Raw genomic sequence first — 40,572 nt, 5'->3', positions numbered from 1 at the left:
CGCGCCGGCCCCTGCGCCGCGACCCGCGCCGCCGATCCGGCCGGCTGACGCGTGCGGCGCCGCCGAGGCGCAGACCTATGTGGGACGCCTGCGCACAGAAATCCCGGTGCCGGTTCTGCCGGCCCTGCAGCGCGTGGCCTGCACGACCTGTCCGGTGACGCTGGACTTCAATCCGCGCCGCCTGAACTTCTTCTACGACGCCGAGACCGGGATCATCAAAGAGGTGCGCTGCGGCTGAGGCCCTAGTTGGCCTTGATCGCCGTGATCACCGGCGGCTCGCCTGCCTCGACGGTGAAGGTGACCGACTGGCCGACCTTCAGCCCCGCCAGCAGTTCCGGCTTGGCCTGGAACGGCATGGTCATGGCCGGCCAGCCCAGGGCCGCGATCGGTCCGTGCTGCAGGGTCAGAGCGCCGGTCTTGGCGTCCAGCTTGCGGATCACCCCGGTTCCTTGTGCAGACGCCGGCGCGTCTTCAGCGGCCATGTGATGGCCTGCATGCCCGTCCATCCCCTGAGCCAGGGCGGGGGCGGCGGCGAGGGCGGCGACGACGGCGAGGATCGGAAGTTTCACGGCGACAACTCTTGAGGCGAACCAGGTGCGGCATATCTAGGCTCTGGATCGCAGGATGAAACCCTTTGCGGTCTGCGACCGAATAAGCGCAGACGATCCCCTGGACAGGCCATGACGATCTCCAACCCACATCGGCGTCACCTCCTCGCCGGCGGGGTCGCCCTGGGCCTTGCGCCGGGCTGGGCCCAGGCGGCGACCGCGGGTCCGGGGCGTGAGCTGTCGGGCGCCGACCTCAAGCTTGTGATCGACCACGGCATGCTGCGGGTGGGCGGCCGGGACGGCCACGCCGTCACGATCAACGGAACCGTTCCCGGACCGCTGCTGCGCCTGAAGGAGGGCCAGAAGGTCCGCCTGGCAGTGGAGAACCGCCTGGCTGAGGACACCTCGATCCACTGGCACGGCCTGCTGGTCCCCTCCAAGTACGACGGGGTTCCGGGCCTCAGCTTTCCGGGGATCCGACCGGGCGAGACCTTTGTCTACGAGTTCCCGCTGATCCAGTCCGGCACCTACTGGTATCACAGCCACTCCGGCCTGCAGGAGCCGATGGGCCACTATGCGCCGTTGATCATCGATCCGGCTGGCCCCGATCCCATCGTCAGCGACCGTGAGCATGTGATCATGCTCTCGGATTTCAGCTTCACCCACCCGCACGTCCTGATGACGCGCCTGAAGCAGCAGCCGGGCTACTTCAATTTTCAGAAGCAGACCCTGGCCGGCCTGCTCAGGGGCCGTGACCAGACCCTGGCGGAGCGCCGGGAGTGGGCCAAGATGCTCATGGATCCCACGGATATTTCAGACATTACGGGATCCGCCTTCACCTATCTTCTGAATGGCCGCGCGCCGGGTGAACCCTGGTCCGGCCTTGCGCGGACAGGCGAGCGGGTCCGCCTGCGGATCATCAACGCCGCCGCCCAGACCATCTTCAACCTGCGCATTCCGGGCCTGAAGCTGACGGTCGTCGCCGCCGACGGCCAGGCGGTGCGGCCCATCGAGGTCGACGAGCTGCAGATCGCCAACGCTGAGACCTATGACCTGATCGTCCAGCCCACCGAGGATCGCGCCTACGCCGTGGTCGCGGAAGCCGTGGACCGGTCGGGCATGGCGCGGGCGATCCTGGCGCCGCGGCCCGGCATGGCGGCAGAGTTTCCGCCCCTGCGCGAGCGCCCCCTGGGAACCATGCGCGACATGGGCATGGACATGAGCGCCATGACCATGGGCGGACCGCGCAAGGCCGCGCCGCCTCCGCCTCCGCCCGGCATGGCGCCGGTCAAGCCGCGCGGCTCAGACGTGATGGGCGACATGGGCGGCATGGAGATGTCCATGCGCGATCCGCTCAATGCGCCCAGCGTCAAGCTGACCCCTGGTGTTCAGAGCATCACCCCTATCGTCACCGACCGCACCGGCGAGCCGGGCCAGGGGCTGGAGAGCGTCGGCCACCGGGTGCTGACCTATCGCGACCTGGTCGCGCTGGCCCCCAATCCCGACACCCGGGCCCCAACCCGCACCCTCGAGATCCACCTTACCGGCAACATGGAGCGGTTCATGTGGGGCTTCGATGGCCTGTCCTATGCCGAGGATCCGCCGCCCTATCCGTTCCGCGAGGGCGAGCGCGTGCGGGTGACCCTGGTCAACGACACCATGATGGCCCATCCCATCCACCTGCACGGCCACTTCTTCGAGCTGGTTCATGGCCCGGACGGCCACAAGCCGCGCAAGCACACTGTGACGGTCCAGCCGGGCGGCAAGGTGGTCTTCGATCTCACCGCCGAGGCGGTCGGGGATTGGGCCATGCACTGCCACATGCTCTACCACATGCACGCCGGCATGTTCCGGGTGGTCACCGTGCGGCCGGAGGCCAAGGCATGAAGGCCCTGGTCCTCGCCGCCGCCCTGGTCGCCAGTCCCGCGCTCGCCCAGACCAATGCGCCCCCGCCGGTCCCGAGCGACCACACCGCCGACCGCGACTTTGATCCCGCCGCCATGGCCCGCGCCCGCGCGGTCCTGCGCCAGGAGCACGGCGGGATGCGCTATTCGCAGGTCATGGCCGACAGCCTCGAGGTCGGCGACGGCGCCTATGCCTGGGAGGGGCGAGCCTGGGTCGGCGGCGACCTGACCCGCGCCGTTTTCAAGACCCGTGGCGAAGGCGCCGAGGGCGAGCGCCCGGACACCGCCGAGGTCCAGGCCCTGTGGTCGCGGGCCATCGGACCCTATTTCGATGTCCAGGCCGGCCTGCGCCAGGATCTGGGTTCAGGCCCGCACCGCACCTGGGCCCTTCTGGGGACCGAAGGGCTCGCGCCCTACTGGTTCGACGTCCAGGGCGCGGTCTTCGTCTCCGACCGGAGCGAGGTGCTGGCGCGCGGGGAGGGCAGCTTCGATCTGCGCATCACCCAGCGCCTGATCCTGCAGCCCCGCGCCGAGCTGGAGGCGGCGGCCCGCGATTCGGACGCCCTCGGTCTCGGCGCCGGCCTGACCCGGGCCGAGGCGGGCCTGCGCCTGCGCTATGAGGTCAGCCGCCGGTTCGCGCCCTATGTGGGCCTGGCCTGGGAGCGCAAGCTGGGCGAGACGGCCTCCATCGCCCGCGCGGCGGGGGAAGATGTCGGCGGCAGCCGGATCGTGGTCGGGATAAGAGCCTGGAACTAGTCCAGTTTGATCGGCTCGACGCCCAGCTGGGCGAGCTCCTGTTCCAGAACCACCGGTTCAAGCGGCGCTGGATTGACCTGGGCGGCGGCGAGGCCAGACATGCCGGCGACGATCACCATGGCCAGGGCCAGGGCCCGCTGGGTCTTGGACAGCTTCATCGCGGGCCCTCGCTCACCGTGACGGTTTCATGAAGGATAGCGCCTGAGCCTGCGAAGGGAAGCGTTCCCGCCGCAGCCTCGCCCCAAAACAGGTATCGGCGCCTACTTGGCCGGCGGCGGGGTGACGAAATCGCCGGCCGGGCCGGGGAACACCACCGGGCTCTCATCCCCGGTCGGGGCGACAGCCGAGACGCCGAAGAACCAGTCGTCGATCACCACGCCCTTCAGCACCTCGCCCGAGGCCGCCACGTCCTTCGAATGCTCCCACTGCGGCGCTGTCGTCGAGCGCCAGTGGATGCGATAGCCGCTGGCCCCGGCCACGGGCTCCCAGCTGACCTTGGTGTCCGGCGAGACCTGGCCCTCGATCTTCACGCCGCGCGGCGGGGCCGGGGCCCGCGCCAGGGCCGCCATGGCCGCGACGTTCATCTTGGTCACCTTGGCGAGATAGGGGAAGTCGACGCCCTCGAGCACATCGCCGTAGGCGCGGCCGTTCTCGGTGCGAAGGTCCTGGTGCTGGCGGTCATAGTTCTCGGCGGCCTCGGTCACCCGCACCGCCGGGAAGCCGGCGTTGAGCATCTCGGTCTGGTCGCCGCCCCGGCCGAACCGGTCGGTGCGATAGACCATCACCACGTCCAGGTCCTTCACATAGGCGTCGGCGATCCCGTCCAGGAACCGCGCCACATTGCGTGAGGGGCTGTCGACCTCGCCGCCATTATAGCGCCGCTGGCTGGCCTGTTCCGGCGTCTCCAGGGTCTTGGTGCCTTCAGAGAACACCCGGACATGCTTGTCGTCGTGTGCGCCGGACGAGCCGTGGGTATTGCCGACGATGTCGTTGTTCAGGTTGGCCTCGACCACCCAGCCGCGCTCGCGGGCGAAAGCCGCCAGCACCCTGCCGCCATAGAGCCCCTGTTCCTCGCCCTCCAGCACCGCAAACACCAGGGTGGCGGGGAACTTGTACTTGGACAGCACCCGCGCGGCCTCGATCACCGCGGCGGTGCCAGAGCCGTCGTCATTGGTGCCGGGCGCGTCGGCCGTGGCGTTCATCGGATCGCTCACCCGGCTGTCGATGTGGCCGGAGATCACGATCACCCGGTTCGGATCGCTGGTCCCCTTCTGGATCGCCAGGATCGCGCCGATGGCCGTCGGGCCGGGCAGACGGCGGCCCTCAAACACCGTCTTGGGAACCTGAACCTCCAGGCAGCCGCCACAGGCCTTGGACATCGCCTCGAACTCTGACGCCGTCCAGCGCTCAGCCGCGCCGATGCCACGGGTTTCGGAGGTCCGGTCCGACAGGGTGTGCCGGGTGCCGAAACCGACCAGCTTGGTGATCGTCGCCTTCAACCGGTCGGCGCTGACCTCACTGACCGCCTTGGCGATCTCAGGCTTGGGCGCGGGCGCCGCCGCCATCAGGACCGGCGCGGCGAGCAGGGGCAGGAAACGACGCATGGGAGACTCCGAAAGGACTGCGGAGGGACCTTAGCCCGTCCGCCCCGCGCGTCACCCCTCCTTCAACGCCTCATACGCTTCGACCGCCTCCAGCCATTCGTGCTCGGCGGCCTCCAGCTTGGCCTGGGCCTCTTCGCGCTGGCGCCCCAGGGCCGCGGCCTTCTGCGGGTCCTTGGCGAAGATCTGTGGGTCGGTCAGGGCCTGGTCGAGCTTGGCCACAGCCTCGCTGGCCCGGTGCATGGCGGCTTCGGCCTGTTCGGCCCGGCGACGCGCGGGCCCGGTGGGGACCTTGGCGCGGGCGGGTGCGGGCTTGGGCGGCGGGGGCGGGGCTTCTTCGCGCACCTGGGTCGGGGCGCGGGCCTGGGCCTTGGCGCGCTCGACCACCATGCGGGCATAGTCTTCCATGTCGCCGTCGAAGGGCGCGATAGTCCCGTCGGCGGCCAGCCACAGCCGGTCGGCCACCATCTCCATCAGCGACCGGTCGTGGGCGATCAGCAGCACCGCGCCCTCATAGTCGTTCAGCGCATCCAGCAGGGCCCGGCGCGAGTCGATGTCCAAGTGGTTGGTGGGCTCGTCGAGGATCAGCAGGTGCGGGGCCTCCATGGCCACCAGGTTCAGCAGCAGCCGCGCCCGCTCGCCCCCCGACAGGTCCGCAACCTGAGTCTCGACCTTCTGAACGCCCAGACCGAACTGGGCCAGGCGCGAGCGCCGCGCGGCCTCGGTCGCCTCCGGCATGGCGCGCCGGATGATGTCCAGCGGCGTGTCCGCCGGGTCCATCGCCTCGATCTGGTGCTGGTGGAACCAGCCGACCTTCATCCGCCGGTCGCGCCGGAACTCCCCCGCCGTCGCCTCCAGGGCGCCCGCCACCAGCTTGGCGAAGGTCGACTTGCCGGCCCCGTTCACCCCCAGCAGGCCGATGCGGTCGTCCAGGTCCAGCCGCAGGTTCATGTTCCGCAGGATCGGCTTGCCGTCGCCATAGCCCGTCGAGACGCCTTCCAGCCGCAACAGGGGCGGGGCCACCGGCTTTTCCGGCGAGGGCAGGACGAAGGGGGCGGTGTGCTCGGCCACCACCGCCGAGACCGGCGGCAGGCGCGACAGCATCTTCAGGCGCGACTGGGCCTGGGTCGCCTTGGACGCCTTGGCCCGGAACCTGTCGACAAAGGACTGCAGGTGCGCCCGCTGGGCCTCGACCTTGGCGCGGGTGGATTCCTGCAGCCGGTCGCGCTCGGCCCGCTGCTGCTCGAAGTCGTCATAGCCGCCCGGATAGAGCTCCAGCTTGCCGCTCGCCAGGTGCAGGATGTGGTCGACCGAGTTGTTCAGGATGTCCCGGTCGTGGCTGATGATCAGGGCCGTGTGCGGGTACTTCTTCAGCCGCGCCTCGAGCCACAGGGCGCCTTCCAGATCGAGATAGTTGGTCGGCTCGTCGAGCAGCAGCAGGTCGGGCTCGGCGAACAGGGCCGCGGCCAGGGCCACCCGCATCCGCCAGCCGCCAGAGAACTCGGCCATCGGCCGACTGAGATCGGCGTGGGAAAAGCCCAGGCCCGCCAGGATTTCCGCCGCCCGGCTGGGCGCCCGGTCGGCGCCGATCTCCGACAGCCGGCCATAGATGTCGCCCATCCGCTCCGGCGCCGCGGTCTCCAGCTCTGCCAAGAGGCTCGCCCGCTCCTCGTCGGCCTCCAGCACCGTGTCCAGCAGCGACACCGGCGTCGCCGGATGCTCCTGGTCGACGGAGGCGATCCGCGCGGTCTTGGGATAGCTGATCTCGCCATCGCCCGCGCCCAGCTGGCCCAGGATCAGCTTGAACAGGGTCGACTTCCCAACCCCATTACGCCCCACCAGCCCCACCTTGGCGCCCACAGGCAGGCTCACGGTCGCATGGTCAAAGAACCGGCGGCCCCAGGAATCGAAGGTCAGATCGCGTATCAGCAACATGGCGGCCGCGCCTTTAGCAGACGCGGCTTGCGGCGTCGCGCCGCCAAGTTGTCCACGAACCACACGAACCACACGAACCTAGGGAACCGGTCGGGCTGGGTGCGCGCGTTCATCCTCCGCTCGCCCCGGCGAACGCCGGGGCCCAGATTCTGGAGTTCTGCGTTTCAAGGATCGGATCGCTCCCTGGCCTTCACAAATGCCCCGGCACAAGGCCCTCGGCGTTCGCCGGGGTGAGCTGACTGGGTTCGTGTGGTTCGTGTGGTTCGTGGATCGAAAAATCAGCCCACACCGCCCCATGCTTGGCGTTGTCACACGGGGCTGCTATGAGCCCGCACCCTTTGGGCGGGACCGCCCGCGCAAACCTCCACAAGAAAAGCTCGCAAGATCATGACTCAACGCACCTTCTCGATCATCAAGCCGGACGCCACCAAGCGCAACATCACCGGCAAGATCAACGCCGTCATCGAAGGCGCCGGCCTGCGCATCGTCGCTCAGCGCCGCATCCAGATGACCGAGGCCCAGGCCAAGAAGTTCTACGAGGTCCACAAGGAGCGCCCGTTCTACGGCGAACTGGTCGAGACCATGACCTCGGCCCCGGTCGTCGTTCAGGTGTTGGAAGGCGAAAACGCCGTCGCCAAGTACCGTGAAGTCATGGGTGCCACGAACCCGGAACAAGCCGCCGAAGGCACCATCCGCAAGCTGTTCGCCCTGAACGTCGGCGAGAACTCGGTCCACGGCTCCGACAGCCTGGAGAACGCCGCGATCGAAATCGCCCAGTTCTTCACCGACGCCGACATCGCCGGCTAATCCCGCCCGCCCCTCGGGGCGGAAAGGACCGCGAGATCAGACCCCTCCTGGCGCGAGCTGGGAGGGGTTTTTCGTGTGTTTGTAGGTCTCGGCCTTTACGTGCGCTGGACCAGACTCCGCGAGAACTGAAGCGCAGTGTTAGCGACGTTAAATCTGTTCAAATCTGCTGAAAGACTCGAGTCATTGAGGTGCTGAGAGATCGTTTCTTTAATGGCTTCAAATGGTACCACGATGGCGATTCCGGCGTTCACGCTATCCTTGATCGCATCTTCTGTGATTTGATCGCTGCTGATATCATTTTTTTTTACGTCAAAATGCCCATGTATTAGCCCCAGTAAGACGTGTTGAGGGCCGGGTGCTCCGAGGAGAGTTGAATTTCCTACTTGGCGCATTGCGCCGAAATTTATGAATACCGGTGAGCCGCTTAGGCCACCTATAGATCGCGCCTCTATCAGAAAGGCATCCATGTCGCCTTTCCTAGTTTTTATTCGTTCTTCATTCATTGCCGCAATGTTGCCCACCCGCACGATTGGGATATTTTTCTCATTTCCGAAATGATGGGCGAATAGTCCACTTACGAATACATCTTCTCCAATGTCAACGCCATACTCAGAAAGTATCGCGTCAGACGCGCCTAACGTCATTGGCAGAACTAGATGATCGGCGTCGGCCGGGAGTCCATGCTCACATATTGCGACATCAATACTGTCGTCAGTCTTGTTGAATTTCCATTCAGAGATGGGAATTTCAATTTCTACGAAAGTCTGATTTGGGGATTTCGCGTTCATTCGGATGACGCACGACTCACATCCCTGCGCAGCAAGGCCGTCAATCACGTGGCGAGCTGTAGTGATGAATACGTTCGACGCCCATGGAACGTTGGCATCCGGTTGAATGCCCAAAAAGAAAGAAGAGCCAACAGGCACCAGGCTCCCCGAGATTTTGTTGCGGAAGCAAACAAAAGCAACGGTCTTTAGGATTTCGCGTGGAATGTGCATGGCTCGGTTAACCTGCTTTAGATTGTGAGGCGGTTGCCTTGCGACGCCTAGCCACGAACGTGGTGCCAGCGAGGGGCACGCATCGAGCTACATCTATTCCTGCGTGTGGCGCTACCCTACCAACCCCACCTCCCGCATCAGGTCCTCCGTCGCCCGCCAGGCCCGCGCATCGCTGTCGGAGCTGTAGGCGAAGCCGGGCATGCCCCAGCTGTCGGCCTCGGGGTTGGTGAAGCTGTGGACCGTGCGGCCATAGACCAGCAGCCGCCAGTCGACACCGGCGGCCTCCATGTCCGCCTCGAACGCGGTCCGTTGCTCGGCCGGGACCGTGGGGTCCTGGGCGCCGATGTGCATCAGCACCTTGCCGGTGATCTTGGCGCTGTCCTGCGGCCGGACGGTCGAGAGCCCGCAGTGAAAGCCGACCACGGCCTTGAGGTCGGCGCCCGTGCGCGCCAGCTCCGTCACCGCCGTGCCGCCATAGCAGAAGCCTACCGCCGCCAGCCTTGAGGCGTCGGTGCGCGGATGGGCCTTCACCGCCTCCAGCGCCGCGCCCAACCGGGCCTGGATGTGCGCCGGGTCGGCCATGAACATCGCATAGCGCCGCCCCATCTCGGCCCGGTCGGTCACCACCTCGCCGCCGCCCTGATAGTCGGTGGCCAGGGCCACGAACCCCAACCCCGCCAGCCGGCGCGCCGCCGCCAGGGTGTGCTCGGTCACGCCGGGTGATTCATGGGCCACGATCACCCCAGGCGCGGGGCCGGACCCCGCCGGCTCGAACAGCCGCCCCACGAACTCGATGCCCTCAGCGGTGTAGGTGACGCGTGCGCCGTCCATGTCGTGTCTCTCCCTGTTGCGGCGGAGCTTAGGGGAGGGCGCCGCGAGAGGAACCACGAAAAACACGAAAAACACGAACAGGCCGAGCCGGCCCTCCCACCCGCTCATCCCGGCGAAGGCGGGGATCCAGGTGAAGTCCGCGGCGCCCAATCGTCCTCGCCACGGGCCCTATGATCTGGGCCCCGGCCTTCGCCGGGGTGAGCGGAGGCGTGGGCGGGATCTCGTTCGTGTTTTTCGTGTGGTTGGTGGTCAAAACCTCTTTCGAGCATGCCCCAGGCGAGGGCGCTTCAGGGCTGAGACGCCGCCGCGCGACCCTTGGGCTGGGGCGCGTCCACGCAGTTCTCGTCGCCCGCCAGCTTGCCCATGCAGGCAAAGGCCTCTGGGTCCTTCAGCCAGCCGGTCAGGCCGTGGCTGGTGCGGACTTTGACCCACCAGATGTCATCCGGCCGGGGAGCCTCGTTCCACTGGACCACCTGACGACCCTGGGAATCGAGTTCGTCGTCCGGCGGCAGGGTGAGTTGTTCGCCGCGGCGCCACACCGTCGTATAACCCTCGCCCTCCGGGATCAGCGCATAGATGACATCGCCTTGCTTGAAGGGCGGGGCGTCGATCAGCACGACCCCGCGCTGCGGGTGGCTCCAATAGAGGGTCTCGCGGACCGCCGCGCGATCCCCGGGCTTGGCGTAGCCGATGATCCGGGGCGAACCCGGCGCCTTGTAGAGCGGGACACTGGCCTTGGCGCGCCACCACATCGTGGTGTCGCACCCTTCGCCGGGGCAGACGTCGGGCTGCGCAAAGACGCCGTTCACGGTCGGAGGCCCGACGTCGGGTGTGGCGGCGGCCAGAACCAGCGCGGCGAAGAGGAACAGCATGGGCGTCTCCAGGAGCTCGGCGAAGACCTCCCATGCGCCTGCGCACGGCGCCAAGCTTCGGGGCGCCCAGACAGGGTGGGGCCGCCCCGAAGTCGCGAACAGAGGGGGCTCGAAACGATTGAATAATAAAGGATAATGGTAGTTCCGCAGGGTTGGTCGTCCACGCCGGAAACCCGTTCGTCCATGTTGACGTCAAACCGCTTGCCGTAACGGCCATCCTTCCCGGCTCGGCCCCTCTGAGATAGCCAGGGCGCCGGAACAGACACGTCAGGAGCCCCGCCCATGTACGACCTTCTGAAAGGCCTTCGCGTCGTTGAAGGCGCGGCCTTCGTCGCCGGGCCGACCTGCGGGCTCTACCTGGCCCAGATGGGCGCCGAGGTGATCCGCTTCGACAACATTGGCGGCGGGCCGGACTTCAACCGCTGGCCCCTGAGCCACGAGGGCAAGAGCCTCTATTGGGAAGGGCTGAACAAGTCCAAGAAGTCGGTGGCCATCGACCTGACCAGTCCGGCGGGCCGCGAACTGGCCCAGCGCCTGGCGGCCTCGCCCGGCGAGGACGGCGGCCTGTTTGTCACCAACTTCCCGGTCGACGGCTTCCTGTCCTACGACAAGCTCTCGGCCCTGCGGTCCGACCTGATCTGCGTTCGCGTCATGGGCTGGGCCGACGGCTCACAGGGCATGGACTACACGATCAACTCGGCTATCGGTCTGCCGCTGATGACCGGGCCTGTGGGCGACGAGCGGCCGGTGAACCATGTGCTCGCGGCCTGGGACCTGCTGACCGGCGCCTACTGCTCCTTCGCCCTGGTCTCGGCCCTGCTGGCGCGTCTGCGCGGCCGGGGCGGACGCGAGATCCGCGCGCCCCTGTCGGACATCGGGGCTGCGACCATGGCCAATCTCGGCTTCGTGGCCGAGACCCTGCAGACCGGCCATCAGCGGCCGCGCATGGGCAACGACATCTTCGGCGCCTTCGGCCGCGACTTCACCACCAAGGACGGGGTGAAGCTGATGCTGCTGGCCATCACGCCCAAGCAGTGGAGCAAGGCGCTGGAGGCCCTGTCTATCGCGCCTGCGGTCGCCGCCCTGGAGGCCGAACTCGGCGTCTCCTTCGCCACCGACGAGGGGCTGCGCTTCACCCACCGCGCCCGGCTCTATCCGCTGTTCGAGCAGGCCTTCGCGGCCCGTACGGCGGCCGAACTGACGCCGGCCTTCGACGCCGGCGGCGTGACCTGGGGCGCCTACCAGACCCTGGAGGCCGCGCTGCAGGACACCCGCCTGTTCAAGGACAACCCGTTGTTCGAGGACATCCGGCACCCGAGCGGCCTGACCTATCCGGCGCCTGGCGCCATGGGCACGATCCCGCAGGACCAGCGCCTGTCCGTTCAACCCGCGCCCAAGCTCGGCCAACATACCGACGAGGTGCTGGCCGAGGTGCTCGGCATGAGCTCCGGCGAGATCGGTAAGCTGCACGACGCCGGCGTGGTGGCCGGCCCCAAGGCCTGAGCCTTAGCTCGCTTTCAGCTGGCCGCAGACAAAGGCGTCCTCGCCGGCGGCCAGCAGGCCTTCCAGCACGTCCGGCGCGTCTTCCGGGGCGACGATCAGGATCAGGCCGACCCCGCAGTTGAAGGTGCGGCGCAGCTCGTGGTCGGCCACGCCGCCTTGCTCCTGCAGCCAGGCGAAGACCGGGGGCAGGGGCCAGGCGTTCCAGTCGAACTCGGCTTCCAGGCCGTCGGCGATGGCGCGCGGCGGGTTCTCGATCAGGCCGCCGCCGGTGATGTGGGCGCAGCCCTTGATCCGGCCGGCCTTGATCTGCGGCAGGACCGACTTGATGTAGATCCGTGTCGGGGCCATCAGCGCCTGGGCCAGGGTCTTGCCTTGCGCGAACGGCGCCGGGGCGTCCCAGCCAAGGCCCGAGCGCTCGACAATGCGGCGGACGAGCGAATAGCCGTTGGAGTGCGGACCGGACGACCCCAGGCCGATGATCAGGTCGCCCTCAGCCTGGTCGCCCAGGCGGGGCAGGACCGCGCCGCGCTCGACCGCGCCCACCGAAAAGCCGGCCAGGTCGTAGTCGCCTTCCTTGTACATGCCCGGCATCTCAGCCGTCTCACCGCCGACCAGGGCGCATCCGGCCAGAGAACAGCCCTCGGCGATCCCGGCCACGACCCGGGCGGCCTCGTCGACATTCAGCTTGCCGGTGGCGAAGTAGTCGAGGAACAGCAGAGGCTCGGCGCCCTGGGCCAACAGGTCGTTGACGCACATGCCGACCAGGTCGATCCCCACGGTGTCATGCAGGCCGGTGTCGATGGCGACCTTCAGCTTGGTCCCGACCCCATCGGTAGTGGACACGAGCAAGGGATCGGCGTAGCCCGCCGCCTTGAGGTCGAACAGCGCGCCGAAGCCGCCCAGAGCTGCATCGGCGCCGGGACGGCGGGTGGCCTTGGCGTACGGCTTGATCTTCTCGATGAGGGCGTTGCCGGCGTCGATATCCACGCCGGCCTGGGCGTAGGTGAGACCGTTCGGACGATCGCTCATGGGACGTAAAACCTCAAGAAAATCGCCGCCGGGGTTGCAGACTCGGGTGTGCGCGGGGCTATAGCTAATTGATGACGCCGATTACAACCACCGCCGAACTCGCGGCGTTCTGTGACAAGCTGAAAGGCCAGCCTTTCGTCGCCGTGGACACCGAGTTCATGCGCGAGACGACCTACTGGCCGAAGCTGTGCCTGATCCAGGCCGCCGCGCCCAATGCCGAGGCGGTGATCGACCCGCTCGCCGAAGGCATGGACCTCGAGCCGTTCCTGGAAATCCTGCGTGACGAGTCCATCGACAAGGTCTTCCACGCCGCCCGCCAGGACGTCGAAATCTTCAATAATCTGAAGGCGATGCCCAAGCCTCTGTTCGACACCCAGGTCGCCGGCATGGCGGCGGGCTATGGCGAGCAGATCGCCTATGACGCCCTGGTGCGGCAGATGCTGAAGATCGAACTCGACAAGTCGAGCCGCTTCACCGACTGGGCCCGACGGCCCCTGACCGAGGCCCAGCTGACCTACGCCCTGGCCGATGTGACCCACCTGGCCAAGCTCTATCCGATGCTGAAGGCGCGGCTGGAAAAAGAAGGCCGGCTCGCCTGGGTCATGGACGAGATGGGTAATCTCTGCGACCCGGCGAACTACGACGTCGATCCGGAGAACGCCTGGCGCCGGCTCAAGCCGCGTAAGCACACGGCCAAGTACTTGGCGGTCTATCGCGCCGTCGCCGCCTGGCGCGAGCGCACCGCCCAGATGCGCGACCAGCCGCGCGGCCGCATCCTGAAGGACGAGGCGATCGACGAACTGGCCACCCAGGCCCCGACCGACGCGGCGGCGCTGGATCGCCTGCGCTCGGTGCCCAAGGGCTTCTCGGGCTCGCGCTTTGGCCCCGACCTGCTGGCCGCCGTGCGCGAGGCCCTGAAGGACCCGGAAGCCTACGCTCCGGTCATCGAGCGCAACCGCCTGGCCCCGTCGCCGGCGGCGGGCGCCGTGGTCGAGCTGCTGAAGGTGCTGTTGAAGGCGCGGGCCGAGGATGCGGGTGTGGCCTCCAAGCTGATCGCCACGGTCTCCGACCTCGAACAGATCGCCAATGACGATGAGGCCAAGACCCCGGCCCTGACCGGCTGGCGCCGCGAGGCCTTTGGTGAGGACGCCCTGAAGCTCAAGCGCGGCGAACTGGCCCTGGTGCTCGACGGCACGCGCGTACGGGTGGTCGAAGTGCGCCGGGCGCCCAAGGCCGCGGAATAGACGTGCGCCTGCTCCTGAACCTTCTGTGGTTCGTGCTTGGGGGCTGGGTGTCCCTGCTGCTGTGGCTGCTGTCCGGCGTTCTGCTGGCCATCACGGTCGTGGGCCTGCCCTGGTCCATGGCGGCGTTCCGGATCGCGAGCTTCAGCGCCTGGCCCTTCGGACGCCAGGTGGTCTCAAAGCCCGATGGCGAGCTCGGCACCGGGCCCTTCGGGTTCCTGCTGAACGTGATCTGGTTCCTGCTGGGCGGCTGGTACCTGGCGGCCAGTCATCTGGTCATGGGCGTGGGCCTGATGCTGACCATCATCGGCATCCCATTCGGCCTGCAGCACATCAAGCTGGCGGTGATCTCCCTGGCGCCGGTCGGCAAGCAGGTTGTGGATATCTAGGCGAGATCCACCGGGTGTCCCGGCTCGATCCCCCGCTTATCCACAGGATGTCTACAGGCCCACCTCGCTGGGGTGGGCCTCATTCAGCAGCGGCTCGCCCTTCAGGAAGCGCTCAAGGTTGGCGACGAACAGGTCGTCGCCCCGGCCCACCGTGCCCTGGCCAGAGTTGGAGGTGTGGGCGCTGACCCGGACCTTGGGATGCTCCCAGATCCAGCTGTCCTGCGGCAGCGGCTCGACAGCAAAGACGTCCAGCACGGCGCGACCCGGCTGGTCCGTATCGAGCCCAACCCGCAGGGCGTCCTCGTCCACCAGCCCGCCGCGGCCGATATTGATCAGGATCGCGCCAGGCTTCAGGGCGCTGAAGAAGGCCGCGTCGGCCATGCCGCGGGTCTCGTCGGTCAAGGCGCAGGCCAGCACCACGACATCGGCCTTGGGCAAGAGGGTGGGCAAGGCGTCCATGGTCGAGACGCTGTCGGCGTACTCGTCCGCCCCCGCGGCGCGCCGGACCACATCAAGGGGCGCGCCGAAGGCCTTGGCCCGCTTGGCGATTTCGCGACCGATTGAGCCATAGCCGATCAGGCACCAGCGGGTCTGGCTGACCTCTCGATAGGGCGTCATCTTCCAGGTCTTCTGGGCTTGGGCCTGTCGCTGTTCGTCGATGGGCAGGATCAGGCTGACCGCATGACCGACCACGTACTCGGCGATGGCGACGGCCTGGGCGTTGCTCTTCGAGATCCGCACGCCCTTGGCTATGATCGACTTGAAGATCGGGGCGTCCAGGCCGGCGTTGAAGGTCTGCAGCCACTGCATCCGCGTCCCCTTGAGGATGCGGCCGATCAGGGCGCCCATCTGGCCGCCGGCATAGGCGTCCAGGGTGGTCCAGGCCAGGTCAGGATCGACCTCTTCCGGCGGGATCGCCACGCCGTCGCGGGCGAAGCTGTCCGGCCCGTCGACGGTCACGATGTCCAGGTCGCCCGCGAAGGGCGCGATCCTGTCTTTCACGCGATCCAGGGCGGCGGCGGAGAGCAGGAGCTGCATGGGAAACCTCAGCCGAGCTGGAGTTTGAGTTTCAGGGCCTGGGCCAGGGTGTTGGCGCGCTTGGGCGTCTGTTCGCCCAGCAGCATGTCCCGCCAGCCGGGTTCGGCGGACAGCCTCAGGCGGCCGTCTTCGTTGGTGAGGCTGGCGCGGGGCAACAGCTTCGGATTGCGTCCCGCCAGGTCGCAGCCGAGACGGATCGCCGCGCCCAACGCCCGCGCCCGCTGGCGCCGCTCGACCGTCAGCACGCGGCCGACCGTGGTGGTGTCCGGCGGGTTGGGCGCCGATGAGTGTCGGGCGAAGGCCACGGAGGCCAGGAAGGCCCGCTCGGCATGGGTCATGCCGGCGATGGGCGCCCTCAAGACCTGATCGAAGGCGAGATCGGCCCTGTGGTCCGGGTGGAGACGCGCGCCGAGCTCGGCCAATCGGCAGGCGGCGGCCACCAGGGTCGGATCCCGATGGCCGAACACCGGGTCGAGACCGGCGAACACCGGGGTCAGCCAGGCCTCGACCGCGTGCCCCAGTTCGCTGCCGAACCCGCGGACGCCGGCCAGGGATTCGCAGCCCTCGATCAGGGGATCCTTCGCCCGATCTTCGGCGCCCATGCCCTCGAGCAACAGGCCTTCGCGAACCCCAAACGCCGAGATGACAATCCTCTCGACGCCGAGGCGCTCGATCAGCGTCTCCAGCACGACGGCGGAATAGGGCAGGGTGTCGTAGCGCTTCTTCGACAGCCCCTCGATGCGTTCCAGCGAGGTGCGCGACTGGCGCGCGACGAAGCGGGCCAGGTCAATGGCTTCGGCTCGGCTGATCTCGTACTGGTGAGCGACGTGCAGGGGATAGTCGGCCATGCGCATATGCAGCAGGCCGAGATTGCGCCAGCCGCCGCCGACCGCATGGAACTCGCGGCTGGCGAACCGCGCCGCCACCGGCCTGAGCACCTGATCGATGGCCTTGCGCGTGCGATCCATGTCCAGCGGCGCCGGCGCGCCCAGGGCGAAGGGGCCCAGCGGCAGAGTGGCCCCGTCCTGGGCGTCGGGGAGCCGAATCAGCTCGAGGCTGGAGCCGCCCAGGTCGCCGACGACCCCCGTTGCGTCCGGCTGACCCGCCAGGACGCCCAGCGCCGCGTAGTGCGCCTCCTCCTCGCCGGAGAGCACCCGCACCTTGAGGCCGGTTTCGTCGTGAATCCGCTGGACGAAGGCCGGGCCGTCCGCGGCCTCGCGCACGGCGGCGGTGGCGACCACATAGAGGTCCTCGGGCGGCCAGCCGTCGAGCACGGCGCGGAAGCGACGGATGGCGGCCAGGGCGGTCTCGCCGCCGTCCAGGGACAGCCGTCCGGTCTTGGTCAGGTCCCGGCCAAGGCCCGCCAGCGCCTTCTCGTTGAAGACGGTCCAGATCGCCCGGCCTTCCAGGCGATAGATGACAAGGCGGACGGAGTTCGACCCGATGTCGATGACGGCGGCCTGCCGGCCCGGGTTACTGTCCGCGCGAAGCCACATGATCAATCGCGCGCGGCATGTCCTTCACCTTCTGTCCCCGTCCGGAAAGGCTGGGATTGGTCATGAAGTACTCGTGCGCGGAGAATGCGCCCGGGTGCTCCCATGACGGGTCCCGGGTATAGCGGCCGTCGGCGTCCAGCGTCCAGCTTTGCGCCTCATCCTTCAGGTTCGCGACCATGATCTGTTGCAAGACCTGTTGGTGCACCGTGGGATTTTCCACAGGCGTCAGGGCCTCCACCCGGCGATCCAGGTTGCGGGGCATCCAGTCGGCCGAGGAGATGAACACGCGGGCCTCGGACGAGGGCATGGGCGCGCCGTTGGAGAAGGCCACGATCCGCGCGTGCTCCAGGAACCGGCCGACGATGGACTTGACCCGGATGTTCTCAGACAGGCCGGGCACGCCGGGGCGCAGGCAGCAGATGCCGCGGATCACCAGGTCGATGGACACCCCCGCCTGGCTGGCGGCGTAGAGGGCGTCGATGATGACAGGGTCCACCAGGGCGTTCAGCTTGGCCCAGATGGCGGCTGGCTTGCCGGCCTTGGCGTTGTCGGCCTCGCGACGGATCAACTCCAGCAGGTCATGCTTCATGGTCACCGGCGAGAAGGACAGCTTCTCCAGCTTGTCCGGCTTCGCATAGCCCGTGATGTAGTTGAAAAGCCGTGCAGAATCCCGGCTCAGCGCCGGATCGGCGGTGAACAGGGACAGGTCGGTGTAGATGCGCGCCGTCACCGGGTGATAGTTGCCGGTCCCGAAGTGGCAGTAGGTGCGAAGCGCGTCGCCCTCCTTGCGGACCACCATCGAGAGCTTGGCGTGGGTCTTGTACTCCACGAAGCCGAAGACCACGTGCACGCCGGCGCGTTCCAGGTCGCGCGCCCACTTCAGGTTGGCCTCCTCGTCGAAGCGGGCCTTGATCTCCACCAGGGCGGTGACGTTCTTGCCGTTCTCCGCCGCCTCGATCAGGGCGGCCACGATCGGGCTGTTGGACGAGGTCCGATAGAGGGTCTGCTTGATCGCCAGGACGTTCGGATCGCGCGCGGCCTGACGCAGGAACTGCACCACCACGTCGAAGCTCTCGAAGGGATGGTGGACCAGGATGTCCTTCTCGCGGATGGCGGCGAAGCAGTCGCCGGCATGGTCGCGGATCCGTTCGGGGAAACGCGGCTCAAAGGCTTTGAACTTCAGGTCCGGACGGTCCGACGGAATCAGCTGGGCGAGCTCGTCGAGGCCTAGCAGGCCGTCGATCATGATCACGTCCTCGTCCTGGGCGTGAAGATTCTCGCAGATGAAGTCGCGCAACTCGACCGGCATGGCCGCCTCGATCTCGACGCGGACGACCGAGCCCAGGCGGCGTTGCTTCAGCCGCATCTCGAACTCGCGGACCAGGTCTTCGGCCTCTTCCTCCATTTCAACGTCGGAATCGCGGATCAGGCGGAACACGCCCTGGCCCTCGATCTCGCAGCCCGGGAACAGGCGGTCGAGGAACAGGGCGACCAGGCTCTCCAGGGGCAGGAAGCGCCGCTCGGACTTGCGCCGACGTCCCGCCGTCGGGACCTCCCAGAAGCGGGCCACCTGGGCCGGAATTGGCACCAGGGCGTAGAGCACCCGTCCATCGGACTGCCGGCGGATCTTCAGGACCAGCGAGAAGGCGAGGTTCGGAATGAAAGGAAACGGGTGGGCCGGGTCGATGGCCAGGGGCGTCAGCACCGGAAACACCCGCGACAGGAAGGTCTCTTCCAGCGCCAGGCGCTCCGTCGGGGTCACCTGATCGCCGGTGGCGACGCGCAGGCCTTCCTCGGCCAATTCGGTCGCCAGGTCGCGCCAGCGGGTCTGCTGGTCGGCCATGAGGTTGGCGGCCTCGGCGTTCACCTGGTCCAACTGCTGGGCGGCGGTCAGGCCTTCCTGGCTCACCACCCGGACGCCTTCGCGGACCTGAGCCTTCAGGCCGGCGACGCGCACCATGTAGAACTCATCGAGATTGTTCGCGCAGATCGACAGGAAGCGCAGGCGCTCCAGCAGCGGATGCCGCGGGTTCTTGCTTTCGTCCAGGACGCGCTCGTTGAAGGCCAGCCACGAGAGTTCGCGATTGAAGAACCGCTTCGGCGACTTGGCCAGTTCCGGGTCGAGCACCAGATCGGTGGCGACGGCGGCTTCCGTTGCGACGGGCGCGGCGAGGGTCATGGAGGCTCTTCTTCGCTACTGAGTTCCGGGTCCTGCTGGTCTTGGACCCGGCACGTGACAGCAACAAGTCAGTCGTCAAAAAGGTCAAGATTTTCCGTATCGTCGTCGAAGAAGCGGCGAGCCAGGGCGCGAGAAATGGGCCGTTGCTCAGCGTCGGCGGCCTCGTCGAGCTTTTCCACCAGGTCCCGGGCGGCGGGAATCGAGCGTTCCATCCGCCGCAGGAGATAGGGCAGCACCTCGTTGGGCGGCCGGATGTTGCGCTCGCGGAAGAACTTCCGCAGCACACCTTCCAGCACCTCGTCATCGGGGGCCTCGATCAGGGCCACGGGAAGGGCGTTCAGGCGGGAGCGCAGATCCGGCAGGCGCGCGGTCCAGGCGGCGGGCGGGGTCTGGGCGGTGACCAGCAGGCCGCCGCCCTCGCGCCCGGCCATGTTGATCAGGTGGAACAGCGCCTCATCATCGAAGCCCTGGTCGACGTCCTCGACCAGCACGGGACGGCCGTGGGCCTGGTCAAGCTCCGGCGCTTGGGCGTGCAGGAGAATGGCGTTGGCGGAGGCGGCCCAATCCTGCGCCAGGTGGCTCTTGCCGCAGCCCTTGGGGCCGACCAGGGCCAGGCAGCCGCCGTGCCATGCGGGCCAGGCGTCCAGAGCGGCGACGGCTTGGGCGTTGGAGGGGCCGACCACGAAATCCTGGCGGGCATGGGACGCGGGCCGGTTGAGGTCCAGCCTCAGTTGACGCGACATGACAAAAATCCGGCGGCGCTGCTCACGGGCGCGGTTTACCAAGCCAGGCGTTCAGGGTCGACGGCGGCGGGGCGCTCAGCCTGGGGATGAGCGGCGTCCAGCTGTTGAGAAGGCGCTCAGTCCTGGCCGGTCGGCCTCAGGTCCCGGGCCGACATCAGGGTCCAGCCTTCGGGGCGCAGCAGTTCGATGGGCGAATAGCGGACCTTGTAGTCCATCTTCTCCGACCCCCGGACCCAATAGCCCAGATAGACGTAGGGCATGCCGGTCAGGTTGGCCTGGACCAGATGATCCAGGATGATGAAGGAGCCCAGGCTGCGTCGGGCGGCGGTGGGGTCATAGAAGCTGTAGACGAGCGACAGGCCGTCACCCATCAGGTCCACGAGGGCGCAGGCCACAAGGTCGCCGGGCCCGCCGTCGGTGGATTTCGTCCGGTACTCGATGATGTGGGTGCGGACCGCGGTGTCCTCGACCATGGCCACATAGTCGGGCCAGGCCATCTCGGCCATGCCGCCGTCGGCGTGCCGGGTCAGCAGATAGCGCCGCAGGAGCTCGAACTGCTCCATGGTCGCTTCGGCCTCGACCAGATGGCGTTCCAGGTCGGTGTTGCGGGCCAGCACCTTCCGCTCGGAGCGGGAGAACACATAGTCGCCGGCCGGGATCCGGGCGGAGACGCAGGCGGCGCAGGCTTCGCAGGCCGGGCGGTAGGCGATGTTCTGTGAGCGGCGGAATCCCACCAGCGTCAGGCTGTCATTGACCGTCGCGCCATCCGACAGCGGCAGATGGGCGAACACCTTCCGCTCAAAGCGATCCGGCAGGTAGGGGCACGGCGAGGGCGCGGTCAGGAAGAACCTGAGTTGTCGCGTCGGAAAATGCTGCGTCACGGAATTGCGATCGCCTTTAAAGCCCTGCGCCTGAAAGGGATTAGGGCGCATGCGGGGCGACGACGCAAGTGCGCGCAACGGTGAATGGGCGCTCTGCGGGGCGGCAAATCGCCTCCAAGCCTATCGATCACGTCGAATTGCTTGCTTGAGCCGACCTGCAAGGCGGCCGGATTCAGAACTCGTGGTTCGGCGGCAGCACCGGCGCTTCGCGCAGCAGCACGATGGCGATGCGGCGGTTGCCGGGCAGGGTGGGATCATCTGGATAGAGCGGCTCCGAATTCGCCTTGCCGGACACCTGGTAGACCCGGTCGGGCGCGACGCCCGCCGCCTGCAGGACCTTGCGGGAATTGTCCGCCCGGGCCGACGACATGGACCAGTCGCCGTCCGCCTGGGCGCCGTTGAGGTTGGCCGAGGTATGGCCGGACACGGTGATCCGATTGGGCAGCTGGTTGATGATCTTGGCCACCGCGCGCAGCAGCACCTTGGCCCGGTCATTGGGTTGCACGGCGCCTTGGTTGAACAGGGCGCGACCTTCCTGGTCGACCAGCTGGATGCGCAGGCCTTCCGGGGTCTGGTCAACGATGATGTTCTTCGACAGCTCCGCCAGCTCCGGCATGTCCTGCAGCGCCTGGCGCAGGGACTGGGCGGCGGAGGCGAAGGCGGCGTCCTCGCGCTTTTCCATGGCTTCGCGCATGGACTGGTCCGACGGCTCGGCGTCGGTGGCGGACTTGGCGGCGTCCTTCGAGCGGCCGTCGTCGGGGTTCCGGGATTCGGGGGCCAGTTCCTGGATCACCGAGGCCGAGCCGGCATGGGCCGCGCCGTCCTCGCCCAGCGCCGTGCCGCCCAGAATGCCGCCAGAGCCGGACGTGGTTTCAGACACGCTGGCCGGGGCGAAATAGTTGGCGATCCCCTGCTTCTGTTCGGGACTGGAGGTGGACAGCAGCCACAGGAGGAGGAAGAAGGCCATCATCGCGGTCACGAAGTCCGCATAGGCCACCTTCCACGCCCCGCCGTGGTGCCCGTGGCCCGAGACTTTCTTGACCTTTTTGATCAGAACGGGCGCTTCGCCGACCGCCATGACTCACCCCAGAACCCCAGATTGGCGCCAAGGTGGGCGTCGGTCGTTAAGATGCGGTTTAGCTTATGGAGCAGGGCATGAAGGTCGCTTTCATCGGTCTGGGCGTGATGGGGTTTCCCATGGCCGGGCACCTGGCCCGCGCCGGCCACGAGGTGGCGGTCTTCAACCGCAGTCCTGAAAAGGCCGCCCGCTGGGTCGAGACTCACAAGGGTCGCGCGGCCGCCACCGTGGCCGAGGTCGCCGCCGGAGCAGAGTTCGTCTTCCTGTGCGTCGGCAATGACGACGATGTCCGCGGCGTCGTGGCGCAGGCCCTGCCGGCGATAGCTGAGGGCGGCGTCATCGTCGACCACACCACCACCTCGGCCAAGGTCGCCCGCGAGATGGCTCAGGCCGCCCGCGCTGTGGGCCGGGCATTCGTCGACGCGCCGGTGTCCGGCGGCCAGGCCGGGGCCGAGAACGGCCAGTTGACGGTGATGTGCGGCGGCGACCGGGCGGCCTATGACCGGGCCGAGCCGGTGATCATGGCCTTCGCCAAGGCCGTGCGCTGGATGGGGGAGGCCGGGTCCGGCCAGCTCACCAAGATGGTCAACCAGATCTGCATCGCCGGCCTGGTTCAGGGCCTGGCCGAGGGCATGCACTTCGCCAAGCGCGCCGGTCTGGATACGACGGAGGTGTTTGAAGCGATCTCCAAGGGCGCGGCCCAGTCCTGGCAGATGGACAATCGCTGGAAGACCATGGCCGAGGGCAAGTTCGACTTCGGCTTCGCGGTCGACTGGATGCGCAAGGACCTGGGTCTGGTGCTGGACGAGGCCCAGGCCAATGGGGCGCAGCTGGACGTGACCGCCATCATCGACGCCTTCTACGGCGATGTGCAGCAACTGGGCGGCCGCCGCTGGGACACCTCCAGCCTGGTCACCCGGCTCGAGCCGCCGGAGCCTAAGGCATGAGGTTCAGCCTGGAGACGGAGCGGCTGCGGTTGCGGGAGCTGGAGGTCGGGCGGGACGAGGCCTTTGTGCTCAAGCTGCTGAACGAGGACGGCTTCCTGCGCAACATCGGCGACCGCGGCGTGCGCGATCTCGACGGGGCGGCCCGTTACATTCTCGAGGGGCCGGGGTCGAGCTACGCCCAGAACGGCTTTGGCCTGTGGGCGGTGGAGGACAAGGCGACGGGCGAGCCTGTCGGCCTGAGCGGCCTGATCCGGCGCGATGTGCTGGAGCATGTGGACATCGGCTACGCCTTCCTGGAGTCCGTCGCGGGCCGTGGCTATGCGACGGAGGCGGGCGCCGCCGTCATGGCCTATGGGCGTGAGGTGGTGGGCCTGACCACCATCGTGGCGATCACCACGCCGGACAATGACGCCTCGGGGCGGGTGCTGGAAAAGCTCGGCCTGAAATTCTCCGGCATGATCCAGCTGCCCACTCACGACACCGAGAGCCGCTACTACGTCAGCGGCTGATCCAGCCGGACGCCTCGCCCCCGGCAAGTTCGACCTTCGTGGTCTGCTTGTCCATCACGCAGACATAGCGGTAGCTGGGGCCGCCCTTGGCCGACCCGGTCAGGATCGCGACGCCGTAGCTCTCGCTGCCGATGTCGGAAATCGCCACCGTCCAGCGCTTAAGCCCGGTCTCGGCGATCGCGGCCTTGCGGCATTTGTCGCCGACAGTCTTCTGAAACTCGAGCCAGGCGTCGGGCGAACTGGCCGAAGCGCCGCCCGCGGTGAGCGCGGCCAGGGTGACACCGAGCAACGCGGCGCGAAGTGATTGCATGATGATTTCCTCCCAGGCGCATTGAACGCGCAGTCGAGCCCTAATCAAGGGCGCGGAGCCTCGGGAGCACCTGAGTTTCGAGCAGCGGCGCAAGCGGGACTGGCGGCCGGGTTGCGAGGTCTAACCAGAGTGTCTCAGCGATCTCGGCCTGGGCTTGGGGGCGGCCAGAAATGGTGACGCTGAACACGTGGGAGCGGACGGTGGCGCCCGGCTCGTTGGCCGCCGGGGCTTCGAAGCGTCCGAAAGCCTGAAGCGTCTCGATCCGCACGGAGAGCTCTTCGCCCAACTCGCGCGCCAGGGCGTCGGCGTCGGCCTCGCCAGGCTCCGGCTTGCCGCCCGGGAGCATGAATATCCTGGAGCCAGTCTTGCGCACGGTCAGCAGCCGGCCCTCCGAATCGCGGATCAGGCCGGCGACGACGGTGATGACGCGTTCCCTCAAGCGCCCAGCAGGCGCGCGGCCACCGGCGCGAAATAGGTGATGATCCCAGCGGCGCCCGCCCGCTTGAAGGCCCCCAGGCTCTCCAGAATGGCGCGCTCCTCGTCCAGCCAGCCATTGCCGGTGGCGGCTTTGATCATCGCGTACTCGCCGGAAACCTGGAAGGCGAAGGTCGGCACGCGGAAGGTCTCGGCCACACGCTGGACGATATCCAGATAGGGCATGCCCGGCTTGACCATGACCATGTCGGCGCCCTCGGCGATGTCGAGGGCGACCTCGCGCAGGGCTTCTTCGGTGTTGGCGTGGTCCATCTGGTAGGTCTTCTTGTCGCCCGGATTGCCGACCGAACCCGTGCCCAGCTTGCCGGAGCCGATGGCCTCCCGGTACGGGCCGTAGAAGGCCGAGGCGTACTTGGCGGCGTAGGACATGATCATGACGTCCTGGTGGCCCGCGCCTTCCAGCGCCTGGCGCAGGACCCCGACGCGGCCGTCCATCATGTCGGAGGGCGCCAGGATGTCGGCGCCGGCCTCGGCCTGGATCAGGCCCTGGGCGACCAGCTTCTCGATGGTGGCGTCATTGAGGATGCGGCCATTCTCGATCACGCCGTCATGGCCGTGGTCGGTGAAGGGATCCAGGGCCACGTCGCACATGATCCCGACCTCAGGCGCCGCGTCCTTCATGGCCTTGACCGCGCGGATGATCACGCCGTTCGGATCGAGCGCCAGGCTGCCCGTCGCGTCCTTCCGGGCGCCGTCGATGTGCGGGAAGATGGCGATGGCCGGAATGCCCAGCTTGCGCGCCTCGACCGCGGCCTCAGCGGCCTTCTTGACCGACAGGCGCGACACGCCCGGCATGGAGGACACCGGGATCTCGCCTTCGCCCTCGTGCACCACCATCGACCAGATCAGGTCGGACGGGGTCAGCACCGTCTCGCGCACCAGGCGGCGAACCCAGTCGGCCTGCCGCAGGCGGCGCAGGCGCAGGGCGGGATAGGCGGCGAGGGGGGCGGGGGACATGAGGGCGCTCCGAAATCAGCTGGTCGGGCTCTCGCCGATCCCCCGCTCTGACGCAAGCCTGATGAAGCCGATGGCCGGCGCCGCGATCAGCCACAGGCCCGTCAGGATCGACAGGATCACGCCCAGCACGATCAGGCCGACAATTCGGCCATCGAGGCTCATCTGCGAGACATCGATGCTCAGGCTGTGCTGCTCCCAACCGTTCATCCGTGTGTAGGCGATCAGCTCCGACAGGCCGCTGACCAGGGCGGTGAGGAAGGCGACGCCCGCCGCCAGGGTCAGGGCGAAGGCGACCCAGAAGATTCGGATCTGGTAGTCGTGATGGCTGCGAATCCGCGCCGGAGCCTCGTCGCGCTGCACATACGCGATGATCACCGCGATCAGGGCGGGGACCCCTGCGAAGAAGATGGCCGCGAACAGCAGGCCATAGTTGACCAGGGCCAGGTTGCGGGCGGTCTCGCCCTGGCGCGCGCGCCCTGCGTCTTCCAGCATTGAACCCACTGACCCTCCGTCACCTCGTTGACAGGTTGCGCCAGCGGAGCCAGTTGCTCAACCCAACGAAATCGAGGGTGTCATGGACTTCAACCTGACAGAGGATCAGCGGGCCATCGAGGAGGCGGCGCGCAGCTTCGCCGCCGAGGAGCTAGCGCCCCATTCCGCCCGCTGGGACGAGGAAAAGCACTTCCCGGTCGACGTGTTGCGCAAGGCCGCCGGGCTGGGGTTCGCCGGCCTCTATGTGCGCGAGGATGTCGGCGGCTCGGCCCTGGGCCGTCTGGACGCCTCCATCGTGTTCGAGCAGCTGAGCTATGGCGATGTGGCGTCGGCCGCCTTCATCTCGATCCACAACATGGTCTCGTGGATGATTGACCGGTTCGCCTCGGACGACCTGCGTCACCGCTACCTGCCGCGACTGACCAGCATGGAGCTGATCGCCAGCTACTGCCTGACCGAGCCTGGCTCCGGCTCGGATGCGGCGGCGATGAAGACCGTCGCGGTGATGGACGGCGACGACTATGTGCTGACCGGCTCCAAGGCCTTCATCTCAGGCGCGGGCGTCTCGGACGTCTACCTGATCATGGCCCGCACCGGCGGGCCTGGGGCCAAGGGCGTCTCGGCCTTCGTGGTGGAGCGCGACTGGCCGGGAGTCTCCTTCGGGGCCAATGAGCGCAAGATGGGCTGGAACGCCCAGCCCACGGCCCAGGTGAACCTGGACAGTGTGCGCGTGCCGGCCGCCAACCGCCTGGGCGGGGAGGGCGAGGGCTTCCGCTTCGCCATGGCCGGTCTGGACGGCGGTCGGATCAACATCGCCTCCTGCTCCCTGGGCGGCGCCCAGCTCGCCCTCGACACCGCCCGAGCCTACCTGCTGGAACGTCAGCAGTTCGGGCAGCGCCTGGCCGACTTCCAGGCCCTGCAATTCCGTCTGGCCGACATGGCGACCGACCTCGACGCCGCGCGCCTGATGGTGCGCCGGGCCGCCGACGCGCTCGACAAGAAGGACCCCAACGCCACGCGCTATTGCGCCATGGCCAAGCGCTACGCCACGGACGCGGGGTTCGAGGTCGCCAACCAGGCCCTGCAGCTGCACGGCGGCTACGGCTATCTGCGCGACTATCCGCTGGAGCGGATCGTTCGCGACCTGCGCGTCCACCAGATCCTGGAGGGCACCAACGAAATCATGCGGGTGATCATAGCCCGGGAGATGCTGCGCCAATGACTGACGACGTCCTGATCCGCACCGAAGGCAAGGTCGGCCGTATCACCCTGAACCGGCCCCAGGCCCTGCACGCCCTGAACACCGGCATGTGCCGGGCGATGACCGAGGCGCTGCTGGGCTGGAAAGACGATCCGGCTGTGGAGCTGGTGCTGTTGGACCATTCCGGCGAGCGCGGCTTCTGCGCCGGCGGCGACATCCGCATGCTGGCCGACAGCGGGGCGGGCGATGGCCGCGAGGCCTGCGAGTTCTTCTTCATCGAGTACCGCCTGAACCACCTGCTGTTCGAGTATCCGAAGCCGGTCGTGACCATCATGGACGGCGTCACCATGGGCGGCGGCGTCGGCCTGGCGGCCCCGTCGCGCTATCGCGTGGCGACGGAGCGGACCACCTACGCCATGCCGGAAACCGGCATCGGCCTGTTCCCGGATGTCGGCGGCGGCTGGTTCCTGTCGCGCATGCCTGGCCATATCGGCCTGTGGCTGGCTTTGACGGGCGCGCGGGTGAAGGCCGCCGACTGCGAGCTGATCGGCATGGCCACTGACTTCATCGAGAGCAGCCGCATCGCTGACTTCAAGGCCGCCCTGATCGCCGATCCGGCCGCGGTCGAGACCCTGCTGACGCAGTTCGAAGGTGACGCCGGCCGTCCGCCCCTGGCCCAGCACCAGGACGAGATCGACCGGCTATTTGGCGGCGAGAGCGTCGAGGCGATTCTGTCTGCTCTACAGGCGGCCGACACCGACTGGGCGCGCGACCAGCTGAAAGTCATGGCCACCAAGTCGCCCCAGACCCTGAAGGTCGCCTATCGACAGCTGAAACTGGGCACCGAGGCCAAGACCTTCGCCGACAACATGGTCATGGAGTACCGGATCGGTGCGCGGGTGGTGCGCAAGCACGATTTCATCGAAGGCGTCCGCGCGGTGATTGTCGACAAGGACAATGCGCCCAAGTGGAGCCCGGCCACGGTTTCGGGCGTCTCGGAGGCCCTGTTGGACGAGATCTTCGCGCCCCTACCTTCCGCTCAGGAATGGTCGCCCTTAACTGGAGTGTAATGGGACTTGGGCCGCCGGCAGGTGGTATCCAGGCCAAATTCCTGTGGGAGGACCTGATGAAACGCACTCTGATGCTGGCCGCGGTCGCGGCCTTCGCCCTGGGCTCGGCAAGCGCTGCAGCCGCAAAGCCCTCCGCCGCCATCATGGCCGCCGTGGCCGACAAGGGCCGTCCCACCGAGGACACCGGCCGCGACGCTGACCGCAAGCCGGCCGAGATGCTGGAGTTCGCCGGTGTGAAGCCCGGCCAGACCGTGGCCGACTTCCTGCCGGGCGGCGGCTATTTCACCCGCATCTTCTCCAAGGCCGTGGGTCCCAAGGGCGCGGTCTATGCGGTGATCTCCGAGGCCCAGGCCGCCAACAAGGATAAGCCGCCGGCCGTCGCGGCCCTGGCCGCCGACGCCAATTACGGAAACATCAAGGTCGTCGCCGCCAACTTCCAGACCCTGGCCCTGCCAACGCCGGCGGACGTGATCTGGACCTCGCAGAACTATCATGACCTGCACCTGTCCCGGCTGAGCCTGGACGTGGCTGCGGTGAACAAGGCGGTGTTCAACGCCCTGAAGCCGGGCGGCTACTACATCGTGCTCGACCACGCCGCCCCGGCCGGCACACCCATCGACTCGGTCAACACCGCGCACCGGATCGATCCGGCCATCGTGAAGTCGGAGCTGGAGGCCGCGGGCTTCAAGCTGGTCGGCGAGAGCAAGGTCCTGCGCAATCCGAAGGACGACTACACCAAGAACGTGTTCGACCCGGCCGTCCGTGGGCACACCGACCAGTTCATCTACAAGTTCCAGAAACCCAAGAGCTAGGGACCAGAGCCTCATGACCCGCATCGCCTTCATCGGCCTTGGCAACATGGGCGGCGGCATGGCCGCCAATCAGGCCAAGGCGGGTCACGAGGTCTCCGCCTTCGACCTGTCCGCCGCCGCGCTGCAGCGTGCGGTGGCGGCGGGGTGCACGGCCGCCGCAACTGCCGGCGAGGCGGTAGAGGGCGCAGATGTCGTCATCACCATGCTGCCGGCCGGCGCCCATGTCCGCGCCGTCTATGCGAATGACGTCCTGCCGCGGGCCAAGGCCGGCGCGCTCTTGATCGACTGCTCGACCATCGACGTGGAAAGCGCCCGCGCCGTGGCGGCCCAGGCGGTGGCGGCGGGCTTCCGCTTCGCCGACGCGCCGGTGTCCGGCGGGGCGGCCGGCGCCGAGGCCGGGACCCTGGCCTTCATGGTCGGGTGCGTCGAGGCGGACTTCGCCGACATCGAGCCCGTGCTTGAGCCCATGGCCCGCGCTGTCATCCGGGCCGGGGACCACGGGGCGGGGCAGGCGGCCAAGATCTGCAACAATATGGTGCTCGGCGTCTCGATGATCGCCGTCTCCGAGGCCTTCGCCCTGGCCGAAAAGCTGGGCCTGGCGCCGGACAAGTTCTTCGAGATCGCGTCCAAGTCCTCCGGCCAATGCTGGTCGCTCACCAGCTACTCGCCCTGGCCGGGCCTGGTGGAGACCGCGCCGTCCAATCGCGACTACGAGGGCGGATTCGCCACCACCATGATGCTGAAGGACCTCAAGCTGGCCCAGGACGCCGCCGCCAAGGCCGGCGCCTCTACGCCCATGGGCGCCCAGGCCGAGGCGCTCTATGCGCTGTTCGACCGTCTCGGGGCTGGTGGAAAGGACTTTTCCGCGATCCTTCAACTGCTTAGGGGTGAAGCGCCCTAAGAATGACTCGCAAGTCAATTTTCTTGACCGCGATCAAGCCGGCGCGACCTCTGGGCTTGTAGACAAGGCCGAGACTGGGTGCGAAAAGCCCAGCACAACAAGGGGACCGGCCGTGGCGCGAGATCGTCGAACGCGCGACCGGTATTCAAGTCGTATGAATTACCAGGACGCCTTCCGCACCGCCCTCGACCGTGTTCGTCAGGAGGGCCGCTACCGGGTCTTTGCAGACCTCAAGCGACATCGGGGGGAGTTCCCCAGGGCGACCTGGACCCAGGCCGACGGCAGCCAGTCTGACGTCATTGTCTGGTGCTCGAACGACTATCTCGGCCAGGGCCAGAACCCCGTCGTGCTGGACGCCATGCACCAGGCGATCGAGGAGGCCGGCGCCGGCTCCGGCGGCACCCGCAACATCTCCGGCACCACGCACTATCACGTGGAGCTTGAGGCCGAGCTCGCCGACCTGCACGGCAAGGAAGCGGCCCTGCTGTTCACCTCGGGCTACGTGTCGAACGAGGCGTCCCTGTCGACCCTCTACAAGATCCTGCCCGGGCTGATCATTTTTTCCGACGCCCTGAACCACAACTCGATGATCAGCGGCATTCGCGCGGGTCGTGGTCCGCGTCACGTCTATCGCCACAATGATCTGGCCCATCTCGAAGAACTGCTGGCCGCCGCCGATCCGGCCGCGCCGAAGCTGATCGCCTTCGAGAGCGTCTATTCGATGGACGGCGACATCGCCGACATCGCCGGCACCATCGCCCTGGCCAAGAAGTACAACGCCCTGACCTATATCGATGAGGTCCACGCGGTTGGCATGTACGGCCCGCGTGGCGCTGGCGTCGCCGAGCGTGACGGGGTGATGGCCGAGATCGACATCATCGAAGGCACGCTGGGCAAGGCGTTCGGCGTCATGGGCGGCTACATCGCCGCCGACGCGGTGATCGTTGATGCGATCCGCTCCTACGCCGACGGCTTCATCTTCACGACCTCGCTCCCGCCGGCCCTGGCCGCGGGCGCGGTGGCTTCGATCCGCTACCTGAAGGACCACAACGAGGTCCGTGAGGCCCATCAGGAACGCGCCGCCACCCTGAAGGCGCTGATGCGCAAGGCCGGCCTGCCGGTGATGCCCTCGGTCAGCCACATTGTGCCGGTCGAGGTGGGCGACCCCGTCCACTGCAAGCTGATCTCGGATATCCTGCTCAGCGACTACGGGATCTACGTCCAGCCGATCAACTATCCGACCGTGCCGCGCGGCACCGAGCGTCTGCGGTTCACGCCGTCGCCGGCCCACACCGACGAGATGATGGGCGACCTGGTCAAGGCGCTTGAGAACCTCTGGACCCGCTGCAACATCAAGCGCGTCGGCGGCGTCGCCGCCTGACCGCATTGCCTGACGGGCGGACTGGGCGCATAAGTCAGTCCAGACGCCCAGGAGACGCCCGGCTTCAGCCAAACCTATCTATCGCGCTTATTTGCGACGCCTGACCCCCAGGCCCAGCCCGATCTGACGGGCGAAATCGGAGCGCCGCGCCGCATAGGCCGGCGCCACCATCGGATAGTCGGGCGGCAGGCCCCACCGACGCCGATACTCGTCAGGGCTCATGTCGTAGCGCGAGCGCAGATAGCGCTTCAGCATTTTCAGCTTCTTCCCGTCCTCCAGGCAGACGATGAAGTCGTGCTGGATGGACTTGCTGATCGGCACGGCCGGTTTGGGCCGCTCGTCGGCGGTCGCTGGCGCATCCGTGAGACTTTTCAGGGCGCCGTGAACGGTGCGCAGAAGATCAGGCACCGCCTCCGGGGGCAGGGAATTGCGTCCCACATAGGCTGCGACAATTTCGACGCCCAGCCGAAGCAGATCCTGCTCCGAAGTCATGACTGCTTCGGCTTCATTCACCATAAGACGCCCCTGTTTTCACAACCAAAGGCCGGCGTGGATCGCCGCGGTTCCGCTCGCGCCCCTCCGGTTCGAGCAGAACGTTTCCACGTCCGAACCGGTTCCGAAGTTTGTTCCACGCGCCGATGGCGCTAAAGAGCGCCCGCAAAGGGCTCATCCCCGAATCCCGAAAGGCCCCCCATGACCGTCCACGCCGCCAACTCCGTCGACGCCTTCTTCACCAGCCCGGTCGGTGAAAGCGATCCGCAGATCGCGAAGATCCTGGGTGGGGAGCTGCGCCGCCAGCAGGACCAGATCGAACTGATCGCCTCCGAGAACATCGTCTCCAAGGCGGTGCTGGAGACGCAAGGCTCGGTCCTGACCAACAAGTACGCCGAGGGCTATCCGGGCAAGCGCTACTACGGCGGTTGCGAGGTCGTGGACGAGGCCGAGCTGCTGGCCATCGAACGCGCCAAGGCCCTGTTCGGCTGCGAGTTCGCCAACGTCCAGCCGCACTCCGGCAGCCAAGCGAACCAGGCGGTGTTCATGGTCACCATGAAGCCGGGCGACACCTTCATGGGGATGAACCTGGACCACGGCGGTCACCTGACCCACGGCAAGAGCGTCAACCAGTCCGGCAAATGGTTCTCGCCCGTGGCCTATGGCGTGCGCGCCCAGGACCACCTGATCGACTACGACGAGGCCTATGAGGTCGCCAAGGCCAACAATCCGAAGGTGATCATCGCCGGCGGGTCGGCCTATTCGCGCCACATCGACTTCAAGAAGTTCCGCGAGATCGCTGATGAAGTTGGCGCGATCCTGATGTGCGACGTGGCCCACTATGCCGGCCTGATCGTGGCGGGCGAGTATCCCAACCCGTTCCCGCACGCCCACATCGTCACCACCACCACCCACAAGACCCTGCGTGGTCCGCGTGGCGGCATGATCCTGACCAACGACAAGAAGCTGGCCAAGAAGATCGATTCCGCGGTGTTCCCCGGCCTGCAGGGCGGCCCACTGATGCACGTGATCGCGGCCAAGGCGGTCGCCTTCGGCGAGGCCCTGCGTCCGGAGTTCAAGGCCTACGCCAAGCAGGTGGTCGAGAACGCCCGGGCCCTGGCCGACAGCCTGCAGAGCGTCGGCTTCAAGATCGTCTCGAACGGCACTGACAGCCACCTGATGCTGGTGGACCTGACGCCCAAGGGCGTGTCTGGCGCCGACGCCGAGATCTCCCTGGAGCGCGCCGGCATCACCACCAACAAGAACTCGATCCCTGGCGACCCGCTGCCGGCCATGCAGACCTCGGGCCTGCGCGTCGGCACGCCGGCGGCCACCACCCGCGGCTTCGGGACCGAAGAGTTCCGCCAGGTCGGCAAGTGGATCGGCGAGGTGCTGGATGGCGTCGCCACCGGCGGCGACAACTCCGCCGTCGAAGCCAAGGTCCGCGCGGAAGTGGTGGCGCTGACCAAGCGCTTCCCCATCTACGCCTAAGCCCGCAAACTAGGGTTCAGGCCGGCCGGGAGGGGCCACATCATGCGCTGCCCGTTCTGCGGCCACGCCGAAAGCCAGGTGAAGGACTCGCGTCCGTCGGAAGACGGCGCCGCGATCCGCCGCCGCCGCCTCTGCCCGGAGTGCGGCGGCCGCTTCACCACCTTTGAGCGCGTTCAGCTGCGCGAGCTGACCATCCTGAAGCGGTCCGGACGGCGTACGCCCTTCGACCGGGACAAGCTGGCGCGCTCCATCGCCATCGCCATCCGCAAGCGCCCCATCGAGCCCGAGCGGGTGGAGCGGATGATCTCGTCCATCGTCCGCCAGCTGGAAAGCGTCGGCGAGACCGAGCTGCCGTCCTCGGCGGTCGGTGAGATGGTGATGAAGCAGCTCAAGGCCCTCGATGACGTGGCCTATGTTCGCTACGCCTCGGTCTATCGCGACTTCCGGGAGGCCGGCGAGTTCGCCACCTTCCTGGGCGAAGAGGGGCTGGGCGAGGAAGGCCTGAGCGAAGGCGGCGAGGATGAGCGCTAGCTTCGTCACCCTGAAGCTGGCCACCACGCTGGACGGACGCATCGCCACGGCGAGTGGGGAAAGCCGCTGGATCACCGGTCCAGAGGCGCGCCAGGCCGTGCATCGGTTGCGCGCCGAACATAACGCGGTGCTGGTGGGCGTCGAGACGGCGCTGGCCGATGATCCGGAACTGACGGTGCGGCTGGACGGATATGACGGGGCTCAGCCTGCGCGCGTCGTGCTGGACAGCCACCAACGCTTGCCTGTGACCGCCAAGCTTGCGCGCACGGCCGGGGACATTGCGACCTATGTCGTCTGCGGCTCGCCCCCCCGCGCCGACTTGCTGGATCTAGGGGTCCGCGTATTGCAGGCGGCGGACCAGGGGCGTCCGTCGCCTCGTGCGGCCCTGGAAGCCCTGGCGGGCGTGGGTCTGAACCGCGTCTTCATTGAAGGCGGCGGCCAGGTCGCGGCGAGCTTTCTGCAAGCCGGGCTGGTCGATGCGGTGGAATGGTTCCGCGCGTCGATGGTCATCGGCGCCGAGGGGCGGCCGGGGATCGGCGACCTGGCCCTGTCCGCGCTTTCCGATGCGCCCCGCCTGAAACGGGTTGACGTCCGCGAGGTCGGCTCCGACCTGTGGGAACGTTACGAGAGGATCTGAATGTTCACCGGCATTGTCACCGATGTGGGCCGCGTCCGCGCCGTCCGCGACACCAACCGCGACCGCAGGTTTGAGATCGAGACCAAATTCGATCTCTCCACCGTCGATATCGGCGCCTCCATCTCTCACGCCGGCTGCTGCCTGACCGTGGTGGAGAAGGGGGAGGGGTGGTTCGCCGTCGAGGTCTCCGGCGAGACCCTGGGCCTGACCACCCTGTCTGACTGGACGGAAGGCCGGCCGGTCAATCTGGAACGCGCCGCCAAGGTGGGCGACGAACTGGGCGGTCACATCGTCTCCGGCCACGTGGACGGCGTCGGTGAGGTGCTGTCCATCGAGAGCGAGGGCGGCTCGCACCGGGTTCGCGTCCGCGTTCCCCGCCCGCTGCATCGCTTTATCGCGCCCAAGGGCTCGATCACGGTAGAGGGCGTGTCCCTGACCGTGAACGAGGTCGAGGACGACGTCTTCGGCGTCAATCTGATCCCCCACACCTGGGAGGTGACGACGCTCGGGACGCTGAAGCCCGGCGCGCGGGTCAATCTGGAGATCGACATGCTGGCGCGGTATCTCGCCCGCTGGCGCGAAACGGCCTAAAGGGTCCGCTCGAACAGGAACCTTATGATGCAAGACGACAAGATCCGCATCCTCGTGGTCGAGGCGCGCTTCTATTCCGACCTGGCCGACGAGCTGTTGAAGGCCGCCACCGACGTCATCACCGCCCATGGCGCGACCTATGACGTGGTCAGCGTCCCGGGCGCGCTGGAGATCCCCGGCGCCATCGCCATGGCTGACGAGGCCGGCAATGGCCCGGCCGGCGTCGCCTATGACGGCTATGTGGCCCTGGGCACGGTGATCCGTGGCGAGACCTATCACTTCGAGATCGTCTCGAATGAGAGCGCCCGCGGCCTGATGGACCTGGCGGTGAGCAAGCGCCTGTGCGTCGGCAACGGCATCCTGACCGTCGAGGACGAGGATCAGGCCTGGGCCCGTGCGCGGGCCAGCCAGGGCGACAAGGGGGGCGGCGCGGCGCGTGCGGCCCTTGAAATGATCGCGCTGAAGCGCCAGTTCGCCGGTCAGGGTCGATGAGCGGCCGTCCGAAACAGGCCCGCTCCGTCGCCCGGCTGGCCGCGGTCCAGGCCCTGTACCAGATGGAAGTCTCCGGGGTCGGCGTCGAGGCGGTGATCCGGGAGTTCTCCGAGCACCGCTTTGATCGCGGGCTCGAGGGCGAGGAGAGCGCACCGCTCGCCGCCGCTGACGAGGCCTTCTTCGCCGACCTGGTGCGCGGCGTCGTGTCCACCCAGCGAGAAATCGACTCCGCCATCGTCAAGCGCCTGGCCACCGGTTGGCGGCTGGAGCGGCTGGACTCCACCGTCCGCGCCATCCTGCGGGCGGGCGCCTTCGAACTGGCCCGCCGCGACGACGTGCCGGTCGAGGTGGTGATCGACGAGTATGTGGAACTGGCCAAGTCCTTCTTCGAAGGGCCTGAGCCCGGCTTCGTGAACGGCGCCCTGGACGGCGTCGCCCAGGATGTCCGGAGCTGAGTCCCCGCCGGATGAGTTCGGGCAGATCGCCCGGCTCTTCCGCCCCCTGACCCGCGGCGCGCCCGAGGCCCTGGACCTGCTGGACGACGCCGCAGTCATCCCGTCACGGCCGGGCTTCGACCTCGTGGTCACCAAGGACGCCCTGGTGGCGGGCGTCCACTTCCAGCCTGGCGAGCCGCCTGGCCGCACCGCCCAGCGGCTGCTGCGCGCCAATCTCTCGGACCTCGCGGCCAAGGGCGCCGAGCCTTACGGCTATTTCCTGATGACCGCCTGGCCAGCCGATTTCGGCTGGGCGCAGCGCGAAGCCTTCGCCGAGGGGCTGCGGGCCGATGGCGAGGCCTTCAACCTCTGTCTGTTGGGCGGCGACACCGTTTCAATCAAAGGACCGCTGACCCTCTCCATGACCCTGCTGGGCTGGACGCCGTCCGGGGCGATGGTCCGGCGGGCCGGCGCGCAGGTGGGGGACCTGGTCATGGTCAGCGGCGCGATCGGCGACGGCTGGCTCGACTGGGGCGTCGCCGCCGGTCAATTGGACCGGCGCTGGCTGGGCGCCGATCACCGCCTGCCGAACCCGCGGCTGGACCTGCGCGAGCCTTTGCGCCGCCTGGCGACCAGCGCCGCAGACGTCTCAGACGGACTGATCGCCGACGCGGGCCATATCGCCCGCGCCAGCAAGGTCGGCCTGCGCCTGGACCTGGACCGCATGCCGATCTCGGACGCCGCCGCCGCCTGGCTCGCCACCCAGGCCGATCCCGCCGGCGCGCGACTCAGGCTGGCGACCGGGGGCGACGACTATGAGCTTGTCCTGACCGCGCCGCCTGCCGCCGCCCAGGCGCTGGGCCTGCCCGTGATCGGCGAGGTCGTGGCCGGGGAGGGCGTCGAGGTCCGCTTCGCCGGAGCCCGGCTCGACCCTGGCCCAGGGGGCTGGCGGCACGCGTGAGCGCGCGGACTCCCCGGAGCGGGTGTTGCAGCGACCAGGGCTTAACGAAACGCTCACCACGATCCTGGAGGCTACGAATCAAAGCCTCTCTGGATCGGAACCATGTCGGACGAAAATCTGCTCGAAATGATCTCGTTCCTCGTGAACGGCCAGGCCTTCTGCCTGGATGTTTCGGTGATCCGCGAGATCCGCGGCTGGACCCCGGCGACGCCTTTGCCGATGTCGCCGCCGGAAGTGCGCGGGGTGATCAACCTGCGCGGCGTCATCATGCCGGTCGTCGACCTGAAAGCCCGGCTGGACCAGGGCCTGACTGAGCCCTCCAGCCGCCACGTCATCATCGTCATGCAGTTGGGGGACCGTCAGGCCGGCCTGCTGGTCGAGGCGGTGCAGGAGACGTTCAAGATCTCGCGTTCGGAACTCCAGGCGCCGCCGTCGCTGAGCGATCCGGCGGTGATCGGCCTGGTCAGCTCGATCCTGTCCCTGGGCGGCCGTCTGGTGAGCGTGGTCGACCCTTACGCCCTTTTGCCGGACGCCGCCCTGGCGGTCGCGGCGGCCTAGGCCCTTGGAACGCCGTCTTCTGCTCGCCGGCGGCCTGGCGCTGGGCCTGTCGGCTCTGGCCCCGGCCAGCGCGATCGCCGCCGAGGGCGGTGAGAAGGACAAGGCGCCTCAGGACTTCGTCGAGCTGCTGCCGGTCGGCCTGCCGGTCGTCGTCAATGGGCGGCTGGTGAACTACGTGTTCCTGACCATTCGAATCCGGCTCAATCCCAAGGCCGATGTGATGAAGCTGCGGACCAAGGAGCCGTTCTTCCGTGACGCCCTGGTCAAGCTTGGGCATCGGACGCCATTCACCAATCCCACCAACTACACCACCCTGGATCTGCCGCGCCTGCAGCAGGCTTTCGCCCGTGAAGCGGCCCTGGTGGCGGGGGCCGGCGCGGTCCGCGCCATCGAGATCGTCAGTGAGACGCCGCAAAAACGGTACGGACTGCCCAAGCCCGGGGCATCGTCGGCCAAGGCGATCCAACCCTGATCGGGTAAGGCCCGCCTTTGGCGCGAGAACTGTTGCTTCCGCGCATCGGTTTTGGCACGCTCGCCAGTCTTAAATAAGGGACGCGCCAAATTGCGTCCCGCTTAGGGGAAACAAACAGGGGCAGGGAACATACGGCCGCAGTGCGTCTTAGCTGCGACCCTCCTCGCCCTCCGCGCAATCGCAAAGGGGCGCTTAAATCATGAGTCTTTCGCTTACGCTGGTGATCGTCGCCGGTGCGCTAGCGGTTCTGTATGGGATCGCCCAGACAGCATCGTTGATGCGTGCGTCCGCCGGCAACGCTCGAATGCAGGAAATCGCCGCCGCCATCCAGGAAGGCGCGCAGGCCTATCTTCAGAAGCAATACACCGCCATCGGCATCGTCGGCGCGGTCATCCTGGTCGCCGTGTTCATGCTGATTGGTCAGCTGGCGGCGGTCGGCTTCGCCATCGGCGCGGTGCTCTCGGGCCTGGCCGGCTTCGCGGGGATGCTGATCTCCGTGCGCGCCAATGTCCGTACCGCCCAGGCGGCCTCTGAAGGCCTGGCCAAGGGCCTGTCCCTCGCGTTCCGTTCGGGCGCCATCACCGGGATGCTGGTCGCCGGCTTCGCCCTGCTGGGCGTCGCGGGCTACTACTACATCCTGACCGATGTTATGGGCCTGGAGCGCACCAGCCGTGAAGTGGTCGACGCGCTCGTCTGCCTCGGCTTCGGCGCCTCGCTGATCTCCATCTTCGCCCGCCTCGGCGGCGGCATCTTCACCAAGGGCGCCGACGTCGGCGGTGACATGGTGGGCAAGGTCGAAGCCGGCATCCCCGAGGATGACCCGCGCAACGCCGCCACCATCGCCGACAACGTGGGCGACAACGTCGGCGACTGCGCCGGCATGGCCGCCGACCTGTTCGAGACCTATGCGGTGACCACGGTCGCCACCATGGTCCTGGCCGCGATCTTCTTCCGCGAATCCGAAGCGGTGGCGAGCATGATGCTGCTGCCGCTGGCGATCTGCGGCGTCTGCATCGTGACCTCCATCGTCGGCACCTTCTTCGTCCGCCTGGGCAAGTCCAACAACATCATGGGCGCGCTCTACCAGGGCCTGATCGTCACGGGCGTCCTGTCCGTCGGCGCCATCTGGTACGTGGTCAACAACCTGATCCCCACCGCCGTCACTGTCGGTGAGCGGACCTACGACGCCCAAAGCCTGTTCTATTGCGGGCTCGCCGGCCTCGTGGTCACCGCCCTGATCGTGGTCATCACCGAGTACTACACCGGCACGGGCTTCCGCCCGGTGAAGTCGGTGGCCAAGGCCTCGGTCTCCGGTCACGGCACCAACGTGATCCAGGGCCTGGCCATGTCGCTGGAATCCACCGCGGCTCCGGCCTTGGTGATCATCGGCGGCATCATCGTGACCTACGGCCTCGCCGGCCTGTTCGGCATCGCCATCGCCACGACCGCCATGCTGTCGCTGGCCGGCTTCATCGTCGCCCTCGACGCCTTCGGCCCTGTCACCGACAACGCCGGCGGCATCGCTGAAATGGCCGGTCTGCCGCCGGAAGTCCGGGTGTCCACCGACGCCCTCGACGCCGTGGGCAACACCACCAAGGCCGTGACCAAGGGCTACGCCATCGGTTCGGCCGGCCTGGGCGCCCTGGTGCTCTTCGCCGCCTACACCGAAGACCTGAAGTTCTTCTCGGCCAACGCCGAGCCGGGCTCGTTCTTCTACGGTATGGGCTCGGTCGCCTTCGACCTGTCCAACCCCTACGTGGTGGTCGGCCTGTTGTTCGGTGGCCTGCTGCCCTTCCTGTTCGGCGGCATGTCCATGACCGCCGTGGGCCGCGCGGCTGAGGCCGTCGTCGCCGAGGTGCGTCGCCAGTTCAAGGAAAACCCCGGCATCATGACCGGGGAGGTGAAGCCGGAATACGGCCGCGCCGTCGGCATCCTGACCAGCGCCGCCATCCGCGAGATGATCGTCCCCAGCCTGCTGCCGGTCGCCTCGCCCGTGGTCCTGTTCTTCGTGATCAAGGCCATCGCCGGCAAGGTTGACGCCTTCGCTTCCCTCGGCGCCATGCTGATGGGCGTGATCGTCACCGGCCTGTTCGTCGCCATCTCGATGACCTCGGGCGGCGGCGCGTGGGACAACGCCAAGAAGCTGATCGAGGAAGGTCATCACGGCGGCAAGGGCTCTGAAGCCCACAAGGCCGCCGTCACCGGCGACACCGTCGGCGACCCCTACAAGGACACGGCCGGCCCGGCTGTGAACCCGATGATCAAGATCACCAATATCGTGGCTCTGCTGCTGCTGGCGATCCTGGCCCATGGCGTGGTCGGCTAAGCCGAACACCCCGGTCTGAAACGGAAAACGCCCCGGAGCCTGGCTCCGGGGCGTTCTTCTTTGACGGTGTCTCTTTTGTTGGTGTCGCTGGCCGGGCTTAGCGGCGGTCGCCAGGACGCGAACCGGGCACGCCCTCATCCGAGTTCGGCAGCATGCCGCCGCGGCCGACCGAGCCGATCAGCTGTTCGATGATGGTCAGCTCGCGGCCCCGGGTGGGCGTCTCACGGCCGTTGAAGGCGATGACCTTGCCGTCCTTCAGGCTCAGCTGGTCGACGCTGACCACCTGTTCGCTGTCCTTGTCGAACTTGATGGCGGTGACGTCGCGGCGCGTGGTCACCGGCTTGCGGAAGGCCACCGTCTCCTTCACCTGGTCGATGTAGAACCAGACGTTGGGGTCGAAGGTGGAGGTCGCCGAGGGCGAGCCCAGGCGGCCGCGGACGCTGGACTTGCTGTCCTCGCCCACCTTCACGTCCTTGGGATTGGCCTCGATGGCCTGGAAGCCCGAATAGGTGGTGATGGGCGTGCATGCGGCCGTCGCCAGCAGGCTGACGGAGAGGGCGGCGAAGGCGGCGCGTCGAAGCATGTCTGACCCGTTCAATTTCCCAGGGCTTTGACCTATCGCTCGCAGCCCCTTACTGCAATGCCGCCCTTAAGCCCGGCAGAGGGCGAAATCGAGGCCGTGA

The 40,572-nt window shown here is 67.6% G+C and carries 45 protein-coding genes (1 of these 45 running past the window's edge); 25 read left to right on the top strand and 20 right to left on the bottom strand.

Going from position 1 to position 40,572, the window contains the following annotated elements; translation table 11 throughout:
- On the top strand, window positions 1–238 hold a 238-nt coding region (locus tag ACFQ27_RS02370; RefSeq protein ID WP_377352267.1), incomplete at its 5' end, for a peptidase inhibitor I78.
- Window positions 239–242: 4 nt separating this feature from the next.
- On the opposite strand, the gene ACFQ27_RS02365 is transcribed toward ACFQ27_RS02370, so the two are convergent.
- Window positions 243–569 carry a copper-binding protein gene (locus ACFQ27_RS02365; RefSeq protein ID WP_374347662.1) on the bottom strand — a complete coding sequence of 109 codons (327 nt, stop codon included), beginning with the start codon at window positions 567–569 and terminating at the stop codon, window positions 243–245.
- 111 nt (window positions 570–680) lie between these two features.
- Between ACFQ27_RS02365 and ACFQ27_RS02360 the strand changes: the two genes are divergently transcribed.
- Both ACFQ27_RS02360 and ACFQ27_RS02355 read left to right on the top strand, forming a co-directional pair.
- Window positions 681–2,435: a copper resistance system multicopper oxidase gene (locus tag ACFQ27_RS02360; RefSeq protein WP_377352265.1), complete on the top strand. Its 1,755-nt coding sequence runs from the start codon at window positions 681–683 to the stop codon at window positions 2,433–2,435.
- On the top strand, window positions 2,432–3,208 hold the full coding sequence (locus ACFQ27_RS02355; protein WP_377352264.1) for a copper resistance protein B: 777 nt from the start codon (window positions 2,432–2,434) through the stop codon (window positions 3,206–3,208). Before ACFQ27_RS02360 ends, ACFQ27_RS02355 begins: the two co-directional genes overlap by 4 nt.
- Here ACFQ27_RS02355 and ACFQ27_RS02350 read toward each other — a convergent pair.
- From ACFQ27_RS02350 to ACFQ27_RS02340, 3 genes are all read right to left on the bottom strand, one after another.
- On the bottom strand, window positions 3,205–3,366 hold the full coding sequence (locus ACFQ27_RS02350; RefSeq protein WP_374347667.1) for a hypothetical protein: 162 nt from the start codon (window positions 3,364–3,366) through the stop codon (window positions 3,205–3,207). The two genes, ACFQ27_RS02355 and ACFQ27_RS02350, sit on opposite strands and share 4 nt — an antisense overlap.
- Before the next feature lie 102 nt (window positions 3,367–3,468).
- A complete protein-coding gene (locus ACFQ27_RS02345; RefSeq protein ID WP_377352262.1) occupies window positions 3,469–4,812 on the bottom strand; it encodes a M28 family peptidase in 1,344 nt (447 codons plus the stop codon).
- A gap of 51 nt (window positions 4,813–4,863) precedes the next feature.
- Complete coding sequence (locus ACFQ27_RS02340) at window positions 4,864–6,744, bottom strand: ABC-F family ATP-binding cassette domain-containing protein (RefSeq protein ID WP_377352261.1); 1,881 nt, start codon at window positions 6,742–6,744, stop codon at window positions 4,864–4,866.
- 387 nt (window positions 6,745–7,131) lie between these two features.
- Here ACFQ27_RS02340 and ndk point away from each other — a divergent pair, with 387 nt between their 5' ends.
- A complete protein-coding gene (gene ndk, locus ACFQ27_RS02335) occupies window positions 7,132–7,551 on the top strand; it encodes a nucleoside-diphosphate kinase (protein WP_374347673.1) in 420 nt (139 codons plus the stop codon).
- A gap of 95 nt (window positions 7,552–7,646) precedes the next feature.
- Here the strand turns inward: ndk and ACFQ27_RS02330 are convergent, their stop codons facing one another.
- The 3 genes from ACFQ27_RS02330 to ACFQ27_RS02320 form a co-directional block, all read right to left on the bottom strand.
- Window positions 7,647–8,549 (bottom strand): hypothetical protein, encoded by a 903-nt coding sequence (locus tag ACFQ27_RS02330; RefSeq protein ID WP_377352259.1) that lies wholly within the window; start codon window positions 8,547–8,549, stop codon window positions 7,647–7,649.
- Between the two features lie 111 nt (window positions 8,550–8,660).
- The gene (locus ACFQ27_RS02325) at window positions 8,661–9,380 is read right to left on the bottom strand and encodes a dienelactone hydrolase family protein (protein WP_377352257.1); all 720 of its coding nucleotides are present in this window, start codon (window positions 9,378–9,380) and stop codon (window positions 8,661–8,663) included.
- Window positions 9,381–9,667: 287 nt separating this feature from the next.
- Complete coding sequence (locus ACFQ27_RS02320; protein ID WP_377352256.1) at window positions 9,668–10,252, bottom strand: hypothetical protein; 585 nt, start codon at window positions 10,250–10,252, stop codon at window positions 9,668–9,670.
- 282 nt (window positions 10,253–10,534) lie between these two features.
- On the opposite strand from ACFQ27_RS02320, the gene ACFQ27_RS02315 reads away from it, so the two are divergent.
- Window positions 10,535–11,755, top strand: a complete 1,221-nt coding sequence (locus tag ACFQ27_RS02315; RefSeq protein WP_377352255.1) for a CoA transferase — start codon at window positions 10,535–10,537, stop codon at window positions 11,753–11,755.
- 3 nt (window positions 11,756–11,758) lie between these two features.
- On the opposite strand, the gene purM is transcribed toward ACFQ27_RS02315, so the two are convergent.
- Window positions 11,759–12,784: a phosphoribosylformylglycinamidine cyclo-ligase gene (purM, locus tag ACFQ27_RS02310; RefSeq protein WP_377352254.1), complete on the bottom strand. Its 1,026-nt coding sequence runs from the start codon at window positions 12,782–12,784 to the stop codon at window positions 11,759–11,761.
- Between the two features lie 71 nt (window positions 12,785–12,855).
- Here purM and rnd point away from each other — a divergent pair, with 71 nt between their 5' ends.
- Both rnd and ACFQ27_RS02300 read left to right on the top strand, forming a co-directional pair.
- The gene (gene rnd, locus ACFQ27_RS02305) at window positions 12,856–14,028 is read left to right on the top strand and encodes a ribonuclease D (protein ID WP_377352253.1); all 1,173 of its coding nucleotides are present in this window, start codon (window positions 12,856–12,858) and stop codon (window positions 14,026–14,028) included.
- A 2-nt stretch (window positions 14,029–14,030) separates the two neighbouring features.
- Window positions 14,031–14,414: a YccF domain-containing protein gene (locus tag ACFQ27_RS02300; protein WP_377352252.1), complete on the top strand. Its 384-nt coding sequence runs from the start codon at window positions 14,031–14,033 to the stop codon at window positions 14,412–14,414.
- Window positions 14,415–14,465: 51 nt separating this feature from the next.
- Here the strand turns inward: ACFQ27_RS02300 and ACFQ27_RS02295 are convergent, their stop codons facing one another.
- The 6 genes from ACFQ27_RS02295 to ACFQ27_RS02270 form a co-directional block, all read right to left on the bottom strand.
- Complete coding sequence (locus ACFQ27_RS02295) at window positions 14,466–15,452, bottom strand: D-2-hydroxyacid dehydrogenase (RefSeq protein WP_377352251.1); 987 nt, start codon at window positions 15,450–15,452, stop codon at window positions 14,466–14,468.
- Window positions 15,453–15,460: 8 nt separating this feature from the next.
- Window positions 15,461–16,948, bottom strand: coding sequence for a Ppx/GppA phosphatase family protein (locus ACFQ27_RS02290; protein ID WP_374347690.1), 1,488 nt, complete (start codon window positions 16,946–16,948; stop codon window positions 15,461–15,463).
- Window positions 16,926–19,127 (bottom strand): RNA degradosome polyphosphate kinase, encoded by a 2,202-nt coding sequence (locus ACFQ27_RS02285; RefSeq protein WP_377352250.1) that lies wholly within the window; start codon window positions 19,125–19,127, stop codon window positions 16,926–16,928. The genes ACFQ27_RS02290 and ACFQ27_RS02285 overlap by 23 nt, the downstream gene beginning before the upstream one ends.
- Window positions 19,128–19,195: 68 nt before the next feature.
- A complete protein-coding gene (locus ACFQ27_RS02280; RefSeq protein ID WP_377352249.1) occupies window positions 19,196–19,870 on the bottom strand; it encodes a chromosomal replication initiator DnaA in 675 nt (224 codons plus the stop codon).
- 116 nt (window positions 19,871–19,986) lie between these two features.
- Window positions 19,987–20,751: an arginyltransferase gene (locus tag ACFQ27_RS02275; RefSeq protein ID WP_374347696.1), complete on the bottom strand. Its 765-nt coding sequence runs from the start codon at window positions 20,749–20,751 to the stop codon at window positions 19,987–19,989.
- 172 nt (window positions 20,752–20,923) lie between these two features.
- Window positions 20,924–21,829 carry a flagellar motor protein MotB gene (locus ACFQ27_RS02270; protein ID WP_374347698.1) on the bottom strand — a complete coding sequence of 302 codons (906 nt, stop codon included), beginning with the start codon at window positions 21,827–21,829 and terminating at the stop codon, window positions 20,924–20,926.
- Window positions 21,830–21,906: 77 nt separating this feature from the next.
- Between ACFQ27_RS02270 and ACFQ27_RS02265 the strand changes: the two genes are divergently transcribed.
- Both ACFQ27_RS02265 and ACFQ27_RS02260 read left to right on the top strand, forming a co-directional pair.
- Window positions 21,907–22,776, top strand: a complete 870-nt coding sequence (locus ACFQ27_RS02265) for an NAD(P)-dependent oxidoreductase (RefSeq protein WP_374347700.1) — start codon at window positions 21,907–21,909, stop codon at window positions 22,774–22,776.
- Window positions 22,773–23,285, top strand: a complete 513-nt coding sequence (locus tag ACFQ27_RS02260) for a GNAT family N-acetyltransferase (protein WP_374347702.1) — start codon at window positions 22,773–22,775, stop codon at window positions 23,283–23,285. The genes ACFQ27_RS02265 and ACFQ27_RS02260 overlap by 4 nt, the downstream gene beginning before the upstream one ends.
- Here the strand turns inward: ACFQ27_RS02260 and ACFQ27_RS02255 are convergent.
- Genes ACFQ27_RS02255 through ACFQ27_RS02240 form a run of 4 tightly spaced genes read right to left on the bottom strand, consistent with a single transcriptional unit; the run spans window position 23,275 to window position 25,539 of the window.
- Window positions 23,275–23,595, bottom strand: a complete 321-nt coding sequence (locus tag ACFQ27_RS02255; RefSeq protein WP_374347704.1) for a hypothetical protein — start codon at window positions 23,593–23,595, stop codon at window positions 23,275–23,277. The two genes, ACFQ27_RS02260 and ACFQ27_RS02255, sit on opposite strands and share 11 nt — an antisense overlap.
- Window positions 23,596–23,635: 40 nt before the next feature.
- Entirely contained in the window at window positions 23,636–24,034 is a 399-nt protein-coding gene (locus ACFQ27_RS02250) for an NUDIX hydrolase (protein ID WP_374347706.1), read from the bottom strand.
- Window positions 24,031–25,047, bottom strand: coding sequence for a porphobilinogen synthase (gene hemB / locus ACFQ27_RS02245; RefSeq protein WP_377352246.1), 1,017 nt, complete (start codon window positions 25,045–25,047; stop codon window positions 24,031–24,033). Before hemB ends, ACFQ27_RS02250 begins: the two co-directional genes overlap by 4 nt.
- Window positions 25,048–25,062: 15 nt before the next feature.
- Window positions 25,063–25,539 carry a hypothetical protein gene (locus ACFQ27_RS02240; protein WP_374347710.1) on the bottom strand — a complete coding sequence of 159 codons (477 nt, stop codon included), beginning with the start codon at window positions 25,537–25,539 and terminating at the stop codon, window positions 25,063–25,065.
- An 82-nt stretch (window positions 25,540–25,621) separates the two neighbouring features.
- On the opposite strand from ACFQ27_RS02240, the gene ACFQ27_RS02235 reads away from it, so the two are divergent.
- The 5 genes from ACFQ27_RS02235 (at window position 25,622) to hemA (ending at window position 30,904) form a co-directional block, all read left to right on the top strand.
- Window positions 25,622–26,761, top strand: coding sequence for an isobutyryl-CoA dehydrogenase (locus ACFQ27_RS02235; RefSeq protein WP_377352245.1), 1,140 nt, complete (start codon window positions 25,622–25,624; stop codon window positions 26,759–26,761).
- Window positions 26,758–27,810, top strand: a complete 1,053-nt coding sequence (locus ACFQ27_RS02230) for an enoyl-CoA hydratase/isomerase family protein (protein ID WP_377352243.1) — start codon at window positions 26,758–26,760, stop codon at window positions 27,808–27,810. Before ACFQ27_RS02235 ends, ACFQ27_RS02230 begins: the two co-directional genes overlap by 4 nt.
- 56 nt (window positions 27,811–27,866) lie before the next feature.
- Window positions 27,867–28,622: a class I SAM-dependent methyltransferase gene (locus ACFQ27_RS02225; RefSeq protein ID WP_377352242.1), complete on the top strand. Its 756-nt coding sequence runs from the start codon at window positions 27,867–27,869 to the stop codon at window positions 28,620–28,622.
- 13 nt (window positions 28,623–28,635) lie between these two features.
- On the top strand, window positions 28,636–29,523 hold the full coding sequence (gene mmsB, locus ACFQ27_RS02220; protein WP_377352240.1) for a 3-hydroxyisobutyrate dehydrogenase: 888 nt from the start codon (window positions 28,636–28,638) through the stop codon (window positions 29,521–29,523).
- A 154-nt stretch (window positions 29,524–29,677) separates the two neighbouring features.
- Entirely contained in the window at window positions 29,678–30,904 is a 1,227-nt protein-coding gene (gene hemA / locus ACFQ27_RS02215; protein ID WP_377352239.1) for a 5-aminolevulinate synthase, read from the top strand.
- Window positions 30,905–30,991: 87 nt separating this feature from the next.
- On the opposite strand, the gene ACFQ27_RS02210 is transcribed toward hemA, so the two are convergent.
- Window positions 30,992–31,396 (bottom strand): MucR family transcriptional regulator, encoded by a 405-nt coding sequence (locus ACFQ27_RS02210; RefSeq protein WP_377352237.1) that lies wholly within the window; start codon window positions 31,394–31,396, stop codon window positions 30,992–30,994.
- Window positions 31,397–31,597: 201 nt separating this feature from the next.
- On the opposite strand from ACFQ27_RS02210, the gene glyA reads away from it, so the two are divergent.
- From glyA to ACFQ27_RS02160, 10 genes are all read left to right on the top strand, one after another.
- Window positions 31,598–32,887 (top strand): serine hydroxymethyltransferase, encoded by a 1,290-nt coding sequence (glyA, locus tag ACFQ27_RS02205; RefSeq protein ID WP_377352235.1) that lies wholly within the window; start codon window positions 31,598–31,600, stop codon window positions 32,885–32,887.
- A 42-nt stretch (window positions 32,888–32,929) separates the two neighbouring features.
- Window positions 32,930–33,418: a transcriptional regulator NrdR gene (gene nrdR / locus ACFQ27_RS02200; protein WP_374347724.1), complete on the top strand. Its 489-nt coding sequence runs from the start codon at window positions 32,930–32,932 to the stop codon at window positions 33,416–33,418.
- Window positions 33,408–34,055, top strand: coding sequence for a RibD family protein (locus ACFQ27_RS02195; protein WP_377352233.1), 648 nt, complete (start codon window positions 33,408–33,410; stop codon window positions 34,053–34,055). Before nrdR ends, ACFQ27_RS02195 begins: the two co-directional genes overlap by 11 nt.
- The gene (locus ACFQ27_RS02190; RefSeq protein ID WP_377352231.1) at window positions 34,056–34,646 is read left to right on the top strand and encodes a riboflavin synthase; all 591 of its coding nucleotides are present in this window, start codon (window positions 34,056–34,058) and stop codon (window positions 34,644–34,646) included.
- Between the two features lie 27 nt (window positions 34,647–34,673).
- Window positions 34,674–35,138, top strand: a complete 465-nt coding sequence (ribH, locus tag ACFQ27_RS02185; RefSeq protein ID WP_374347730.1) for a 6,7-dimethyl-8-ribityllumazine synthase — start codon at window positions 34,674–34,676, stop codon at window positions 35,136–35,138.
- Window positions 35,135–35,593: a transcription antitermination factor NusB gene (gene nusB, locus ACFQ27_RS02180; protein WP_374347732.1), complete on the top strand. Its 459-nt coding sequence runs from the start codon at window positions 35,135–35,137 to the stop codon at window positions 35,591–35,593. Before ribH ends, nusB begins: the two co-directional genes overlap by 4 nt.
- Window positions 35,580–36,533, top strand: coding sequence for a thiamine-phosphate kinase (thiL, locus tag ACFQ27_RS02175; protein WP_377352229.1), 954 nt, complete (start codon window positions 35,580–35,582; stop codon window positions 36,531–36,533). The genes nusB and thiL overlap by 14 nt, the downstream gene beginning before the upstream one ends.
- A gap of 102 nt (window positions 36,534–36,635) precedes the next feature.
- A complete protein-coding gene (locus tag ACFQ27_RS02170) occupies window positions 36,636–37,091 on the top strand; it encodes a chemotaxis protein CheW (protein WP_374347736.1) in 456 nt (151 codons plus the stop codon).
- Between the two features lie 4 nt (window positions 37,092–37,095).
- On the top strand, window positions 37,096–37,563 hold the full coding sequence (locus ACFQ27_RS02165) for a hypothetical protein (protein WP_374347738.1): 468 nt from the start codon (window positions 37,096–37,098) through the stop codon (window positions 37,561–37,563).
- 199 nt (window positions 37,564–37,762) lie between these two features.
- Window positions 37,763–39,889 (top strand): sodium-translocating pyrophosphatase, encoded by a 2,127-nt coding sequence (locus ACFQ27_RS02160; RefSeq protein WP_377352227.1) that lies wholly within the window; start codon window positions 37,763–37,765, stop codon window positions 39,887–39,889.
- A gap of 97 nt (window positions 39,890–39,986) precedes the next feature.
- Here the strand turns inward: ACFQ27_RS02160 and ACFQ27_RS02155 are convergent, their stop codons facing one another.
- Complete coding sequence (locus ACFQ27_RS02155) at window positions 39,987–40,472, bottom strand: outer membrane protein assembly factor BamE (RefSeq protein WP_374346595.1); 486 nt, start codon at window positions 40,470–40,472, stop codon at window positions 39,987–39,989.
- A 99-nt stretch (window positions 40,473–40,571) separates the two neighbouring features.
- Here ACFQ27_RS02155 and ACFQ27_RS02150 point away from each other — a divergent pair, with 99 nt between their 5' ends.
- Window position 40,572: a 1-nt sliver of a ubiquinol-cytochrome C chaperone family protein gene (locus ACFQ27_RS02150; protein WP_374346596.1), read on the top strand. It continues 539 nt past the right edge of the window; a 1-nt sliver of its 540-nt coding sequence is all that appears in the window; the start codon is cut by the window's right edge — 1 of its three bases falls inside, at window position 40,572; the stop codon falls past the right edge of the window.

Source organism: Phenylobacterium conjunctum (assembly GCF_042679085.1).
Taxonomy (GTDB): Bacteria; Pseudomonadota; Alphaproteobacteria; order Caulobacterales; family Caulobacteraceae; genus Phenylobacterium; species Phenylobacterium conjunctum.
The sequence above is the reverse complement of the archived record's forward strand: the minus strand, read 5'-3'. Positions and strand labels throughout refer to the sequence as shown.

What these genes read in the sequence shown, in the direction of transcription:
- ACFQ27_RS02360 (WP_377352265.1), top strand. Translation starts at nt 681, where the DNA reads ATGACGATCTCCAACCCACATCGGCGTCACCTCCTCGCCGGCGGGGTC.
- ACFQ27_RS02355 (WP_377352264.1), top strand. Translation starts at nt 2,432, where the DNA reads ATGAAGGCCCTGGTCCTCGCCGCCGCCCTGGTCGCCAGTCCCGCGCTC.
- ACFQ27_RS02350 (WP_374347667.1), bottom strand. Translation starts at nt 3,366, where the DNA reads ATGAAGCTGTCCAAGACCCAGCGGGCCCTGGCCCTGGCCATGGTGATC.
- ACFQ27_RS02345 (WP_377352262.1), bottom strand. Translation starts at nt 4,812, where the DNA reads ATGCGTCGTTTCCTGCCCCTGCTCGCCGCGCCGGTCCTGATGGCGGCG.
- ACFQ27_RS02340 (WP_377352261.1), bottom strand. Translation starts at nt 6,744, where the DNA reads ATGTTGCTGATACGCGATCTGACCTTCGATTCCTGGGGCCGCCGGTTC.
- ndk (WP_374347673.1), top strand. Translation starts at nt 7,132, where the DNA reads ATGACTCAACGCACCTTCTCGATCATCAAGCCGGACGCCACCAAGCGC.
- ACFQ27_RS02330 (WP_377352259.1), bottom strand. Translation starts at nt 8,549, where the DNA reads ATGCACATTCCACGCGAAATCCTAAAGACCGTTGCTTTTGTTTGCTTC.
- ACFQ27_RS02325 (WP_377352257.1), bottom strand. Translation starts at nt 9,380, where the DNA reads ATGGACGGCGCACGCGTCACCTACACCGCTGAGGGCATCGAGTTCGTG.
- ACFQ27_RS02320 (WP_377352256.1), bottom strand. Translation starts at nt 10,252, where the DNA reads ATGCTGTTCCTCTTCGCCGCGCTGGTTCTGGCCGCCGCCACACCCGAC.
- ACFQ27_RS02315 (WP_377352255.1), top strand. Translation starts at nt 10,535, where the DNA reads ATGTACGACCTTCTGAAAGGCCTTCGCGTCGTTGAAGGCGCGGCCTTC.
- purM (WP_377352254.1), bottom strand. Translation starts at nt 12,784, where the DNA reads ATGAGCGATCGTCCGAACGGTCTCACCTACGCCCAGGCCGGCGTGGAT.
- rnd (WP_377352253.1), top strand. Translation starts at nt 12,856, where the DNA reads ATGACGCCGATTACAACCACCGCCGAACTCGCGGCGTTCTGTGACAAG.
- ACFQ27_RS02295 (WP_377352251.1), bottom strand. Translation starts at nt 15,452, where the DNA reads ATGCAGCTCCTGCTCTCCGCCGCCGCCCTGGATCGCGTGAAAGACAGG.
- ACFQ27_RS02290 (WP_374347690.1), bottom strand. Translation starts at nt 16,948, where the DNA reads ATGTGGCTTCGCGCGGACAGTAACCCGGGCCGGCAGGCCGCCGTCATC.
- ACFQ27_RS02285 (WP_377352250.1), bottom strand. Translation starts at nt 19,127, where the DNA reads ATGACCCTCGCCGCGCCCGTCGCAACGGAAGCCGCCGTCGCCACCGAT.
- ACFQ27_RS02280 (WP_377352249.1), bottom strand. Translation starts at nt 19,870, where the DNA reads ATGTCGCGTCAACTGAGGCTGGACCTCAACCGGCCCGCGTCCCATGCC.
- ACFQ27_RS02270 (WP_374347698.1), bottom strand. Translation starts at nt 21,829, where the DNA reads ATGGCGGTCGGCGAAGCGCCCGTTCTGATCAAAAAGGTCAAGAAAGTC.
- ACFQ27_RS02265 (WP_374347700.1), top strand. Translation starts at nt 21,907, where the DNA reads ATGAAGGTCGCTTTCATCGGTCTGGGCGTGATGGGGTTTCCCATGGCC.
- ACFQ27_RS02260 (WP_374347702.1), top strand. Translation starts at nt 22,773, where the DNA reads ATGAGGTTCAGCCTGGAGACGGAGCGGCTGCGGTTGCGGGAGCTGGAG.
- ACFQ27_RS02255 (WP_374347704.1), bottom strand. Translation starts at nt 23,595, where the DNA reads ATGCAATCACTTCGCGCCGCGTTGCTCGGTGTCACCCTGGCCGCGCTC.
- hemB (WP_377352246.1), bottom strand. Translation starts at nt 25,047, where the DNA reads ATGTCCCCCGCCCCCCTCGCCGCCTATCCCGCCCTGCGCCTGCGCCGC.
- ACFQ27_RS02240 (WP_374347710.1), bottom strand. Translation starts at nt 25,539, where the DNA reads ATGCTGGAAGACGCAGGGCGCGCGCGCCAGGGCGAGACCGCCCGCAAC.
- ACFQ27_RS02235 (WP_377352245.1), top strand. Translation starts at nt 25,622, where the DNA reads ATGGACTTCAACCTGACAGAGGATCAGCGGGCCATCGAGGAGGCGGCG.
- ACFQ27_RS02230 (WP_377352243.1), top strand. Translation starts at nt 26,758, where the DNA reads ATGACTGACGACGTCCTGATCCGCACCGAAGGCAAGGTCGGCCGTATC.
- ACFQ27_RS02225 (WP_377352242.1), top strand. Translation starts at nt 27,867, where the DNA reads ATGAAACGCACTCTGATGCTGGCCGCGGTCGCGGCCTTCGCCCTGGGC.
- mmsB (WP_377352240.1), top strand. Translation starts at nt 28,636, where the DNA reads ATGACCCGCATCGCCTTCATCGGCCTTGGCAACATGGGCGGCGGCATG.
- hemA (WP_377352239.1), top strand. Translation starts at nt 29,678, where the DNA reads ATGAATTACCAGGACGCCTTCCGCACCGCCCTCGACCGTGTTCGTCAG.
- ACFQ27_RS02210 (WP_377352237.1), bottom strand. Translation starts at nt 31,396, where the DNA reads ATGACTTCGGAGCAGGATCTGCTTCGGCTGGGCGTCGAAATTGTCGCA.
- glyA (WP_377352235.1), top strand. Translation starts at nt 31,598, where the DNA reads ATGACCGTCCACGCCGCCAACTCCGTCGACGCCTTCTTCACCAGCCCG.
- nrdR (WP_374347724.1), top strand. Translation starts at nt 32,930, where the DNA reads ATGCGCTGCCCGTTCTGCGGCCACGCCGAAAGCCAGGTGAAGGACTCG.
- ACFQ27_RS02195 (WP_377352233.1), top strand. Translation starts at nt 33,408, where the DNA reads ATGAGCGCTAGCTTCGTCACCCTGAAGCTGGCCACCACGCTGGACGGA.
- ACFQ27_RS02190 (WP_377352231.1), top strand. Translation starts at nt 34,056, where the DNA reads ATGTTCACCGGCATTGTCACCGATGTGGGCCGCGTCCGCGCCGTCCGC.
- ribH (WP_374347730.1), top strand. Translation starts at nt 34,674, where the DNA reads ATGCAAGACGACAAGATCCGCATCCTCGTGGTCGAGGCGCGCTTCTAT.
- nusB (WP_374347732.1), top strand. Translation starts at nt 35,135, where the DNA reads ATGAGCGGCCGTCCGAAACAGGCCCGCTCCGTCGCCCGGCTGGCCGCG.
- thiL (WP_377352229.1), top strand. Translation starts at nt 35,580, where the DNA reads ATGTCCGGAGCTGAGTCCCCGCCGGATGAGTTCGGGCAGATCGCCCGG.
- ACFQ27_RS02170 (WP_374347736.1), top strand. Translation starts at nt 36,636, where the DNA reads ATGTCGGACGAAAATCTGCTCGAAATGATCTCGTTCCTCGTGAACGGC.
- ACFQ27_RS02160 (WP_377352227.1), top strand. Translation starts at nt 37,763, where the DNA reads ATGAGTCTTTCGCTTACGCTGGTGATCGTCGCCGGTGCGCTAGCGGTT.
- ACFQ27_RS02155 (WP_374346595.1), bottom strand. Translation starts at nt 40,472, where the DNA reads ATGCTTCGACGCGCCGCCTTCGCCGCCCTCTCCGTCAGCCTGCTGGCG.